The sequence below is a fragment of the Labrys sp. F242 genome (assembly GCF_057813875.1).
This window is the reverse complement of sequence record NZ_JBVASG010000003.1, coordinates 625,271-681,235: the sequence shown is the minus strand read 5'-3', so window position 1 is coordinate 681,235 and position 55,965 is coordinate 625,271. Positions and strand designations below refer to the sequence as shown.

General features: G+C 64.8%; 52 protein-coding genes (2 of these 52 only partly in view). 21 read left to right on the top strand and 31 right to left on the bottom strand.

Annotation, left to right across the window (positions count from 1 at the left end; translation table 11 throughout):
• The 3 genes from ACZYTC_RS22810 to modB all read right to left on the bottom strand — a co-directional run.
• A protein-coding gene (locus ACZYTC_RS22810) for an ABC transporter ATP-binding protein (protein ID WP_454816136.1) crosses the window boundary here: on the bottom strand, positions 1 to 1,572 show its 5' portion. The gene continues 63 nt to the left of window position 1, outside the view; only the first 1,572 of its 1,635 coding nucleotides appear in the window; the start codon lies at positions 1,570 to 1,572; its stop codon lies beyond the left edge, outside the window.
• 137 nt (positions 1,573 to 1,709) lie between these two features.
• Positions 1,710 to 1,943: a DUF4287 domain-containing protein gene (locus ACZYTC_RS22805; RefSeq protein WP_434958244.1), complete on the bottom strand. Its 234-nt coding sequence runs from the start codon at positions 1,941 to 1,943 to the stop codon at positions 1,710 to 1,712.
• Positions 1,944 to 2,017: 74 nt separating this feature from the next.
• On the bottom strand, positions 2,018 to 2,716 hold the full coding sequence (gene modB / locus ACZYTC_RS22800) for a molybdate ABC transporter permease subunit (protein WP_434958245.1): 699 nt from the start codon (positions 2,714 to 2,716) through the stop codon (positions 2,018 to 2,020).
• Positions 2,717 to 2,976: 260 nt separating this feature from the next.
• Between modB and ACZYTC_RS22795 the strand changes: the two genes are divergently transcribed.
• Positions 2,977 to 3,336, top strand: coding sequence for a winged helix-turn-helix domain-containing protein (locus ACZYTC_RS22795; RefSeq protein WP_441773246.1), 360 nt, complete (start codon positions 2,977 to 2,979; stop codon positions 3,334 to 3,336).
• Positions 3,337 to 3,368: 32 nt separating this feature from the next.
• Here ACZYTC_RS22795 and ACZYTC_RS22790 read toward each other — a convergent pair whose 3' ends face one another.
• The 3 genes from ACZYTC_RS22790 to ACZYTC_RS22780 all read right to left on the bottom strand — a co-directional run bounded on the left by ACZYTC_RS22790 (position 3,369) and on the right by ACZYTC_RS22780 (position 8,436).
• Positions 3,369 to 6,227, bottom strand: coding sequence for a M16 family metallopeptidase (locus ACZYTC_RS22790; RefSeq protein ID WP_488990590.1), 2,859 nt, complete (start codon positions 6,225 to 6,227; stop codon positions 3,369 to 3,371).
• A gap of 205 nt (positions 6,228 to 6,432) precedes the next feature.
• On the bottom strand, positions 6,433 to 6,801 hold the full coding sequence (locus ACZYTC_RS22785) for a hypothetical protein (protein WP_454816140.1): 369 nt from the start codon (positions 6,799 to 6,801) through the stop codon (positions 6,433 to 6,435).
• Positions 6,802 to 7,071: 270 nt separating this feature from the next.
• Complete coding sequence (locus ACZYTC_RS22780) at positions 7,072 to 8,436, bottom strand: polyhydroxyalkanoate depolymerase (protein ID WP_488990589.1); 1,365 nt, start codon at positions 8,434 to 8,436, stop codon at positions 7,072 to 7,074.
• 178 nt (positions 8,437 to 8,614) lie between these two features.
• Here ACZYTC_RS22780 and ACZYTC_RS22775 point away from each other — a divergent pair, with 178 nt between their 5' ends.
• The 3 genes from ACZYTC_RS22775 (at position 8,615) to ACZYTC_RS22765 (ending at position 11,247) form a co-directional block, all read left to right on the top strand.
• Positions 8,615 to 9,514, top strand: a complete 900-nt coding sequence (locus ACZYTC_RS22775) for a sugar phosphate isomerase/epimerase family protein (protein ID WP_488990588.1) — start codon at positions 8,615 to 8,617, stop codon at positions 9,512 to 9,514.
• Positions 9,515 to 9,832: 318 nt separating this feature from the next.
• Positions 9,833 to 10,714 (top strand): beta-keto acid cleavage family enzyme, encoded by an 882-nt coding sequence (locus tag ACZYTC_RS22770; protein WP_441773249.1) that lies wholly within the window; start codon positions 9,833 to 9,835, stop codon positions 10,712 to 10,714.
• Positions 10,711 to 11,247: a thioesterase family protein gene (locus ACZYTC_RS22765; protein WP_434958252.1), complete on the top strand. Its 537-nt coding sequence runs from the start codon at positions 10,711 to 10,713 to the stop codon at positions 11,245 to 11,247. Before ACZYTC_RS22770 ends, ACZYTC_RS22765 begins: the two co-directional genes overlap by 4 nt.
• Positions 11,248 to 11,594: 347 nt before the next feature.
• Here the strand turns inward: ACZYTC_RS22765 and ACZYTC_RS22760 are convergent, their stop codons facing one another.
• Complete coding sequence (locus tag ACZYTC_RS22760; RefSeq protein WP_434958253.1) at positions 11,595 to 12,149, bottom strand: c-type cytochrome; 555 nt, start codon at positions 12,147 to 12,149, stop codon at positions 11,595 to 11,597.
• 435 nt (positions 12,150 to 12,584) lie between these two features.
• Between ACZYTC_RS22760 and ACZYTC_RS22755 the strand changes: the two genes are divergently transcribed.
• On the top strand, positions 12,585 to 13,319 hold the full coding sequence (locus ACZYTC_RS22755) for a 3-deoxy-manno-octulosonate cytidylyltransferase (RefSeq protein ID WP_434958254.1): 735 nt from the start codon (positions 12,585 to 12,587) through the stop codon (positions 13,317 to 13,319).
• Between the two features lie 4 nt (positions 13,320 to 13,323).
• Positions 13,324 to 14,187 (top strand): prephenate dehydratase, encoded by an 864-nt coding sequence (locus ACZYTC_RS22750; RefSeq protein ID WP_434958255.1) that lies wholly within the window; start codon positions 13,324 to 13,326, stop codon positions 14,185 to 14,187.
• A gap of 85 nt (positions 14,188 to 14,272) precedes the next feature.
• On the opposite strand, the gene nudC is transcribed toward ACZYTC_RS22750, so the two are convergent.
• From nudC to pyc, 3 genes are all read right to left on the bottom strand, one after another.
• Positions 14,273 to 15,229, bottom strand: a complete 957-nt coding sequence (gene nudC / locus ACZYTC_RS22745) for an NAD(+) diphosphatase (RefSeq protein WP_434958256.1) — start codon at positions 15,227 to 15,229, stop codon at positions 14,273 to 14,275.
• Between the two features lie 23 nt (positions 15,230 to 15,252).
• Entirely contained in the window at positions 15,253 to 15,669 is a 417-nt protein-coding gene (locus tag ACZYTC_RS22740; protein ID WP_441773251.1) for an HIT family protein, read from the bottom strand.
• 106 nt (positions 15,670 to 15,775) lie between these two features.
• The gene (gene pyc, locus ACZYTC_RS22735) at positions 15,776 to 19,255 is read right to left on the bottom strand and encodes a pyruvate carboxylase (protein ID WP_488990587.1); all 3,480 of its coding nucleotides are present in this window, start codon (positions 19,253 to 19,255) and stop codon (positions 15,776 to 15,778) included.
• Positions 19,256 to 19,444: 189 nt separating this feature from the next.
• Here pyc and ACZYTC_RS22730 point away from each other — a divergent pair, with 189 nt between their 5' ends.
• Positions 19,445 to 19,849, top strand: a complete 405-nt coding sequence (locus ACZYTC_RS22730) for a hypothetical protein (RefSeq protein WP_434958259.1) — start codon at positions 19,445 to 19,447, stop codon at positions 19,847 to 19,849.
• Positions 19,850 to 19,966: 117 nt separating this feature from the next.
• Here ACZYTC_RS22730 and ACZYTC_RS22725 read toward each other — a convergent pair whose 3' ends face one another.
• The gene (locus ACZYTC_RS22725; RefSeq protein WP_434958260.1) at positions 19,967 to 20,260 is read right to left on the bottom strand and encodes a hypothetical protein; all 294 of its coding nucleotides are present in this window, start codon (positions 20,258 to 20,260) and stop codon (positions 19,967 to 19,969) included.
• A 349-nt stretch (positions 20,261 to 20,609) separates the two neighbouring features.
• The gene (locus tag ACZYTC_RS22720; protein ID WP_488990586.1) at positions 20,610 to 21,056 is read right to left on the bottom strand and encodes a putative periplasmic lipoprotein; all 447 of its coding nucleotides are present in this window, start codon (positions 21,054 to 21,056) and stop codon (positions 20,610 to 20,612) included.
• Between the two features lie 313 nt (positions 21,057 to 21,369).
• Here ACZYTC_RS22720 and ACZYTC_RS22715 point away from each other — a divergent pair, with 313 nt between their 5' ends.
• From ACZYTC_RS22715 to pheT, 3 genes are all read left to right on the top strand, one after another.
• Entirely contained in the window at positions 21,370 to 22,260 is an 891-nt protein-coding gene (locus ACZYTC_RS22715; RefSeq protein WP_434958261.1) for a LysR family transcriptional regulator, read from the top strand.
• Positions 22,257 to 22,640, top strand: a complete 384-nt coding sequence (locus tag ACZYTC_RS22710) for a hypothetical protein (protein WP_488990585.1) — start codon at positions 22,257 to 22,259, stop codon at positions 22,638 to 22,640. Before ACZYTC_RS22715 ends, ACZYTC_RS22710 begins: the two co-directional genes overlap by 4 nt.
• 132 nt (positions 22,641 to 22,772) lie before the next feature.
• Complete coding sequence (gene pheT / locus ACZYTC_RS22705; RefSeq protein WP_488990584.1) at positions 22,773 to 25,190, top strand: phenylalanine--tRNA ligase subunit beta; 2,418 nt, start codon at positions 22,773 to 22,775, stop codon at positions 25,188 to 25,190.
• Positions 25,191 to 25,407: 217 nt separating this feature from the next.
• Here the strand turns inward: pheT and ACZYTC_RS22700 are convergent, their stop codons facing one another.
• Positions 25,408 to 26,304: a hypothetical protein gene (locus tag ACZYTC_RS22700; RefSeq protein WP_488990583.1), complete on the bottom strand. Its 897-nt coding sequence runs from the start codon at positions 26,302 to 26,304 to the stop codon at positions 25,408 to 25,410.
• Between the two features lie 799 nt (positions 26,305 to 27,103).
• Between ACZYTC_RS22700 and ACZYTC_RS22695 the strand changes: the two genes are divergently transcribed.
• Positions 27,104 to 27,904 carry an undecaprenyl-diphosphate phosphatase gene (locus tag ACZYTC_RS22695; protein ID WP_434958266.1) on the top strand — a complete coding sequence of 267 codons (801 nt, stop codon included), beginning with the start codon at positions 27,104 to 27,106 and terminating at the stop codon, positions 27,902 to 27,904.
• A gap of 92 nt (positions 27,905 to 27,996) precedes the next feature.
• On the opposite strand, the gene ACZYTC_RS22690 is transcribed toward ACZYTC_RS22695, so the two are convergent.
• Together ACZYTC_RS22690 and ACZYTC_RS22685 are read right to left on the bottom strand one after the other, a co-directional pair.
• Positions 27,997 to 28,986, bottom strand: a complete 990-nt coding sequence (locus tag ACZYTC_RS22690; RefSeq protein ID WP_481273034.1) for a complex I NDUFA9 subunit family protein — start codon at positions 28,984 to 28,986, stop codon at positions 27,997 to 27,999.
• 217 nt (positions 28,987 to 29,203) lie between these two features.
• Positions 29,204 to 29,809 (bottom strand): nucleotidyltransferase domain-containing protein, encoded by a 606-nt coding sequence (locus ACZYTC_RS22685; RefSeq protein WP_488990656.1) that lies wholly within the window; start codon positions 29,807 to 29,809, stop codon positions 29,204 to 29,206.
• A gap of 160 nt (positions 29,810 to 29,969) precedes the next feature.
• Here ACZYTC_RS22685 and ACZYTC_RS22680 point away from each other — a divergent pair, with 160 nt between their 5' ends.
• The 6 genes from ACZYTC_RS22680 to ACZYTC_RS22655 all read left to right on the top strand — a co-directional run bounded on the left by ACZYTC_RS22680 (position 29,970) and on the right by ACZYTC_RS22655 (position 36,983).
• A complete protein-coding gene (locus ACZYTC_RS22680; RefSeq protein ID WP_488990582.1) occupies positions 29,970 to 31,271 on the top strand; it encodes an ActS/PrrB/RegB family redox-sensitive histidine kinase in 1,302 nt (433 codons plus the stop codon).
• Between the two features lie 712 nt (positions 31,272 to 31,983).
• Entirely contained in the window at positions 31,984 to 32,526 is a 543-nt protein-coding gene (locus tag ACZYTC_RS22675; RefSeq protein WP_068290777.1) for an ActR/PrrA/RegA family redox response regulator transcription factor, read from the top strand.
• A gap of 227 nt (positions 32,527 to 32,753) precedes the next feature.
• Entirely contained in the window at positions 32,754 to 33,866 is a 1,113-nt protein-coding gene (locus ACZYTC_RS22670; protein ID WP_434958269.1) for an S-(hydroxymethyl)glutathione dehydrogenase/class III alcohol dehydrogenase, read from the top strand.
• Positions 33,867 to 34,072: 206 nt separating this feature from the next.
• On the top strand, positions 34,073 to 34,657 hold the full coding sequence (locus ACZYTC_RS22665) for a Spy/CpxP family protein refolding chaperone (protein ID WP_488990581.1): 585 nt from the start codon (positions 34,073 to 34,075) through the stop codon (positions 34,655 to 34,657).
• Between the two features lie 173 nt (positions 34,658 to 34,830).
• Complete coding sequence (locus tag ACZYTC_RS22660; RefSeq protein ID WP_488990580.1) at positions 34,831 to 35,589, top strand: response regulator; 759 nt, start codon at positions 34,831 to 34,833, stop codon at positions 35,587 to 35,589.
• Positions 35,590 to 35,729: 140 nt separating this feature from the next.
• Positions 35,730 to 36,983, top strand: coding sequence for a sensor histidine kinase (locus ACZYTC_RS22655; protein ID WP_488990579.1), 1,254 nt, complete (start codon positions 35,730 to 35,732; stop codon positions 36,981 to 36,983).
• Between the two features lie 32 nt (positions 36,984 to 37,015).
• On the opposite strand, the gene ACZYTC_RS22650 is transcribed toward ACZYTC_RS22655, so the two are convergent.
• The 6 genes from ACZYTC_RS22650 to ACZYTC_RS22625 all read right to left on the bottom strand — a co-directional run bounded on the left by ACZYTC_RS22650 (position 37,016) and on the right by ACZYTC_RS22625 (position 42,154).
• A complete protein-coding gene (locus ACZYTC_RS22650) occupies positions 37,016 to 37,633 on the bottom strand; it encodes an alpha/beta hydrolase (protein ID WP_434958273.1) in 618 nt (205 codons plus the stop codon).
• On the bottom strand, positions 37,630 to 38,607 hold the full coding sequence (locus ACZYTC_RS22645) for a glutathione S-transferase family protein (RefSeq protein WP_454816176.1): 978 nt from the start codon (positions 38,605 to 38,607) through the stop codon (positions 37,630 to 37,632). The genes ACZYTC_RS22650 and ACZYTC_RS22645 overlap by 4 nt, the downstream gene beginning before the upstream one ends.
• Before the next feature lie 3 nt (positions 38,608 to 38,610).
• Positions 38,611 to 39,462 (bottom strand): VOC family protein, encoded by an 852-nt coding sequence (locus ACZYTC_RS22640; protein WP_488990578.1) that lies wholly within the window; start codon positions 39,460 to 39,462, stop codon positions 38,611 to 38,613.
• A 43-nt stretch (positions 39,463 to 39,505) separates the two neighbouring features.
• Positions 39,506 to 39,922, bottom strand: coding sequence for a DoxX family protein (locus ACZYTC_RS22635; RefSeq protein ID WP_454816180.1), 417 nt, complete (start codon positions 39,920 to 39,922; stop codon positions 39,506 to 39,508).
• Positions 39,923 to 40,026: 104 nt separating this feature from the next.
• On the bottom strand, positions 40,027 to 40,938 hold the full coding sequence (locus tag ACZYTC_RS22630; protein ID WP_481273037.1) for a LysR family transcriptional regulator: 912 nt from the start codon (positions 40,936 to 40,938) through the stop codon (positions 40,027 to 40,029).
• A 322-nt stretch (positions 40,939 to 41,260) separates the two neighbouring features.
• Positions 41,261 to 42,154 carry a transglutaminase family protein gene (locus ACZYTC_RS22625; RefSeq protein WP_441773259.1) on the bottom strand — a complete coding sequence of 298 codons (894 nt, stop codon included), beginning with the start codon at positions 42,152 to 42,154 and terminating at the stop codon, positions 41,261 to 41,263.
• A 327-nt stretch (positions 42,155 to 42,481) separates the two neighbouring features.
• Here ACZYTC_RS22625 and ACZYTC_RS22620 point away from each other — a divergent pair, with 327 nt between their 5' ends.
• Positions 42,482 to 43,696, top strand: coding sequence for an aminotransferase class I/II-fold pyridoxal phosphate-dependent enzyme (locus tag ACZYTC_RS22620; RefSeq protein ID WP_441773260.1), 1,215 nt, complete (start codon positions 42,482 to 42,484; stop codon positions 43,694 to 43,696).
• A 16-nt stretch (positions 43,697 to 43,712) separates the two neighbouring features.
• A complete protein-coding gene (locus tag ACZYTC_RS22615; RefSeq protein WP_441773261.1) occupies positions 43,713 to 44,714 on the top strand; it encodes a hypothetical protein in 1,002 nt (333 codons plus the stop codon).
• A 52-nt stretch (positions 44,715 to 44,766) separates the two neighbouring features.
• Here the strand turns inward: ACZYTC_RS22615 and ACZYTC_RS22610 are convergent, their stop codons facing one another.
• The gene (locus ACZYTC_RS22610; RefSeq protein WP_488990577.1) at positions 44,767 to 46,356 is read right to left on the bottom strand and encodes a DHA2 family efflux MFS transporter permease subunit; all 1,590 of its coding nucleotides are present in this window, start codon (positions 46,354 to 46,356) and stop codon (positions 44,767 to 44,769) included.
• A gap of 111 nt (positions 46,357 to 46,467) precedes the next feature.
• Here ACZYTC_RS22610 and ACZYTC_RS22605 point away from each other — a divergent pair, with 111 nt between their 5' ends.
• Together ACZYTC_RS22605 and ACZYTC_RS22600 are read left to right on the top strand one after the other, a co-directional pair.
• Positions 46,468 to 47,376 (top strand): LysR family transcriptional regulator, encoded by a 909-nt coding sequence (locus tag ACZYTC_RS22605; RefSeq protein WP_488990576.1) that lies wholly within the window; start codon positions 46,468 to 46,470, stop codon positions 47,374 to 47,376.
• Between the two features lie 109 nt (positions 47,377 to 47,485).
• Entirely contained in the window at positions 47,486 to 48,721 is a 1,236-nt protein-coding gene (locus tag ACZYTC_RS22600) for an MFS transporter (RefSeq protein WP_488990575.1), read from the top strand.
• Between the two features lie 9 nt (positions 48,722 to 48,730).
• Here the strand turns inward: ACZYTC_RS22600 and ACZYTC_RS22595 are convergent, their stop codons facing one another.
• The 9 genes from ACZYTC_RS22595 to ACZYTC_RS22555 all read right to left on the bottom strand — a co-directional run.
• A complete protein-coding gene (locus ACZYTC_RS22595; protein ID WP_434958282.1) occupies positions 48,731 to 50,062 on the bottom strand; it encodes a glycosyltransferase family 2 protein in 1,332 nt (443 codons plus the stop codon).
• Positions 50,063 to 50,199: 137 nt separating this feature from the next.
• Positions 50,200 to 51,432, bottom strand: coding sequence for a glycosyltransferase family 2 protein (locus tag ACZYTC_RS22590; protein WP_488990574.1), 1,233 nt, complete (start codon positions 51,430 to 51,432; stop codon positions 50,200 to 50,202).
• Positions 51,432 to 52,568 carry a glycosyltransferase gene (locus tag ACZYTC_RS22585; protein WP_441773265.1) on the bottom strand — a complete coding sequence of 379 codons (1,137 nt, stop codon included), beginning with the start codon at positions 52,566 to 52,568 and terminating at the stop codon, positions 51,432 to 51,434. The genes ACZYTC_RS22590 and ACZYTC_RS22585 overlap by 1 nt, the downstream gene beginning before the upstream one ends.
• Positions 52,565 to 53,362: an SDR family NAD(P)-dependent oxidoreductase gene (locus ACZYTC_RS22580; protein ID WP_488990573.1), complete on the bottom strand. Its 798-nt coding sequence runs from the start codon at positions 53,360 to 53,362 to the stop codon at positions 52,565 to 52,567. The genes ACZYTC_RS22585 and ACZYTC_RS22580 overlap by 4 nt, the downstream gene beginning before the upstream one ends.
• A complete protein-coding gene (locus ACZYTC_RS22575) occupies positions 53,359 to 53,757 on the bottom strand; it encodes a MaoC family dehydratase (protein ID WP_434958286.1) in 399 nt (132 codons plus the stop codon). The genes ACZYTC_RS22580 and ACZYTC_RS22575 overlap by 4 nt, the downstream gene beginning before the upstream one ends.
• On the bottom strand, positions 53,754 to 54,173 hold the full coding sequence (locus ACZYTC_RS22570) for a hypothetical protein (RefSeq protein ID WP_488990572.1): 420 nt from the start codon (positions 54,171 to 54,173) through the stop codon (positions 53,754 to 53,756). The genes ACZYTC_RS22575 and ACZYTC_RS22570 overlap by 4 nt, the downstream gene beginning before the upstream one ends.
• On the bottom strand, positions 54,170 to 55,381 hold the full coding sequence (locus ACZYTC_RS22565; protein WP_488990571.1) for a beta-ketoacyl-[acyl-carrier-protein] synthase family protein: 1,212 nt from the start codon (positions 55,379 to 55,381) through the stop codon (positions 54,170 to 54,172). Before ACZYTC_RS22565 ends, ACZYTC_RS22570 begins: the two co-directional genes overlap by 4 nt.
• A 1-nt stretch (position 55,382) precedes the next feature.
• Positions 55,383 to 55,667, bottom strand: a complete 285-nt coding sequence (locus tag ACZYTC_RS22560) for an acyl carrier protein (protein WP_434958289.1) — start codon at positions 55,665 to 55,667, stop codon at positions 55,383 to 55,385.
• A gap of 19 nt (positions 55,668 to 55,686) precedes the next feature.
• Positions 55,687 to 55,965 carry the end of a hypothetical protein gene (locus tag ACZYTC_RS22555; protein ID WP_441773268.1) on the bottom strand. 873 nt of this gene lie beyond the right edge of the window, so 279 of the gene's 1,152 nt are visible here — the last part of the coding sequence; its start codon lies off the right edge, out of view; the stop codon is at positions 55,687 to 55,689.

The window sequence follows — 55,965 nt, the reverse complement described above, 5'->3', positions numbered from 1 at the left end:
GGTATAGTCCTCCCGCGGGCGCTCGAAGATCTGGCTGGCCGGACCGTGCTCGATGATCTTGCCGCCCTGCATCACCATCACCTCGTTGGCCAGCGCCCGCACCACCTTCAGATCGTGGCTGATGAAGAGATAGGCCAGCTTGTGGCGCTGCTGCAGCTCGCGCAGGAGGTCGACGATCTGGGCCTGGACCGACATGTCGAGGGCCGAGGTCGGCTCGTCCAGCACCAGGAATTTCGGCTGCAACACCATGGCGCGGGCAATGGCGATGCGCTGGCGCTGCCCACCCGAGAATTCATGCGGATAGCGGTCCATCGCCTTGGGTTCGAGGCCGACATCGGCAAGCGCCCGGGCGACCGCCGCCCGTCGCCCGGCGGCGTCGAGCCCCCCGCCCAGCACCTGCAACCCCTCTTCGACGATCTCGCCCACCGACAGGCGTGGCGAGAGCGAACCATAGGGATCCTGGAAGACGATCTGCATCTGCTTGCGCAATGGCATCATCGCCCGCCGGTCGAGGCCCTGGATCGGCTTGCCCAGATAGGCGATCGGCCCCGTCGAGGAGATCAGCCGCAACAAAGCGAGGCCGAGCGTGGTCTTGCCCGAGCCGGATTCGCCGACGACGCCGAGGGTCTGGCCTTCCTTCACGGCGAGGCTGACACCGTCGACCGCCTTGACGTGGCCGACCGTACTGCGCATCAGCCCGGCCCGGATCGGGAACCAGACCTTGAGATCGTCGGCCGAGACGATGGTGCGGGCCTGCGCATCGAAAGGCGTCGCCCTGCCCTTGGGCTCGGCCGCCAGCAGCCGCCTGGTATAGTCGCTGGTGGGGTTGGCGAAGACTTGCCCCGTCGGGCCGGCATCGACGATCCGTCCCTTCAGCATCACGCAGACCCGGTCGGCCAGCTTGCGCACGATCGACAGGTCATGGGTGATGAACAGCATGGCCATGCCGGTCCTCAACTGCATCTCCTTCAGGAGAGCGAGGATCTGGGCCTGGACGGTGACGTCGAGCGCCGTGGTCGGCTCGTCGGCGATCAAGAGGTCCGGGTCGTTGGCGAGCGCCATGGCGATCATCACGCGCTGGCGCTGGCCGCCGGAAAGCTGATGGGGATAGGCGTCGAGGCGTTTTTCCGGCTCGCGGATGCCGACCTGGGTCAAGAGTTCCAGCGAACGGGCGCGCGCCGCCCGCTTCGACAGGCCGCGATGCACGCTGAGGATCTCGCCGACCTGCCGCTCGATGGTGTGGAGCGGGTTGAGCGAAGTCATCGGCTCCTGGAACACCATGGTGATGTCGGCGCCGCGCACGCGCTGCAGGGTCTTTTCCGGCGCGCCCAGGAGATTCTCACCGCGAAACAGCACTTCGCCCGAGGGGTGGGAAGCGGCGGGATAATTGAGAAGCTGCACGATCGACAGGGCCGTGACCGATTTGCCCGAGCCCGATTCCCCCACCAGCGCCAGGGTCTCGCCCTTGTCGAGACTGAAGGAAACCTTGTCGACCGCCAGTTCCGGCTGCCCCTCCGTCCGGAAAGCCACGGAGAGGTCGCGAACCTGAAGGAGCGGTGCAGAAGAAGCCATGGCCAAGGCCTAGCGCAGAATCAGGGCGGATTGAATCGGATTTTGTTCCCGGCTGCGCTCGCATACTGCCCTCGTGCAAATGCAGCGCGCGGGAGACGGCAAGAGCGGACGGGACGTTCGCTCTTGCCCCCGGGAAATCAGCCCCCCTTGCCATCCTTGGCGAGGGCGTAGGCCACCAGGGCATTGGCGTGGCCATGGCCAAGCTTGAATTCGTCCTTCAGCCAGCCGACGATTTCCATATGCTTGGAGCCGCGCTTGCCCTCGATCAGCGCCAGCCAATGCGCGATCGGCTGGCCATATTTCTTCTCGATGGAGGGAAAATAGGACGCGGGCCCTTTGACCGGCTGCCGGTCTGGCGTTTCAAGGCTCATAGTCGGTCTCCACGAATCGACGGGCGTTCAGAAGTGATATGCCCTGCTCCACATTGCAAGACAGGCCCCGATCATCAGCTCTGGCCGGCTTGTCCGAGCCTGGAGCGCGCACGCCGGGCCATCGCCTCGGAGATGATCAGCGCACCGAAGGCGAGCACCACCGAGACCAGGGTCAGGCGGATCACGGTATTGTCGCCATTGGGATCCTGCAGCGCCGTATAGATCGCCGCCGACAGGGTCTGCGTTTCGCCGGGTATGTTGGAGACGAAGGTGATGGTGGCGCCGAACTCGCCCAGGGCCTTGGCGAAGGCCAGTACCATACCGGCGATGATACCGGGAATGGCGAGAGGCAGCGTTACCGTGAGGAAGGAAAAGAAGGGATTGGCGCCGAGCGTGCCGGCCGCCGATTCGAGCCTGGGATCCACCGCCTCGACGGCGAGACGGATGGCGCGCACCATCAGGGGAAAGCCCATCACGGCGCAGGCGATGGCCGCGCCGGTCCAGCGGAAGGCGAAGACAATGCCGAGCTTCGACGCGAGGAAAGAGCCGATCAGGCCGTTGCGCCCAAGCAAAATCAGGAGGACATAGCCGGTGACCACCGGCGGCAGCACCAGCGGCAGATGGACAAGAGCGTCGAACAGCGCCTTGCCGGGAAAGGCCCGGCGAGCGAGGACCCAGGCGGCGGCGACCGCAAAGGGCACCGAAATCAGCGTGGCCAAGCCGGCAATCTCGAGGCTGAGCCACAGGGCCGTCCATTCTTCAGGCGAAAGCACGCCCCCATTCCTCCGCCTAAAGCATTTTTTGAGAAAATGCGTCGAAACAAAGAGTTAGGGTGAAAGCGCGACTTTGATGAATCGCACTTTCACTCTATGGCACGCGGCCCATCGACATCAGGCCAACCGATGTCAGACCTTGGGCCTGCGCCCGAATACGCTATATTCTCCTGAATAGGGCGGTTCGCCCGTAATCGCAATGACACCTGCTTGAGAGCCAAGCGCGCTTTGCTCCCGCCCTGTGCTTGAGGAGACCGATCATGTCCGGCCCACCCGCGATCCGCCTCAAGATCAGCTTCGGCGAGGACGCCCGGCTCGGCCCGGGCAAAATGGACCTGCTGGAGGCGGTGAAACGGGCCGGCTCGATCTCGGCGGCGGGCCGCGAACTCGGCATGTCCTATCGCCGAGCCTGGCTGCTTCTCGATGCGGTCAACACCATGTTCGGCCAGCCCGCCATCGAGACCTCAGCCGGCGGCAGCCATGGCGGCGGCGCCCGCCTCACCGCCTTCGGCGAAAACCTGCTCGCCGCCTACCGCTCGGTGGAGACCGAGACCGCCAGGCTGGCCGAACAGGCCTTCGCCGATCTGGTGCCGGCAATCAGGGCGCAGGCGCGGGCCTGACCGGCAAGAGGCTGGTTCTCCGCCTCCGCGTCTCAGCGCGCCGCGGCGGCTCCGGCCGGCAGCACCGTCAGCTTCCAGACATTGCCGGGCTTGAAATAGGTCTGGGCGAAAGCGCGGATATCGGCTGGGCCGACCTTGTCGTAACCGTCCCGGCCGGCGCGGATCAGCTCGAGGCGCCGCGGATCGGTCTGGCTGCCGCTTACCTTGCCGAGCCAATAGTCGTTTTCCTGCTGCCGGCGCCTGATCGTCTCGATCTTGGGCGCACGGGCACGAGCAAGTTCGTCGGGCGAAACGTCCTTCTCGATGAGATCAGCCGCGATCTTGTCCACCAGGGCATAGAAGGAGGCGACCTTGGCCGGCGTGGTCTCGACCATGGCATAGACATAGCCGAAGCCCGGCAGGGAAGAGGACAGATCGACTGAGCCCTGGGGAGAATAGGTCGCCCCTTCGGCAATGCGGAACTCGTCGATCAGGCGATTGACCAGGATCGAGCTGGCAAGGTCGGCCGTGAAGCTGCGCGGAATGTCCGACAGCATATCGCCCACCGGCATGGCGACCAGGACGGCGGCATTGTCCGGGCGCCCGGAATGGCTCTGCACGACCGGCTCGGCCTTGATGGCCGGAAAGGCCGCAGCAGCGTCGGCGGCCGGCGTCTGCGGCACCGGGCGGGGCGGCAGGGCACCGAAGGTCGCGGCGACCTGACGGATGGCCTCATCCACGCCGACATCACCGACAATGGTGATGTCGAGAGCGCCCTCAGCGAAGACCGGCGCGAACAGGGCCTGAAAATCGCCGGCCTTGGCCGCCAGCAATTGCGGGCGGTCCGGGAAGGTCCAGCGCGGATCGCCGGAGTGGATCAGCCCTTGGAAGTCCCGGCTGACCACCACGCCGGCCGTCGCCTCATATTGCGGCAGATTGGCGAGATAGAGCTGCCGGATACGCTCGAAGACCTCCGGCCGCCAGGCGGGATCGGAGGCATAGGCGGCGAAGATCTGCAATTGGGTGGCAAGATCGGCCGGACGCGTCGTGCCCTCGAACTTGAAGGCACGGTCCTCCAAGGAGAAGCCGACGCTGGCGATCTTCGACGCCAGCACCTTCTGCATATCGTCATAGTCGATCGCCTTCAGGCCCGAGAGCTCAACCGCCTGGGCGGTCCAGGTCGGGACCGGGCGGTCATGCGGCAGATCGAGCCGGCCCCGGCCGATATCGACGCGGACCTGGATCTCGTCGGCCCTGAACTTCGTGGGCTTGACGGTGAGGCGCACGCCATTGGCAAAGCGCACCATGGTCAGGCCGAGATCCTCCACGGCACGGCGCTCGGTGACGTCGCCCGGCGTGCCGAATTTGGTGTACGGCCAGACCACCTCGGCGGCATCGGCCGGCGCGGTCACGGGAACGGACTGCGAGCGTGCATAAGCCTTCTCGACCGCGGCCGGCTCCGGCGGCTCGGCGCCCTGCAGCACAAGGCGCGGACCGCTGCCGGAGAGCACCGCCTGAACAGCCTTGTCGACCTCGGCGGCCGTCAATCCCTTCACCATGCGCTCAAAAAGAACGAGATCGTCGGCCGGCGAGGTGAAGACCTTGCTCTCGTCGACGCTGCTGGCGAGCATCGCGGCGAGATCCGGGCTGGTGCGCGTCGCCGCACCATCGGTCAATGATTGCAGGGCGGAACGATATTCCGCCACCTCGCGGTCGACCTCGGCCTGGCTTGTGCCGAACTGCACGAGACGGCGCTGTTCCTGATCGAGCGCGGCCAGGCCCTTGTCCCAGGCCCCAGTTTCGACATCGGCGGACAACAGGCCGGCGCGGGCCGATTCGTAGAGATCCTGCAGGCCGACATCAGCTGCGATAAAGGGCGCATTGGCCTTGCGCGACAGGGCCTGGAGACGGCGCTTGAGCACCGACAGGCCAACATATTCGATCGCGCTCTGGCGCCGCTTGGCATAGCTGTCCGGCGCGGCGTCGAAGGGGCGGATCCAGGCCAGGTAGATCTTGGTGTTCGCGCCCGGAACCTTGACGACGTCGGCACCGACGCCGCGCTTGAGAGGCTGGCCGAGGTCGGGCTCGGCCACGGCCGGGCCGACGGGCTTCCAGTCCTCGAAGCGCCGGCGGATCTCCGCCTCCATGGCGGCGGGGTCGATGTCGCCGACCACGAGCAAAGTGGCACGGTCCGGACGGTAATTGGCCTGGTAATAGGCGCGCAGCCGCTCGATGGGGGCGGTGCGGATGATCTCGGTCTTGCCGATTGGCGCGCGCTCCGGCACGCGCTGCCCGGCGAGGAGGACGTTGAACAGGCCCATGATGCTGCGATAGCCTGGCGTGTCGCGCAGGCGCTCCTCGGAAAGGACGACGCCGCGTTCGCGATCGAGGGCGGAGGCGCTGAGCGTGAGTTCGCTCGCCGTCTCGCGCATCAGCATCAGGCCGGTGGAGACGGTATCGGCATCGACCTCCGGCAGGTCGAGCGCATAGGTTGTCTCGTCATAGCTGGTATGGGCGTTGGTGTCGGCTCCGAAGGCCAGCCCCTTGCGCTGCAGGATACGAACCATCTCCCCTTCCGGCACCCGGGTCGAGCCCTTGAAGGCCATGTGCTCCAGCATATGGGCGAGACCCCGCTGGTCGTCGGCCTCCTGCAGCGAGCCGGATCCGATACGCAACCGGATGGCGGCCTGCCCCGCGGGCGTGGTGTTGCGCATCACCGCAAAGCGCATGCCGTTGCCCAGCACACCGAAGCGGATGCCGGCTTCGGGCTTCAGGTCGCTATCGGCCTGAGGCCAAACAGCGATCTTGGCTGCAGTCTCGGCTCGGATGGGAAAGGGGGCGACGGACAGGCAAAGCAGGGCCGCCGCGATCAGGTGGCGGGCGGGCCGGAGGCGCAAGATGGAATGGGGCAAGCAGGATCTCTATGGGGGAGGAACAGATTTCGCCCGCGCACCATAGAGCAAAACGCGTTTAGACGGAAACGCTTGTTTGCTCTAACTCCTTGTTTCGACGCGTCTTTGCGATTCTTGGCGTAACCGCCAAATCGCAAAACGCTCTAGCGTCATTCCCCAAGGTTGCGGCAACCCGGCGGGTCGGCGCGATAGCCAGCTGCCAGCCTCACCATCGGCCACGGGAATATTTCATCAGGCAGACATGCTTGGCGTATTTGCTGGGCGCGATGACGACTGGCGGCGTGCTGCCGTAGGCCTTCCCCGTTTCGATGTCCGGATCGTCCTTATAGAAGCCGCTCTTATAGCTCGTGGTGCAATCACCGAATTTGTTGCAAACCTCGAGCTTGGTACAGATGATCGCCTCGCTCTGCTCGTAAATGTAATAGGTCGCCTCGGAATAGGGCGGGCGCGGATAATTTTCGGTGCGGATGGTTACCTGCCCCGCGTCCCTGCCGAAATCCTGTGCGGCGGCGGCCGGAATGCCGACAGCAAGGCAAGACGAGACCATCAAAACAAAGCCCGTCAGATTGCGCATGGACCACCCGCCTCCCTTTTTGATCCTTCCAGCCCTATGGCCTTGGCGGACAGCCGTCAACGGACTGGTACACCGGCACGAAGCCCCAGAGGTGGGAAAGCGAAGACGATGCTCGAACACGTTCCGGGCAAGCGCAGAAACAGGTGTTCATAGGCACCAGCCCTGTGGACGGAATTCCGGATACCTTACCCTCCCCTGGAGGGGTGGGTAAGGTCAGCGCCTGTGCACGAGGACGTTCGCACTCGCTGGCAATCTTGTGCGGTGATGCGATCAGACCGAGACCGGCCTCACCGGGCCCTTGCCGCGCTTGGAATCCAGCGGAATCGGATCGTTGGTACCGCCCGGGCTCGGCTTGTGCGGCGCCAGATTGGAGCGGATGAAGTCGGAAATGCGCGGTGCGATCTCGGAGCGGAAGCGCGAGCCGTTGAAGACGCCATAGTGCCCGACGTTCATCTGGGTGTAGTGGGCGCGCTTGTCGGCCGGCAGGTTCACGCACAGGCCATGCGCCGCATGGGTCTGGCCGTGGCCAGTGATGTCGTCGTTCTCACCCTCGATGGTGAAGAGCGCGGTGTTGCGGATGGCGCCCGGATCCACCGGCTTGCCGCGATGGGTCATCTCGCCCTTGGCCAGGGCATATTTGATGAACACGGTATCGACCGTCTGCAGATAGAACTCTGCCGTCAGGTCCATCACCGAGAGATATTCGTCATAGAATTCGCGATGCTTCTGGGCGCTGTCGCCGTCGCCGCGCACCAGGTCGAAATAGAGCGTCTTGTGGGCGTCGAAATGGCGGCTGAGATTCATGGTCATGAAGCCGGTCAGCTGCAGGAAGCCGGGATAGACGTCGCGCATGAAGCCGGCATTGGGGAAAGGCACCTTGGTGATGACGTTCGAACGGAACCAATCGACGCCCTTCTCCACGGCGACGTCGTTGACCTTGGTCGGCGAGAGGCGGGTGTCGATCGGGCCGCCCATCAGCGTCATGGTCAGCGGCGCATAGGGGTCGTTCTCCGCTTCCATGCGGGAAACGGCGGCCATCACCGGTACCGAAGGCTGGCAGACGCCGATCACATGGGTGTCGGGGCCGAGCACATGCAGCATCGAGATGACATAGTCGATATAATCGTCGAGATCGAAACGCCCCTCCGACACCGGCACCAGCCGGGCATCGATCCAATCGGTGATGTAGACCTCGTGATTGGGCAGGAAGGCCTCGACCGTGCCGCGCAGCAGCGTGGCGTAATGGCCCGACATCGGCGCCACGATCAAGAGCTTGGGATCCGGACGGCGATTGCCGCGGATGGCGCGGGAAAAACGCAGGAGATTGCAGAAGGGCCGCCGCCAGACGGCTTCCTCATGCACGGCCACGCGCTCGCCGCCCACCAGCACGTCCTTGATGTCGAAGGCCGGCTTGCCGTAGCGGCGCGTCACGCGCTCGAAGACCTCGCAGGCTGCCGCAACCGACTTGCCCCAGGTGGTCATAGAAAAAGGATTGCCCGGATTTTCAAAAAACGCCCGGGTCGCATCGGAAAAAGCTCTAGTCGGGCCCAGCGCCGCATGCGTCGCTTCGTAGATGGTGTAGACGGGCGCGGAAATCGCGCCCAACCCCATCATGCCCCTAAGTTCTTCAAACATAGCACCACCAAACTACAGGATTGCAGGTCCGTCGCCGAATGCTCGTCACGGATTTGTCATAGCAGCATTATTGCGACGCAACAAATATTCCGGAGTGTAAAAGCGATATCGTCAACAATCTGATACCGGCAGCGATCAGGAAGCCTATGCTGCTTCGACACCATCAAGGGAGACTGAAATGCCCACCCAGCCTGCTGTCGGCCTGACCTCGCGCGAGGGCCAGCCGGATCTGTCTGGCCTCGCCGCCACGCTGGACGAGGTTGCCGATCTCGGCCTCGCTTTTGTCGAGCTGCCGGCCTACCACTACGACCTCGTGCTGGCCGGGCGCCCGATCGGCTCGCGCGTCACCGAATTCGAAGCCATATGCCGCGACCGTCCCTTCGGCTTCACCGTGCACGGCCCGCTGCCGATCAACTTCATGGCACCGCCCGCGCTGCTGCCGCGCTTCCTGGAGACGACCAAGGCTTTCATCGAGATCGCGGCCCGCATCGGCGCGCCGCATCTGGTCATTCATGCCGGCATGATGCAGGCCGACGAGCGCCACGACGCCGAGAATGCGGCTGCCCGCCAGCGCGACTACCTCCATCGCGCCGGCGAGGCGGCGGCCGCGCACAAGGTCGTGCTGTGTGTCGAAAACCTGTTCGATTTCGGCCCCTATGCGGCGACGCCCAGCATTGCGCGCCTAGCCGAGGAACTCGCCCTGATCGACCACCCGCATGTCCGGGCCACCTTCGATTTCAGCCATGGCTACATCCATGCCAGCCAATATGGTTATGACTTTCTGGAGGAGGCCAAGGCGCTGGCCCCCTTCGCCAAGCACCTCCATTTGCACGATTCCTTCGGCCAGCCCGACCTGCCCTGGGTTTATGACAGCGCCGAGGCCAATGCCTTCGGCCTGGGCGACCTGCATCTGCCGCTGGGCTGGGGCAGCCTGCCCTGGGACGCTCTCGCCGAGCAGTGCAGCTTCCCCGCCGACGTCATCGCCATCCACGAACTCAATGAGCGTTTCTGGCGAGACCGGCGCGAGGCGCTCGACAATGCGCGGGGGTTTCTGGGACAAATTCGCACTGCGGGATAGGCTCCCCGGGACCGTTCTCGTCCCGCCTATCCTGGAAGCATTACGTTTGTCGGATAGGAAAGGCGGACGAGACGTCCGCGGTCCCAGCGTTGGCGTCTCTTGCGCAAACCTTGGCGGCGTCGCGCAGGAAGCGGTGCGGCTGGGATCGCGGACAACAGCCACATTGAGCGGCGCTCTATGTGGCGGCGACGTCCGCTCTTGGAACTCCCGTGCAAAGCAGGCACAGCGCCCCTGTCGCATTCTGCATCGTGCCTGTCGCGACAGGTCACGTCCGTAAACGGGGCTGGCCTAACATCCCCGCGACAGGGAGGAAGCACCGTGAATACCGACGTCATCATATCCTGCGCGATCACCGGGGCCGGCGACACCGTCGGCAAGCACCCGGCCATTCCGGTCACGCCCAAGCAGATCGCCGACTCGGCCATCGAGGCGGCCAAGGCGGGCGCCGCCATCGCCCATCTGCATGTCCGCGATGTCGACACCGGCAAGGCCGGCCGCAAGCTCGAACATTATCGCGAGGCCGTCCAGCGCATCCGCGATTCGGGCGTGGATGTGGTGATCAACCTCACCGCCGGCATGGGCGGCGACTTCTTCTTCGACCCCGCCAATCCGCGCACCGGGGGCACGGGCACCGACATCGCCAATGCGGCCGAGCGCGTCGCCCATGTCGAGGAACTGAGGCCTGAGATCTGCACGCTGGATTGCGGGTCGGTGAATTTCAGCGACGGCCTGTTCATGGCCACCGGCGAGACCTTGCGTGAGATGGCCGAGCGCATCCAGGCCGTCGGGGTAAAGCCCGAGATCGAGTGCTTCGAACTCGGCCATATCTGGCAGGCCAAGGATCTGATCAAGCGCGGCCTGATCGACGCGCCGCCGATGTTCCAGCTCTGCCTCGGCATCCCCTGGGGCGCGGAGGCCACCACCGAGACCATGGTCGCCATGCGCAACCATCTGCCGCCGGGCGCCAATTGGGCCGCCTTCGCCATCGGCCGCATGCAGATGCCCTTCGTGGCCCAGTCCATGCTGCTGGGCGGCAATGTCCGCGTCGGCCTGGAAGACAATATCTGGCTCGACCGCGGCGTACATGCGACCAACCAGTCGCTCACCACCCGCGCCAAGGAAGTGATCGAGCGTCTGGGCGGGCGGGCGCTCACGCCAGCGGAAGCGCGCGACAAGCTCGGCCTGAAGAAGCAGAAATGAGCCGGGTCACTACCCCCAACGAGGGCAAGCCCTTTGCGGGCTGGGATTGGGCCAAGCCGATCCCGGCCCCGCTGGCCCTGCACCGCACGCCGGTGGTCGAGGCGTGGACCGACTATAACGACCACATGACGGAGAGCGCCTTCCTCTTGGTGTTCGGGGATTCCTCGGATGTCTTCTTCCGCATGATCGGCGTCGACGAGGCCTATCGCGCCGCGGGTTCCTCGATCTACACCATGGAAACCCGCATCCACAATCGGCGCGAGGCCCATATCGGCGATCCGCTGGCACTGACGCTCCAACTCATCGACCACGACGCCAAGCGCCTGCACGTCTTCCATGCCATGACCAACGAGGCTGATGGCGCAGTGCTCGCCACGGCCGAGCAGATCCTGGTGCATGTCGACATGCAGGCCGGGCGTTCCTCCCCCTTCCCGCCAGAGATCGCCGAGCGCATCGCGGCGATCGCCGGGGCCCACGCAGACCTGCCGGTGCCTCCGACGGTAGGCGTGCCGCTCGGGATCAGGCGGCGATAGGGGCGCAGCTCTCGCGATACCATCCCACTATGGCATAACAGCCTTCTCCACGAAGTGGGGAAGTCCGCCACATCTTCGAAACGAAGATGTGGCTGTTCATTGCGAAGCAATGACGGATGGGGTGTGGCGGGCAGTGCGCCATGCATGACGCGATGGCGGGACGGGCCGCGCAAGCTTGCTTGGGACATAGCGCTGCCCGCCACACCCGACCCGACTTCGTCGGGCCACCCTCCCCACTTCGTGGAGAGGGCTTGTCGCGCCTTATTCGGAAAAGTTGCAGATCACGCGACAGCAAAAAGCCGGGCGATGAGCCCGGCTTTGGCAGATTCTGGCAAGAGCGCCGCTGCTTACTTCGGCAGATCGATCGGCTTTTCGCTCTTCGAATTGAGATAGGCCAGGATGTCGGCGCGGTCCTGCGGCTTGGGCAGACCGGCGAAGGACATCTTGGTGCCCTTGGCGAAAGCCTGCGGGCTCTTGATGAAGTGATAGAAATCGTCGGGCGTCCAGGTCTCGCCCTTGTCGTGCAGCGCCTTGATGGCATCGGAATAGGCGAAGTCCGTCTTGTGGCCCTTCGGCCCGCCGATCACACCGAACAGGTTCGGACCCACGCCGTTCTTGCCGGTCTGGTCGTCGGTATGGCAGGCAGCGCACTTCTTGAAGATGGCGGCGCCCTTCTCGACCGAGGCCTTGGCGACCAGCTCGGCCAGCGGCGGATCCTGGGAGGCAGCAGGCGCCTCGGCAGTGGTGGCCGGCGCGGCGTCGGTGAGCTCATAGCCCGCCTTCTCCGGTTTTTCCTGCTTGAAGATTTCCTCGGCGACAATGCCCAGACCCAAGGTCAGCATCAGCGTGCCCAGGACTGCGCCGGCAATCTTGTTCAGTTCAAACGATGACGACGAACTCATCCCCGGCTCCGACTCGAGATAGACTTAGCGAAATAGACGCGACCAAAGGCAAAAGATGCCCCCGCACCTGATTGCCCCAAACACAAACTCCGGCAGCCACTCTGTCAAGCGGCAAACCGCATGGGACCCTCTATCCGGTTTGACCCGTAGTTTGCAACTCGTATAAATCGCGCGCGCTTGCTACTTTTCGCCGCCCCGCTCCGGAAGCGGCCGTTCAGAGGCTGTTGTGAACCATGGATAGGATTTTGACGTGAGCGATTTTGTTCGAGGTGAAGGAGTTCGAGGACGCAAGCCTTGCGGCTTGCTACGTCTGCCACAGGCAAAGCCCGTGGCTGGAACGACGCACTCGTCGAGCAAAAGCGACACTGCAGGTGGCCAGCCTTGACCTCATCAAAACCCTATCCATGGTTCACAACGGCCTCTAGGTGAATTTCCTTGTCTCATCCCCTCATCCTGATTCCCGCTCGCATGGCCTCGACCCGCCTGCCGGGCAAGCCACTCGCCCCGATCGCAGGGGAAGCGATGATCGTGCATGTCTGGCGCCGGGCGTGCGAATCGCGCCTGGGCCGGGCGGTGGTGGCGACGGATACGGCCGAGGTCGCCGACGCCGTGCGTGCCGCAGGCGGCGAAGCAGTGATGACGCGGCCCGACCACCCCACCGGCTCGGATCGCATCTACGAGGCTTTGAGCGCTATCGACCCCGAGGGCCGGCACGACACCATCATCAATGTCCAGGGCGACCTGCCGACCATCGAGCCGGAATCGATCCGCGCCGTGTTCGGGCCGCTCGCCAACGAGGCTGTGGATATCGCCACCCTCGCCGCCGTGATCACGCGCGAGGAGGAGAAGACCAATTCCAGCGTGGTGAAGGTGGTGGGCACGCCGATCGAGCCCGGCGTGTTGCGGGCGCTCTATTTTACCCGCGCCACCGCCCCCTGGGGCGAGGGCGACCTCTATCACCATATCGGCCTCTACGCCTATCGCCGCGCCGCGCTGGAGCGCTTCGTCACGCTGCCACCGGCACCGTTGGAGCAGCGCGAGCGCCTCGAGCAATTGCGGGCGCTGGAAGCGGGAATGCGCATCGATGTTGCGATCGTTCCCGCCGTGCCGCTAGGTGTCGATACACAGGAAGATCTCGAACGCGCCCGCGCGATTCTCGAAAGACATTAAACTGATGACCGAGTCCAAACTGAAAGTTTCGTTCCAGGGCGAGCCTGGTGCCAATTCTCATATCGCCTGCATCAACGTCTATCCCGACGCCGAACCCTTGCCCTGCCCGACCTTCGAGGACGCCTTCAATGCGGTGTCTTCCGGCGAGGCGGAGCTTGCCATGATCCCGATCGAGAATTCGGTGGCGGGGCGCGTCGCCGACATCCATCATCTCTTGCCGACCTCGGACCTGCATATCATCGGCGAATATTTCCTGCCGATCCACCATCAGCTCATGGCGGTCCCGGGTGCGAGCCTCGACACCATCCGCACGGTCCACAGCCATCCCCAGGCCCTCGGCCAATGCCGCATCACCATGCGCGGCCTCGGCCTCACGCCGGTGACCGAGAGCGACACCGCCGGCGCCGCCCGGCTGGTGCGCGACTGGCAGGACCCGAGCAAATCAGCCCTCGCTTCCACGCTGGCAGCGGAAATCTATGGCCTCGAGGTCCTCAAGCCCGACGTCGAGGACGAGCCCTACAACACCACCCGCTTCGTGGTGCTGTCGCGCGAGCCGGATTGGGTGCCCATGGGCAAGGGGCCGACGGTGACGTCGCTGATCTTCACGGTACGCAACCTGCCGGCCGCGCTCTACAAGGCGATGGGCGGCTTTGCCACCAACGGCATCAACATGACCAAGCTGGAAAGCTACATGGTCGGCGGGCATTTCTCCGCCACCCAGTTCTATGCCGAGGTCGACGGCCATCCCGAGGAGAAGAACCTCAAGCGCGCTTTGGAAGAACTCGGCTTCTTCTCGACCAAGATGCGCATCTTCGGCGTGTTCCCGGCCGATCCGGCCCGCGACGACCACGCGCCACCGGCGGAGTGAACGGAGCGCGGACATCCTGTCCGCCTCTTGCTCTCCATCACGCGCAGCGCTTCCAAGAGGCGGACAGGATGTCCGCGCTCCAACCTCACGGCACCACCGCGCCGCCCTTCTCCGCGAATTCCTTCAGGAGGTGATGGGCGATCGCCATCGGCCTGGGCGCACTGAAGCCCAGAGGATGCTCGTCGATCAGCATCTGGACCACCTCTTCGCGCGTAAACCAGCGCGCATCCTCGAGTTCCTTGATGTCGACATTGATGTCGCGGCCAACCGCCCGGGCAAAGCAGCCCACCATCAGGGAGGAGGGGAAGGGCCAGGGTTGGGAGGCGAAATAGCGCACATGCGAGCAGGCGATGCCCGATTCCTCCAGGACCTCGCGCCGCACGGCATCCTCGATGGTCTCGCCGGGCTCCAGGAAGCCAGCCAGCGCCGAATACATCTTTTCCGGAAAGCGAGTCTGGCGACCCATCAGGCAGCGATCGCCATCGATAGCCAGCATGATCACCACCGGATCGACGCGGGGAAAATGCTGGGTGCTGCAATTGGCACAGTCGCGCCGCCAGCCACTGGACGTGATCCGGGTCTCCTGGCCGCAATTGGCACAGAAACGATGACGCTGGTGCCAGTCCAGCACTTCCTTGGCCGTGGACAGCTCGCCGAGAATGCCCGGCGCCACCAGGCCCCGCATGGCAAGGGAGCGCAGGTCCATCGCCTCGACATCCGTGCGCCAGGCGAGTTCGTCGGCCAGCCCCTTGTCGAAAGCCTGTGCGAACACGGCACTGCCATCGGACTGCAGGCCGAGGAAGACAATTTGCCGGCTATCTTTGAAAGATTCGATCTCCTCGCGATCGAACAGAGCCTCATGGGCGCCGTCGCGAATGCGCAGAAGCGGGATGTCGCCCGAGAAGGCAAAGAACCGGCATGAGGAATGGGCCAGCTTGTCCGCGATGAAGGCTTCGTCCTCGCGCTGACCCGAGGCGCGATCGAGTGGATTGACCGAATAGGCGATGGCGGCGGAACGATCGAACAGAGTATGCAGTGTCATGGCAAATTTTTCCGGCAAGATCTTCATGAAATCGACAGTAGCCTGCGAAGCTGGCTAATCAAATCGGCGGCGACAGCTTCCGCATAAGGCCGTGCAGGCACCTGCCCCCAGACGGGTTTCGGCCAGGCGGGGTCGCCCTTGAAACGGGCGATGACGTGGATATGAAGCTGCGGCACCATATTGCCAAGGGCGGCGACATTGAGCTTGTCGCAGCCCGTGAGAGCCTTCAGCGCCTGAGAGACCGCGGCGATCTCCTGCATCAGCACGGTTCTATCAGCCTCGTCGAGCTCGATGATCTCGCTGATATCGGGATGTTTGGGGATGAGGAGAAGCCAGGGGAAGCTGGCATCGTTCAACAGGCGCAGATGCGACACGGCAAGGTCGCCGATGGCGATCGAATCGCCTGCAAGCTGGGGATGGAGGGTGAAGGCGGGGGACATGGGCTTTCCGGGTGCGCGGACGTCTCGTCCGCTCTTCCTAACCCGCAAATGCGCCGGTTCCAAGGGTCGGCGGAAAGAGCGGGCTGGAAGCCCGCGCACCCGGAAGTTATCCCATCACCATCAAGAGGTCCTTGGCGTCGATCTGGGCGCCGGGCGAGACCAGCACTTCGGCGATCTTGCCGTCCTGGGGAGCATGCAGCGCGGTCTCCATCTTCATCGCCTCGATGGTCAAGAGCACGTCGCCCGCCTTGACCGCCTGCCCCGCCTTCACCGCCACGGTGGAGATGGCGCCCGGCATCGGTGCGGCGATATGGGCCTCGTTGCCGTCCTCCGCCTTGCGGCGCGCCTTGACGCTGCCGGCAGCCAGGCGGTTGGGCACCTTGATGATACGCGGCTGGCCATTGAGCTCGAAGAAGACTCGAACCTGCCCTTCCTCGTCGGTCTCGCCCATCGTCTGCAGGCGGATTACCAGGGCCTTGCCGCGCTCGATTTCGATGGTGAGTTCGTCGCCCGGCGCCATGCCGTAGAAATAGGTCGCGGTCGGCAGCACCGAAACGGGCCCGTATTTGCGGGCGGTGACGGCATAGTCGGTGAAGACCTTGGGATACATCAGATAGGAGGAGATCTCGTTGCCCTCCACGGCGCGGCCGATCTTCTTCTCCACCTCCGCCTTCAACGCCGGAATGTCGGCCGGCGGCAGCAGCGAGCCGGGGCGCACGGTGATCGGCGCTGCATCCTTGAGGATCTTCTTCTGCAGGGCGGAAGGCCAGCCGCCCTCGGGCTGGCCGAGATCGCCGTGCATCATCTCGACGACGGAGGCCGGGAAGGCGACCTCGCGGGCGGGATCGGCGACATCCTCCGGGGTGAGGCCCTGCGCCACCATCATCAGCGCCATGTCGCCGACCACCTTGGAAGACGGCGTCACCTTGACGATGTCGCCGAACAGATCGTTGGCGGCGCGATAGGCTTTGGCCACCTCGTGCCAGCGCGTCTCCAGGCCGAGGGAGCGCGCCTGCTCCTTGAGATTGGTGAACTGGCCGCCCGGCATCTCGTGCAGATAGACCTCCGACGCACCGGCCTTCAGGTCACTCTCGAAGGCGGTGTATTGCGTACGCACCGCCTCCCAATAGAAGGAGATCTGGCGGATCGCCTCCGGATCGAGGCCGGGATCGCGCTCGGAATGCCTGAGCGCCTCGACGATGGAGCCGAGGCAGGCCTGGGACGTCGTGCCAGACATCGCATCCATGGCGGCATCGACCGCATCGACACCAGCCTCGATCGCCGCCAGCACGGTGGCGCCGGCAATGCCCGAAGTGTCGTGGGTGTGCAGGTGGATCGGCAGGCCGATCTCCTGCTTGAGTTCGCTCACCAGCTTGCGGGCCTGGGCCGGCTTGAGCAGACCCGCCATGTCCTTGATCGCCAGGATATGGCAGCCGGCCTTTTCAAGCTCGCGCGCCATGCGGACGTAATAGGCCAGGTCGTATTTCGAGCGCGAGGCGTCGAAAAGGTCGGCCGTATAGCAGATCGCGCCCTCGGCCAGCTTGCCGGCCTCCAGCACGGCGTCAATAGACACCCGCATATTCTCGACCCAGTTCAGGCAGTCGAAGATGCGGAAGAGGTCCATGCCGGCATCGGCCGCCTGCTTGACGAAGAGCCGTACGACATTGTCGGGATAATTGGTGTAGCCGACGCCATTGGCCCCGCGCAGCAGCATCTGGGTGAGGATGTTGGGCGCGCGTTCGCGGATCAAAGCGAGACGCTCCCAGGGATCCTCGGTGAGGAAGCGCATAGCGACGTCGAAGGTGGCACCGCCCCAGCATTCGAGCGAAAGCAGCTGCGGCAGGCCGGCGGCATAGGCCGAGGCGACGCCGGCGATGTCGTAGGTGCGCATGCGCGTGGCCAGCAGCGACTGGTGGGCGTCGCGCATGGTGGTGTCGGTGACGAGGACGCGCTTTTCCTCCTTTATCCAGCTCGCGAACTTCTCCGGGCCCAGCGTGTCGAGCAGCTGCCTGGTGCCGGAGGCAGGCCTCACCTTGAATTCGGGCGCATGCGGCGTGCGCGCCTCGGCGGGCGGCCGCGCTCGGCCGCGCGCCTCGGGATGGCCGTTGACGGTGACGTCAGCGATATAGGTCAGGAGCTTGGTGGCGCGGTCGCGGCGCTTGGCGAACTGGAACAGCTCGGGCGTCTCGTCGATGAAGCGCGTGGTGTACTGGTTGGAGCGGAACTTCTCATGCGCCAGCACCGCCTCCAGGAAGGGCAGGTTGGTGGCGACGCCCCGGATACGGTATTCGCGCAAGGCGCGGGTCATGCGGGCGATGGCTTCCTGCGGGGTGGAGGCCCAGGCCGTGACCTTTTCCAGGAGCGGATCGTACCAGCGTGTCACCACCGCGCCGGAATAGGCGGTGCCGCCGTCGATGCGGATGCCGAAGCCCATGGCACCGCGATAGGCGGTGATGCGGCCATAGTCCGGGATGAAATTGTTCTCGGGATTCTCCGTGGTCAGCCGGCACTGCAGCGCATGGCCGCGCATGAAGATGTCGTCCTGGGCGGGAATGCCGGTCTCCAGCTCGCCATCGGCGCCGATGACGCCGATGCGCCCGCCCTCGGCGATGCGGATCTGGGCCTTGACGATGTCGAGATCGGTGACGACCTCGGTGACGGTGTGCTCGACCTGGACGCGCGGATTGACCTCGATGAAATAGAACTTGCCGGTATCGGCATCCATCAGGAACTCGACGGTGCCGGCGCCGGCATAATCGGTGCCGCGCCCGATCTTGAGCGCCGATTCGCACAGGCCCTGGCGCGTCTCCTCGTCGAGATAGGGCGCGGGCGCGCGCTCGATCACCTTCTGGTTGCGGCGCTGGATCGAGCAGTCACGCTCGAACAGATGCACCAGCGTGCCGTTGCCGTCACCGAGGATCTGCACCTCGACATGGCGGGCGCGGCGCACCAGCTTTTCCAGATAGACCTCGTCCTTGCCGAAGGCAGCCTTGGCCTCGCGCTTGGCGGTGAAGACGGCATCGAGCAGCTTGTCCTCGCTCTCGATCGGGCGCATGCCACGCCCGCCGCCACCCCAGGAGGCCTTGAGCATCACAGGATAGCCCACAGCCTGCGCCGCCGCCTTGATCGCTTCGGGATCGTCGGGAAGCGGGTCGGTCGCCGGCATCACCGGCACGCCGACCGAAATGGCGAGGTTGCGCGCATCGACCTTGTTGCCGAGCGTGCGCAGGGTCTTGGGGCTGGGACCGATGAAGACGATGCCGGCGGCGGCGCAGGCTTCGGCGAATTCCGGGCTCTCCGACAGCAGGCCGTAGCCGGGATGGATCGCATCGGCCCTGGCTTCCTTGGCGACGCGGATCACCTCGTCGATGGAGAGATAGGCCTCCACCGGTCCCAGATTCCTTTCAGACCCCTTGCCCTTGCCGATCTGGTAGGCTTCATCAGCCTTGAAGCGGTGCAGCGAAAGTTTGTCCTCCTCCGCATAGACGGCAATGGTGGAGATGCCGAGTTCCGTGGCGGCCCGAAACACGCGGATGGCGATCTCGGAACGATTGGCGACGAGCAGGCGGCGGAAGGACGGTCGCATGAGCACTCGCGGTCTGGAGGGGAGTTGGGAATTTATGTTGCAATGCGAAGAGTGATGCACATTCTTTCCCACATCGGCAAATCCTACTCGCTCCACCAGCGATGAAATGTCGACGTTCGCCGTTTTGTTCGCTTATTTGTTCACAAGGACGAACGAGCCTGCCCTTCGTTCGTGATGGAGCAAACGTCGATGGCCTACTTGACCCCATGGCGCGGCATCAGGATCGACGCGACACCCCAGGGGGAAGCTCCCATCGCCATCAGGCAGGCCTGGATCGGCCTGACCCTGCCGCTGTTGGAAACGGCGCCGTCGGAGCCGGAGACGATGATCGTCGAAATCGGGTTTCGCAATCCGGCCGGCGTCCTCAGCCTGCTGAAGCAGCGTTTGGGCTTCAAGCCGCCGACGGCAATTTGGCAGGCCTATTCAGTGCAGGCCGCAAGCGCCTTGCGCCTGCTCGATAACCATTCCCCGCAAGCCGCTCGATGGTGGCAAAGAAATACGCCCTGGCTGTTCGAGCCGGCCCAGGTCCTGGCGTTCAACGCGGATTGTTGCGAACTGGTCTTTGTGGACAGGCTCCCCGCCAACGAGCCGTGACGGCCTGCAGGCCATCATCCCTTACCGCAAAAAGGCGGAAGCCCCACCGGGGGCGGGGCTTCCTACGGGCTACCGGGCTGGTGTTGGGGTGCAGGGTCCGATAACCCGAATTCGGGCTCAGTAGCAGACCCTCACGCGCTTCCAGAAGCCGCCGTAATAGCCGTCGACCCAGCGCTTCTCGATGTGGCAGCGGCGATAGTAGACGGGGCGGTAATCGTCGTAATAGCCGCCGCCATAATAGCTGTTGTTGTAGGCGGAGCCGGCGAGCAGCCCACCCAGCAGGCCGATACCGGCACCAGCGGCGAAGGCGCCACCACGGCCATAGCGGGCTTCGGCGGTGCCGGTGGTGGCAATGGCGGTGCCTGCCAGTGTTGCGGCAACCAGGGCGCCGGTCAGGATTTTCTTCAACATCGTCTCGTTCCCATTCTTGTCTTGCGCGGGCTGCGCTTGCTTTGATGGGATGACAATGCCACCGCCGCCCCGGCCTCTCCGTGCGATTCGTCACGGGATGCAACCGATGCGTGTTATCGATGCGGAGCCTTCCGTCGGCTTCCTCTTCTATTCAAATGCGAAGTTTGCGGCATTCGCCCACGGCCGAGATTTGCGGAGTGGCGCAGTCCGCACTCTCGGCCGGCTTCTGCCAGTTCGAAAGCGAAGTCGGTGTCCTGCCGGTGGCACGAGGCTGCCTCTTCGAGGCTTCACGACCAAAGGGTAAGAATCCGCCGTTTTCGATCGGGATTTTCAGCCTGAAGAAGAGCGATCAGGACGCGGATGACTTGGGCGCGCGCGCCTTGGCGTTCCGGCGAACCGATCTATTCACGACTGCAGGAGTATTGGGTTCCAGCGATACATTGATTGGATTGGGATAATGCTCCAGCGTAGCGCCTGTCGCCGCGTCGACTCCCATGCCGATGATCCCGCCCGCGACGATATTACCGGCGAACCCCGCGGCTCCAGCTCCAGCAACGCGCGTCTTCACCGGAACATCGACGGGTTTATGGCCTTCCTTGCTAATCGTCGCTATGAATTCCGATTTGCGCGAAACCTCAAATGTACATGGCGTCGTGCAGGCATTTCCAATAGATGTCTTCACCTGGGCCGCAGATGGATTCGATATTACCTGAATTTGATTTGTTGTTCCACGCGTTACTGTAGAACAGCTGGCCATCAGCAAGCCGACCAAACACAAAAGCATGAAATTCTTCACGTCCCCCCCACTTCTCTAATGAACCGGCTCGGATCCAACATTCAACAACATAAGCCGAATCAAGACACACCGAATTCTATCAAAATCCCTAATTGAAGTGACAGATCTGATTCCAGCTAAATTTAATTTGTATGAAATTCTTTACACAGACAGTTTGGGCACCTCTGGCATCAAACCTTGTCGCGCTGAATTTCTATAGAGCCGTGTACCATTATCCGCTCATCCACCTCCAACGGTCGATGTACCCAGCCCGAATTCAGAATTCAGAACCGATGCTGTAGACTTACCGCCGCTTCGACCTACAATCCGGGCCATGATCGACAAGCTCGAATTCCTGATCGCTCTCTCCCGCGAGCACCATTTCGGCCGGGCCGCCGAGATCTGCGGGGTGACCCAGCCCACCCTCTCGGCCGGCATCAAGCAGCTCGAAGGCGAACTCGGCGTCCTGCTGGTGGCGCGCGGCTCGCGCTTCCAGGGCTTCACCCCGGAGGGTGACAGGGTGCTGGAATGGGCCCGGCGCATCGTCAGCGACAGCCGCGCCATGCGCCAGGAGGTCGAGGCGCTCAAGCGCGGCCTCAACGGTCACCTCACCATCTCAGTGATCCCGACGGCGCTCTCCATGGTTGCCTCGATCACCACGCCCTTTCGCGCCCGCCACCCCAACGTGACCTTCACCATCCTCTCGCGCCCCTCGACCACGGTGCTGCAGGAGTTGGAGGACCTGGCCATCGATGCCGGCATCACCTATCTCGACAACGAGCCGCTGGGGAAGGTCTCGACGGTGGAGCTCTATCGCGAAAGCTATTGCCTGCTCACCGACGTCAATGGCGAATTCGCCGGCCGCAACACGGTGAGCTGGGAGGAGCTCGGCCATGTGCCGCTCTGCCTGCTGACGCCCGACATGCAGAACCGGCGCATCGTCGACCACCTCCTGCGCAATGCCGAGACGCCGGTGGCGCCGACCCTGGTTTCCAACTCGATGCAGGTGCTGCTCTCGCATGTGCGCACGGGGCGCTGGTCGAGCGTAATGCCGGCCATCCTGGTCGAGATGCTGGGCGCCGGCGACCATGTGCGCTCGATCCCCATCGTCGAGCCGCAGGCGCATCACAAGGTCGGCCTGATCACACCCAAGCGCGAAACCCAGACACCCCTGGTCGCCGCCCTGATCGCCGAAGCCAAGCGCTACGCCATGCAAATGGGATGAAGATCATCCGTATGCCGGCTCTGACGGCGCTCCTTCTCTTCGCCGCGACTCAAAGCACCCTCGCCTGCAGCGTGGTGCCGGACAAAACTTCCGCCGAACGCGGTCCGGCCTTGCCCGTCTACGGGGCGGAGGTGCGGCCGCGCCCCGGCCAGACTTGCGCCCTGCTCGACCGGAGCAATGATTCGGCGACCTGGCAGCCTCTCGGCCCTGCCAAGACGGTCGTGCAGGGGGCGAGACTCGGCAAGGCCTGGATCAGCCGGACGAAGGGCGGGCCCAAGCTGGTCTACCGGACTCCACCCCATTCCAATGGCCACGACGAGGTGCGCCTCAACAACATCCTTCCAGCGACCGTCGTCTTCAAGATCTCGATCCTGCCCTGAACGGCCAGGGCGACGCGCCCCCTTTTCTCCTCGATATGAGCGCTATCGGCCCTTCCGTGCCGGGATTTCTTTGCATCTTCGTGCCCGACGCGCTATCGGCATGGCCAAATCGATTGGACTAGGCTGCCCGCAATGAAGTTCACGCTTTCCTGGCTCAAGGATCACCTCGAAACCTCAGCCACGCTCGACGAGATCGTCGCGACCCTCACCCGCATCGGCCTCGAGGTCGAGGGGGTGGAGGACCCTGCCAAGAAGCTCTCCGGCTTCTCGATCGCCTATGTCGTCTCGGCCGAGCAGCATCCCAATGCCGACAAGCTCCGGGTCTGTATGGTCGATACCGGCAAGGGCGATCCGGTGCAGGTGGTCTGCGGCGCCCCCAATGCCCGCACCGGCATGAAATCGGTATTCTCGCCGCCCGGCACCTATATCCCGGCCAAGAACATCACGCTCGCCATCGCGCCGGTACGCGGGGTCGAGAGCCGCGGCATGTTGTGCTCGGAATTCGAGCTCGAAATCTCCGACGAGCATGACGGCATCATCGACCTGCCTGCCGACGCGCCTGTCGGCATGCCCTTTGCCGAATATGCCGGCCTCAACGACCCGGTGATCGACGTGAACCTCACGCCGAACCGGCCCGACTGCACCGGCGTCGCCGGCATTGCCCGCGATCTGGCCGCCGCCGGCCTCGGCAGGTTGAAAACGCCCGCGGTGCCCTCCATCGCCGGCGAAGGCCCCTGCCCCGTTACGGTGACGCTCGATTTCGGCGACACGCCCTCGCTCTGCCCCGGCTTTGCGCTTCGCCTGGTGCGCGGCGTCAAGAACGGCCGCTCGCCCGTGTGGATGCAGCGCCGGCTCAACGCCATTGGCCTGCGCCCGATCAGTGCGCTGGTCGACATCACCAACTATGTCACCTTCGACCGCGGCCGGCCGCTGCACGTCTTCGATGCTGCCAAGATCGAAGGCAACCTCACCGTCCGGCGCGCCCGCGACGGCGAAAACATCGTCGCGCTCGACGGCAAGACCTATGCGCTCAATGACAGCATCTGCGTGATCGCCGACGACAAGGGCCTGGAGTCGATCGCCGGCATCATGGGCGGCGAGCATTCGGGCTGCGACGAGAACACCACCGATGTCCTGATCGAATCGGCTCTGTGGGAGCCACTCAACATCGCCCGCACCGGACGCGCGCTCGGCATCAACACTGATGCGCGCTATCGCTTCGAGCGCGGTGTCGATCCCGCCTTCATGGTACCGGGCGTCGACCTCGCCACTCAGCTTGTGATTGAATTGTGCGGCGGCAAGCCGACCGAGACCCTCGTGGTGGGCGGCGTCACCCCCGCACCCGAGGTGTTGGATCTGCCGGCCCACGAGGTTGCACGCCTGACGGGGCTCGCGACCAGCCTCGCCGAAAGCGCCGACATCCTCGAGCGCCTCGGCTTCGGCGTCATCCGCAAGCCGGACGCGCTGGCGGTGACAGCGCCGAGCTGGCGCCCCGACATCGAAGGCAAGGCGGACCTCGTCGAGGAGGTGATGCGCATCGTCGGCGTCGATTCCATTCCGGTGACTCCGCTGCCGCGCGAGGCCCACGTGCCGCAGCCCGTGCTCACCGTGCTGCAGAAGCGCACCCGCCTGGCCAAACGGAGCCTCGCCGCGCGCGGCCTGATGGAGGCCGTGACCTGGTCCTTCATCGCCAAGGTCCAGGCCGAACGCTTCGGCGGCGGCCAGCCGACGCTGTCGCTCGCCAACCCGATCGCCGCTGATCTTTCCGACATGCGCCCCAGCCTGCTGCCCGGCCTGATCGCGGCGGGCCAGCGCAATGCCGATCGCGGCACCAGCGACGTCGCCCTGTTCGAGGTCGGCCAGATCTTCCGCGGAGATCGGCCGGAAGACCAGAAGATCGCCGCCAGCGGCATCCGCCGCAACCAGGCTCGTCCCGACGGCTTCGGCCGCCACTGGTCGGGGCCGGCAAGCGCGGTGAGCGTGTTCGACGCCAAGGAGGATGCCCTCACTTTGCTGGCCGCCCTCGGCGCGCCGGTCGCGAGCTTCCAGATCGTGTCGGGAGCGCCGTCCTGGTACCATCCCGGCCGTTCGGGCACGATCCAGCTCGGCCCGCAGAACATCATTGGCTGGTTCGGCGAACTGCATCCCTCGGCCTTGGAAGCGCTCGACGCCGATGGGCCGGTGGTCGGCTTCGAGATCATCCTCGACGCCCTCCCGGTGCCCAAGCCCAAGGCGACCAAGACGCGCGGCGTCCTGGCCCTCTCGCCCTTCCAGCCGGTCACCCGCGACTTCGCCTTCCTGGTCGCACGCAAGGTCAGGGCCGCCGACATCGTCAAGGCGACGCAGGGCGTCGACAAGAAGCTGATTTCAGGCGTGTCGATCTTCGACATCTATGAGGGCAAGGGCATCGCCGAGGATCAGAAATCGGTCGCCGTCGAGGTGGTGCTGCAGCCGCAGGACCGCACGCTGACCGACGTCGAAATCGATGCCGTTGCCGCCAAGATCATCGCCGAAGTCGGCAAGAAGACCGGGGCAACGCTGCGCGGATAAGGCAGGCGCCACGAAAGCAGCCTCCAAGGTGTTGTGAAAGAGAAAAAGGCGGACCCAATTGGGCCCGCCTTTTGTTCGAAATGCATGCCAGCGCGTTCCGGATCGAAGCGTGTTCAGCCACCAAGGCTTGCACCCTGCAAGCAGGGCCCGACGCTTGCAAATTATTGTTGTCGCATCGTTTTTACCGAAAACCGCGTCCACTTTTCGGTATGATCGGTCAGGCTTTGCCACCGGCATACAGAACCGCCTGCAGAAACAGCGCCATCTGCAGGGCGATGAACTTGTCGACGAGTTCGAACAGGCTCCCATGGATCTCGATCGCCCGCCCGCCGGGGGCATGCAAGGTGACATAGCCCTCCTCGGCCGCATCCTCGAGCAGGCGGCGGACATGGACACGCGAGACGCCGAAGCAGTCGGCAACGGCGCCATAATGGAAATGGACGGTACGGTCCTTCAGGATCTCTCCCGGCATTTCCGTCGCAATCAGCTTGAGCAGGATTTCGAACCCGGCATCGCGCGCCATGAACAGCCGCATCTCGGGCACGAGATCGACCAAGGTGCCATGCATCAGGAAATAATTGCTGCAATAGCGAGCCAGCGCGCCGAGGAAGGCATCGTCGATCTCCACCCGCCTGACGGCGTGGTCGACACGCTGCAATTGCGCGAGTGCCTGCAGATAGGGCGTGATGATCTGCTTAGCGATCGTGATACCGGCGCGAGTCGCCTCCAGCCGCTTGATGCGCTTGTCGCGCAGATCCTTGGTCTGACGCAGATAGCCCGCCTGGCGCAACAGGTTCAGCATGGCCCCGATGCGGTTGTGCCCCGCCAAGGCGTGCACGGTGCAGAAAGTCTGGACATCCGCCACCGTGACGCCCGCGGGCGGATCATTGGGCGAGGCGGCAAAGTGGCGGCTCAGCACATAGGCGCCCACGATCAGGCGGATTTCATCCGTCGCCATATGGATGAGCGGCAGATTGGTCCTGAGAATGGAAACGTAGCGACGCGCGAACGCGCTCCGCGCAGCCTTGAAGCCGGTATGCGCTCTCAGGGCCTGGGCGTCTGCAAGGACGGCCGACTGGTAGTTCGGCAGCGGAACGCTGACAGGGTTCTGCAAACCGAAATGGCTGACATTATGAATCTTGGCGCACTCCGATAGAGATCCTGCGCTTCTCCAAGACAACTCGCTCAATCACCACCCCTTTTTGCATGGGATTTTGGCGTCACAACTGAGGACAAGCAAGAAGACGCCCCGGATCGGCTGGGCGTTCACTCACGCCGCGACAACACCGTTACAGCTGCATAGTTCCTATCATGTCGGTAGAAATTTAAAAGATATTTTCTTCTAAGTGTTTGACTACGAATACCTAATGCCTTGTCATTGCGACCTATACCTAACTGGGTGGGATGTCTAATACTTAAGTACTACGCACAGCGCAAATAGGAAACGCTTTCACAAGACGGAAAATATTTCTTCCAATACACCCCTCAAGACACCAAGATAAACTGATGTCTAAATAAATTTAATTGAACAAAATCATATTCTAAAACAGCACTTCCTTCAAAGACGCGCATGACTTAGGTGTCTTCCTAGAAATTTCCCCATGCCTTCCCGAGAGGCAACTTGATTTCAACGCAATGAAAATCATACTGCGAAAGGCTTGCCGAGGCCGGGACAACGACGTCACCATGAATTAAACGTTCTCGAAGGCTACGACTTCGCCGTGGCCGCTCGCCTCATCGCTGCATGGAAGACCGTCCGGCTGCATCATGGTTACTGTTTGGTTATAACTCGCGCCTAGAATCACCACGATTCCGGCCTGTATCTCGCGTCAGCGAGGTGCAGGGCCGCTCCCATTCATCCCGCACGGGTGCCATGCGGCCGCATCGGCGCCCGATTCTCGCGAAGGCATCCCATGACCCTGGCCAATATTCTGGAAGCGATCATCCTAGGTGTGGTCGAAGGCCTGACCGAGTTCATCCCGGTTTCCTCGACCGGCCATCTCCTGCTTGCAGCCCGCTACCTGAAATTCGAGGGTGACGATTCCTTCGTGATCCTCATTCAGCTCGGCGCCATCCTCGCCTTGCTCGCCGTCTATGCCGAGAGGCTGTGGCGCATCGCCACCGCTTTGCCGAAGGACCGGGAGGCCCAGCATTTCGTCCTCGGCGTGCTGGTTGCCTTCCTGCCTGCCGTGGTCCTCGGCGTGCTGCTCGAGCACAAGATGAAGCAATATCTCTTCAACGTGCCAGTGGTCTGCTACGCCCTGATCGCGGGCGGTTTCGTCCTGCTCGCCATCGAACAGTTCAAGATCGAGAAACGCTTCTCCAATTGCTATGTACTGCCGCTGCCGGTCTATCTGAAGATTGGACTGTTCCAGTGCCTGTCGATGATCCCCGGCGTTTCGCGCTCGGGCTCCACCATCGTCGGCGGCATGCTGCTCGGCCTCGACAAGCGCTCGGCGGCGGAATTTTCCTTCTTCCTTGCGATGCCGACCATGGTCGGCGCCTTCGTTTATGAGTTCGCCAAGTCCTACAAGACGATGACGACCGACAATCTCGGCCTGACCGCCATCGGCTTCGTCACCGCCTTCATCTCGGGTTGGTTCGTGGTGAAGACCCTGCTGGATTTCGTCTCCAAGCGCGGCCTTGCTCTGTTCGGCTGGTGGCGCATCGTCGTCGGCGTGATCGGCCTCTTGGCCTATTACACGATGGGTTGATTGCACGAGGGGCTGAGCGCGAGCCCGCAGCAAAAAGGGCCGGTCTCCATAAGGACCGGCCCTTTTCTTGTTCAGATCGCCGTCGCCGGCCGTCAGGCCACCTTGTTCTCGAACTGGCCGGACTTGCGGAAGCGCCACAGATAGCTCGGCACGATCGCTTCCACCGTCGCCGGCTGGATACCCAGCCCCTCCAGCGTCAGGCCGTCCTTCCTGGCCTCCTCGGACACGATATTGTCGTGGCGCAGCAACGTGACCTGATCGCGCGTCAAAGGCGGGGTGAACAGGCCGAGCGACAAAGTCCGCGCCAGCTCGAACAAGGTCGCCTGCACATTGGCGATGGCGAAGGGCATCGGCACAAGCAGGCGTTTGCGATTGGCCGTCTTGAGCACATATTCGAAGATCTGGCGCAGGGTCAGCACTTCCTGGCCACCGAGTTCATAGGTCGCGCCGGGCTTGAGGGCGCCTTCGGCACCACGTGCCAGCACCTCTGCAACATCGCCGACGAAAACCGGCTGGAACTTGGTCTCGCCGCCACCGATCAACGGCAGCACGGGCGACATCCGCGCCAACCCGGCGAACTTGTTGAAGAAATCGTCATCCGGGCCGAACATCACTGAGGGACGCAGGATGATGGTGTCCTCGAAGGCAGCGCGGGCAGCTTCCTCGCCCTTCAGCTTGGTCTTGGCATAGACTGAGTCGGAGCCCGCATGCAGGCCGAGGGCCGAGACATGCACAAAGCGCTGCACGCCGGCGGCCTTGGCGGCGCGGGCGATGGCACCGGGGCCGAAAGCCTGCACGGCATCGAAACTGTTGGCGCCGCGCTCATGCATGACGCCGACGAGGTTGACCACCGCCTCCGCGCCCTCGACGGCGGCGGCGATCGATGCGGGATAGCGCAGATTCGCCTGGACGCCGTGGATCTGGCCGACGGCACCGGCCGTCATCAGATATTGGGCGAGATCCGGACGGCGCACGGCCACCCGCACCCGGAAACCGCGCTTGGCGAGCGAGCGCACGAGATTGCGGCCCACAAATCCCGATCCACCGAAAACCGTGACCAAGCGATCGCTGACTGGCGCCATTTGCTAGAAACCTTCAAGAATGGACGTATCGGGTTTTCCTTAGCGCGGCAGGCCGGGACTGTATAGAGCTGCCGACGCTTTCCATGGGGTACTATGCGATCCTGCCCTGGATGCCCATTGCCAAAGCCTTTGCGAGTGGTCGGAATCACCGGGAATCGCAAAGACACACCGAAACAACAAACAAGCGTTCAACCATCACCGCGCCGGGCTCAGGGGATCACAGCGATCGCAGCCAGTCATGGCCGGGATGGGTAGCCTCCAAGCAGGCCCTGAGCCATTGGCGCTCCGCAGCCTCCAGCTTCGGCAGGGCGTTGCGGAAATCGACCTCGTCCTTGTCGCGCTGATATTTGGCCTTGAACAGCAGGACGGCGGCCGGCTTGAGATAGGGCAGGCCATCGTCCGTCATGCCGATCATCTCGGCCCGCGGCCTAGTGATGCCAGGATCTCTCTTATAGACCCAGATATGCGGGGTTCCCGGCTCGAGCATCATGTCCACGCGCCAGCATTGCGCCGCCTCGTCCCGGCACCAGATCTGGAAAATGCCGTCCGGCGGCTCCTGGTCATCCGGCAGATGTTCGACGATCCCATCGCCTGCCGTATAGAAGCGCATGCCCGCCAGGGTATTCCGGAACAAGGCAAGATCGCCACGCAGGACGGTGAATTCGAGATCCTCGTGATCGCGGGTCTGATGCCCATGCCAGAGGTCGAGCGCCCAGCCTCCCACCACGCACCAGGGCTTGGGCACGCCCCCTATCCGCCGGGCCAGTTCGGCGGGATGCCAGGCGCGCCAGGTCTCGAGTGCCACGCTGTCCTCGGTCCTCATCAAGCCCCCGCATCCTGCCTGCTTCCCGTCCGGCGCCAGCCCTACGACGCCTTTCCGGCCGATACAATCCAGGCAGAGACAATCCGCTTTGGGCTACCCCGCTTTGGGCGCTAAGGTCTGAATACCGCCGGCGCGATCGCGAGCGTGGCGGAACAGGAGAATGATGACCGCCTCTGTATTGCCGCATGACGGCCTCGGCCTCGATACGCTGCGCCTGGAAACCCTGATTCGCTTGCGCTGGATGGCGATCGCCGGCCAGTTGGTCGCCGTTCTGGGCGTGCGCTACGGCCTCGGCTTTCCCGTGCCGCTGCAGGCCTGCCTGCCGCTGATCGGCGTCTCCATTCTGGTCAATCTCGCCTTGCGGCTGCGCTACCCGGCGACCGAACGCGTCGATCCGGCCCGTGCCGCGACCCTGCTCGGTTTCGATATCGTGCAGCTTGCGGCACTGCTCTTCCTCACCGGCGGCCTGCAAAATCCCTTTTCCTTCCTCTTCCTCGCCCCGGTGATGATCTCGGCGACCTCGCTGCCGCCTCTGATGACCCTCGCGCTGGGACTGCTGGCCATCGGCTGCGCCTCCTTGCTCACGGCCTGGCATCTGCCGCTGCCCTGGTTCGAGGGCCAGGCGTTCGACATGCCGATGCTCTATGTCATCGGCATGTGGTTCTCGGTGCTGCTGGGCCTGGCCTTCATCGGCGTCTATGCCTGGCGGGTGGCCGAAGAGGCCCGCCTGCTCTCCAACGCGCTCGCCGCCACCGAGCTGGTGCTGGCGCGCGAACAGCATTTGTCCCAGCTCGACGGCATGGCCGCCGCTGCCGCGCATGAATTGGGTACGCCGCTCGCCACCATCGCGCTGGTGGCCAAGGAGCTGGAGGTCGCCGCGCCGCCGGAAGGCGATTTCGCCGACGATATTCGCCTGCTGCGCAGCCAGGTCGAGCGCTGCCGCGAGATTCTGGGCAAGCTCGCCTCGCTGGGCGACGATGGCGGCACCCCCTTCGCCCGCCTGCCCCTGCCGCTGCTGATCGAGGAAGTTTCCGCACCGCATCGCGATTTCGGCATCGCGATCTCCGCCGAGTTCCAGGGCCAGGAGGAGGACGCCCCCTCGGCCCCGCGCAATCCTGGCATGCTCTACGGCCTCGGCAATATCGTCGAGAACGCGGTGGACTTCGCCAAATCCAGGGTGAGCGTCACGGCGAGCTGGGACGCCAAGACGGTGACTCTCATCGTCGGCGACGATGGTCCCGGCTTTCCTTCCGAAATCATGGGGCGCCTCGGCGATCCCTATGTCACCCAGCGCCGTCCGCGCCTGGCAGGCCAACCGGGCGGCGGCCTCGGCCTCGGCTTTTTTATCGCCAAGACCCTGCTGGAGCGTTCCGGCGCAGCGATCGCCCTGGCGAACCGCCCCTGGCCGGAAAGCGGCGCCATCGTCAAGCTGGAATGGCCGCGAGATACCTTCGAACGCTGAGGCTCGGCTTCCACACCGGGACCCGAAATGCGCAGCGACCGGCGCCCCGGCTAAATCTTGCAAGACCACGTTTAGACCTGGACAAGCTTTGTCCGATGATCCTATGCCACTGCATTCTCCAAATTATTTGTATGACCTTTCGTTCAAGAAAATGCATCGAAACAAAGACTTAATGAAAATTTGCGCTACTATGGTCCTGCACTTTGCTCATCGAGCCGTGAGGAAACCCTGGCGAAGGTCGAGATCAGCCGGATGGCAACAGCGAGGATTGGCGGGACTTGCGTCTTGGTCCGCGAAACGACACGGCGGACTGCCAGTCTTCATCTCGCCACGGTGCGGCGAGGACGTGGGGCCGGCAGACAGGCCGCTCTCATCGGCGTCCCGCAAGCTCCGGCGATCGAGTTCTTTTCGCTCGCCCCAGGCGCTCGCGCCGCTCCCCCGGCCATGATCCATAATAATCTCTGGGGATTGCAATCGCCGCATAACCGAATAAACGATAGCGGGCTGTCGCCAGTGAAATTTCTTCACTTTGCCGCTATAGTCCCCACTGTGGCGAACTGTCGCGCCAAAGGAGGCGATCGGGTCTTCGATCCAAAGAGCCTGACCTCAGGCCCTGGAGGGAGCAGGAGGCTCGCGCTGAATTGGCGAGACGCATTCCCTTCACGCGAAACGGAGCCCCTTCGCTCGAACAAGGATTAGGTGAGTCTGCATTATGGTTGCCCCCGAATTTCCCGATCGTTCGCTTCTTCTCGTCGATGACGACAAGGCGTTCCTGCAACGTTTGGGCCGAGCCATGGAAGCCAGGGGCTACACCGTCACCACGGCCGACACGGTCGCCGAGGGACTGGCGCAGGTGGAGGGTTCGCCGCCCGCCTTCGCCGTGATCGACATGAAGCTCACCGACGGCTCCGGCCTCGACGTGATTTCGCGCCTGAAGGTCAAGCGGCCCGATGCGCGCGGCATCATCCTCACCGGCTACGGCAACATCGCCACCGCCGTTACCGCGGTGAAACTGGGTGCCTTCGACTATATCGCAAAACCAGCCGATGCCGACGACATCCATGCGGCGTTGATGGCCGATCCCAGCCACAAGCCGGAATTGCCGGAGAACCCGATGTCCGCCGACAGGGTGCGCTGGGAACACATTCAGCGCGTCTACGAACTGTGCGGCCGCAACGTTTCGGAGACGGCGCGGCGCCTCGCCATGCACCGGCGCACCTTGCAGCGCATCCTGGCCAAGCGGGCCCCGCGCTGATCTGGCACGCCTTCCCTTCCCCCTCATAAGAAACTTCTAAGCGCCGGCCGGGTCCGCATGCTCCCGGCGGCGCTTGCGCTTCCACCCGCATCCGGCTAGCCCTTGGCGAATCCTGGAGCAAAGCGCGTTCAAGCATGAACGCTCATTTACTTCAGTTCTTTGGTTCGACGCGTCTTTGCGATTCTTGCCGATCCCGGCAGATCGAAAAACGCTTTGGGGAGTGAATCATGAAGACGAGAGCGGCTGTGGCATGGAAGGCGGGAGCGCCTCTGACGGTCGAGACCATCGAGATCGGCGGCCCCAAGGCGGGCGAGGTGCTGGTCGAGATCATGGCCACGGGCGTGTGCCATACCGATGCCTACACCTTGTCGGGGGCCGATCCGGAAGGCCTGTTCCCGGCCATTCTCGGCCATGAAGGCGCGGGCATCGTGCGCGAAGTCGGCGCCGGCGTCACCAGCCTGAAGCCGGGCGACCACGTCATCCCGCTCTACACGCCCGAATGCCGCCAGTGCAAAACCTGCCTGTCGCAGCGTTCCAACCTGTGCACCGCCATCCGCACCACCCAGGGCAAGGGCGTGATGCCCGACGGCTCCAGCCGTTTCGCCTGCGACGGCGGCGAGGTCTTCCACTATATGGGCTGCTCGACCTTCTCGAACTTCACGGTGCTGCCGGAAATCGCCCTCGCCAAGGTGCGCGAGGACGCCCCCTTCGACAAGATCTGCTACATCGGCTGCGGCGTCACCACCGGCATCGGCGCGGTGATCAATACGGGCAAGGTCTGGCCGGGCGCCAATGTCGTGGTGTTCGGCCTCGGCGGCATCGGCCTCAACGTGATCCAGGGCGCCCGCATGGTCGGCGCCGACAAGATCATCGGCGTCGATCTCAACCCGGCCAAGGTCGAGATGGCCAAGAAGTTCGGTATGACCCATTACGTCAATCCAGCCGAAGTCGGCAGTGACAAGGTGGTGCAGGCCATCGTCGACCTCACCGGCGGCGGCGCCGACTTCTCCTTCGAATGCATCGGCCTGCCGGTGACCATGCGCCAGGCGCTGGAATGCTGCCATCGCGGCTGGGGCGAATCGATCATCATCGGCGTGGCCGCCTCGGGTCAGGAGATCTCCACCCGTCCGTTCCAGCTCGTCACCGGACGCGTGTGGAAGGGCACCGCTTTCGGCGGCGCGCGCGGCCGCACCGACGTGCCGAAGATCGTCGACTGGTACATGGAGGGCAAGATCGAGATCGACAGCCTGATCACCCACACCATGCCGCTCGACGAGATCAACACGGCCTTCGACCTGATGCATGAAGGCAAGTCGATCCGCTCGGTGGTCACCTTCTGAAGACCGGCTTTCAGGCCCCCGCTTCGACAAGACGCAATGACCGATCCGCGCTCCGTCTCCACGGGCGCGGATTTTTCTTATCCGCTTCATCTAACTTTACAAACGCCCGGACGGCGCGAAACCTCCGGTCGCTAGGCTTCATCATCTCGCAGTGCCCGGGCATTGCCCTTGCGGTGCCCCTGGCGCTGCTCTTGATGGAGACTGACATGAGTGAAAGCCCGAACGCTCCCGTTCCCGCACGCCGCTGGCCGCGCGTGCTGATTCTCGGCGGCGCCATGGCAGCCGGCATCGCCCTCGGCGCCGGCGGATTGGCTGCCGCCGCGGTGATGGGTGGTGGTGGCTGGCATCACGGCCCCCGCCTGGAGCGCATCCAGAATTTCGTGCGGATGTCGCTCGATTCCGTGGCCGCGACCTCCGAGCAGGAGGCCAAGGTGCACGACATCGTCGCCGCGGCCTATACCGACCTAGCGCCCAAACCCGAAGACAGGGCGGCCTTCCGCAAGCAGGCGATCGACCTGTTGCGGGCGCCCACCATCGACAAGGCGGCGATCGAGAAATTGCGCAGCGATTTCGTGGCCCGGACCGACGCCAAGTCCAAGCGCTTCGTTGAAGCCGTCCTCGCCACCGCCGACGTGCTGACGCCCGAGCAGCGGGCCAAACTCGCCGAACGGGCCGATTTGTGGAGCCCGCGCGGCCCGATGATGGGTGGCCATCGCGAACACCATGACGGACAGGGCCGGCCCGAACGGCCGGCTGATGACGGCAAAGGCGGCGACAACGGCGACAATTGAGGTGCTTCCTGGAGCAAAGCGCGCTTGGTGCCAAACGCCGCTTTACCTAACTCCTTGTTTCGACGCGCTTTTGCGATTCGTGGTCATTCCATCCAATCGCAAAACGCTTTAGGATCGACGCAGAATAACGGCCGCTCCCGGACGTGTCGCAGTCATGAATTGGGTACCAATCCATGACTGCGACACGTCCGGGAGCGGCCGAACGGATTTTCTCTATCCCGGAGCGGGCAGTGGCCGTGGAACGTATCCTGATTATCGACGACGACACCCGGCTCGCCGCCATGCTGGGCGATTATCTGGCGGCCGCGGGTTTCGACGTCGATCACAGGCCCTCGGGCGCGGAAGGGCTTGGCGCCATCGAGCGCGACGGCTACGATGCCGTGGTGCTCGACATCATGCTGCCTGATTTCGACGGCTTCGAGGTCTGCCGCCGCCTGCGCATGCGCTCCAACATCCCGGTGGTGATGCTGACCGCCCGGGGCGACGATACCGATCGCATCGTCGGGCTCGAGATCGGCGCCGACGACTATCTGCCCAAGCCCTTCAATCCGCGCGAATTGCTCGCCCGCCTGCGCGCCGTACTGCGCCGGCGCTCGGCACCGGCCGAACTCGACAACCAGACCCTGCGCTTCGGGCGCCTCACCATCGATCGCGGCTCGCGCAGCGCCCGCATCGACGGCGAGGAACGCGCCCTCACCAGCCATCAATTCGATCTGCTCCTGGCGCTGGCCGACAATGCCGGCAGGGTGCTCAACCGCGAAAGGCTGATGGATCTGGTGAAGGGCGAGGAACTCGACGTGTTCGACCGTTCGATTGATGTGCATATCTCCCGCATCCGCGCCGCGATCGAGGACGATGCCAAGCATCCGCGCCGCATCCTCACCGTGCGCGGCGCCGGCTATGTCTTCGCCAAGCGCCAGGATGCCGATTAAGTGACGCCGATTGAGTAGAAACCAGCCTATAAGGGTCATAACGGTCGCGGACTGCCGGCCACGTTCCATCGCCCGGTGGAGCGGCGAACACCGGCACGGCAGAGCAAAGCGCGTTCGGGACCATCATATCGTGTGCGCCCATGCCTAAATTCTTTCGCAAGCGTCTGTTCTGGCAGGTCTACCTCACGCTGCTCGCCTGCCTCGTCGTGCTGGCTCTGCTGGTCGGTACGCTCTGGCGCATGGCCGGCGATACGGCGGGCGAGCGCTGGGGCGCTTTGCGCGTCCGGCTCACCGACGAGCTGGTGCGCTTCCAGGAACGCACGCCCGAGGACCTGCCCACCGAGATCCGCAAGCTCAGCGAGGAAATGGGCGCCTCGATCTCCGTCTACAGCAAGGAGCGCGTGCTGATCGCCTCGCGCGGCTTTCCGATCGCCCTGCCGGCCGGAGACGACGATGTTCCGCAGCGCTGGCTCGACCATGTCGTCCGCCTCGATTTGCCGGGTGGGCGCACCGTGCTCGCCCAATTGCCCAGGCCGCCGAAGCCGGGGCTGCGTGTCCTGTTTCTGGTCCTGCTGGTCGCCGGCGGCGTCGGCATCGCAGCCTGGCCGGCCACGGCTCGGCTGACCCGACGGCTCGAAACGCTGCGTGCCGGCGTCGAGAGCTGGGGCAGCGGTGCCTTGAACCGGCGCGTGGCGGAACAGGGAGCCGACGAGGTCGCCATGGTGGCCCGCAGCTTCAATGGCGCCGCCAGCCGCATCGAGGCGCTGGTCAATTCCCAAAAGGCCCTGCTTGCCAATACCAGCCATGAACTGCGCTCGCCCCTGGCAAGGCTGCGCATGGCGGTGGAGATCGGCGCCGACAAACCCAGCGTGGCGGTGCGCGAGGAAATCAACAAGGACCTGCAGGAGATCGACCAGTTGGTGGAGGAGATCCTGCTCGCCAGCCGGCTCGACTACGCCGCCGCCACGCCGCTCGAAGGGGCGCCGGTCGACCTGCTGGGCCTGGCGGCCGAGGAAGCCGCCCGCACCGGCGCCGCCGCCGATGGCGAGCCGGTGGAAATCCGCGGCGATGCCACGCTGCTGCGGCGGCTGATGCGCAACCTCCTGGAGAATGCCGGCAAGCATGGCAAGCCTCCGGTGGAGATCACCATCGCCAGCGAGAGAGGACGGGCCCGTATCGAGGTGTGTGACCGCGGCCCCGGCATTGCCGAGAAAGAGCGGGATCATCTGTTCGAGCCGTTCTATCGACCTGCCGGCCGCAGCGAGATCTCGGGCGGCTGGGGGCTCGGCCTGGCGCTGGTGCGCCAGATTGCCGGGCGCCACCGCGGATCGGTGCGCTGCGAAAGCCGCGAGGGCGGCGGCAGCCGTTTCGTGGTGGAACTGCCGCTGGCGTGAACGAGTACGGTCTGTACCGTCACACGGCCCCCTCACGCATACGCATGGGTGCCGAAGCGTCGGGCCAGGAAATCGGCCGCCTTCATGACGCCTTCCGGCGAGATGGTATGATCGAGGCCAGGCTCGATGAAGAGTTCGGTCTCGACACCCTCGCGGTCGAGGCGCTCGGCAGCCGCCTCGCTTTCGCACGCGGGAATGATCCTGTCGTCCTCGCCATGAACGAGCAAAGCCGCGCTTCCCGTCGCCGGCGCCAGGGGATCCGGCGTCGCCAGCCTGGCGGAAAAGGCGACGACCGCCAGCGGCCAACGGCCGGAGGCAAGCGCGTCGAGCGCCATGATCCCACCCTGCGAAAAGCCCGCCAGCGCCACGCGCCCGGGCGTTTGAGAAAAGCCATGCCTGTCGATCACATCCCGCAGGGTTGCGTCGAAGGCCGTGCGGGCGGCGACAATGCGGCCGCCGCGGTTCTGCGCGGTCACGCCAGCGACGCTGAACCATTGCCGCCCCATCCCCCCGGCATCGAAGGCAAAGGGTGCGTCCGGCGCCGCCAGCACGGCGCCCGGCAGCATCTCGCGCCAGATATCACCCAGATGCATCAGATCGCCGCCATTGCTGCCGACGCCGTGCAGGAGGATGATCAGGTTGTTCGTCATGCGGCCTTGGCCTCGGCGGCATCCAGGCCCGGCAGTTCGGGGCCGACAGGCACGATGCCGCCCGGATTGAGCGCGCGGATCGAATAATAGCCGCGCTTGATGTGGTCGATGCTGACGGTCTGGCGGATCCCCGGCACGGCGAGCATGGCTGCGAGATAGGCCGAAAGCGCGGGATAATCGGCCAGCCGCCTGAGATTGCATTTGAACAGGCCGTGATAGGCGGCATCGAAGCGCACCAGCGTCACGAACAGGCGAATGTCGGCTTCGGTCAGGCCGGCGCCGAGCAGGAAGGGACCGCCAGCCGCCAGGCGCTGTTCCAGCCGGTCGAGCATGGCGAAAATCTCGCGGAAGGCAGCTTCATAGGCTTCCTGCGTGGTGGCGAAACCGGCCCGATAGACGCCATTGTTGAGGCTGGGATAGATGGCCTCGTTCAGGGCGTCGATCTCAGGACGCAGATCCTTGGGGTAGAGATCGATCTCGCCGCGGGCAAGGGAGCCGAAACCATCATTGAGCATGCGCAATATGTCGGCGGACTCGTTGTTGACGATGGTGCCGCGCTGCCTGTCCCACAGCACCGGCACCGTGGCGCGGCCGGTATAGGTGGGATCGGCGCGGGTGTAGACCTCGTGCATATAGGTCGCGCCATTGACCGTATCGGGCGTGGCGCCGGGATAATTGCCGAAACGCCAGCCCTGCTCGGTTGTGGTCGGTTCGACCACGCTGACGGAGATGACGTCATCGAGGCCCTTGAGCCTGCGTCCGATCAGGGTGCGCGAGGCCCAGGGGCAGATCAGTGCGACATAGAGATGATAGCGCCCCGCCTCGGCCTTGAAGCCGGCCTCGCCCGTCGGTCCCGCGCGGCCGTCGGGCGTGACCCAATTACGGAATTTCGAGACCTGACGCACGAAGCCGCCCTGCTTGTCGGTCGCCTGCACCGGATGCCAGTCGGCGCTCCATTTTCCGTTGACCAGCATGGCTCAACCTTTTCGGGTGACGATGGAGAACGATGTTCCCCACGGATCGTGCAAGGCGAAGCCGCCTGCCTTCTCCTTGGTGGCAACGCCGGCCGCCTGGACTCGGTTCCGCACGGCGGCAAGGATCTTCGCATCGGCCGCGATCATCCCCACTTCGGCCAGACCCGTCGAGGGAAAATCGCGCTGCCCCGCCCCGCGGCTGTTCCAGATATTGGCTGCGAGATGATGATGATAGCCGCCTGTCGCAAAGAAGCTGGCGCCGGGGTAGCGAGCCGTGAGATCGAAACCGAGCACACCGCCGAAGAAGGCATCCGCCGGCTCGGTGGCCCCGACCTGGAGATGCACATGGCCGACGATGCCGCCGGCGGGGTAGCCCTGCCAGCGTGTCGTACCGGCTTCGGCGATCACATCCTGCACATCGAGGCGCTCCGTCGACATCGTCACCGTGCCGCCGTCGATGGTCCAGGCGCTACGCGGACGGTCGGCATAGACCTCGATGCCGTTGCCCTCCGGATCGGCCAGATAGATCGCCTCGCTGACCAGGTGGTCCGAAGCGCCCTGGAGCGGCAGCCGCGCTTCGACGGCATGCTTGAGCCAGCGGCCGAGATCCGCCCGACCGGGCAGCAGGAAGGCCGTATGGAACAGGCCGGCCTCCCGAGGCGAACGCCGTCGGGCCTGCGGGTCATGCCGCAGCTCCAGCAACACCGTGTCGCCGGTTCCGAGCCGGCGCAGGCCAGCTTCCGACGACACCGGCTGCAGGCCGATCGCCTGTTCGTAGAAACCGCTGACCGCATCGAGGTCATGCACGGTCAGGCTGACCGTGCCGATGCTGAGGGGAGCGTCACTGGCTGACATGATATCCTCCGGACGAAGGCTGATTGGCTCGAAAGGCTCGGTTCTAGTGGGCGGTGCCACGCGAGGGCGTTGGCCGCAATGCCAGGGCACCGTCGCCGATCAAGGCGAGCGCGAGAAGGCCGGCGATCCACAAGGCCAGGAATTCCCAGCCGCCATTGGGATTGGTGAAGAAGAAGCCGGCCGGGCCGTGCACGGTGGCGATAGCGCCCGCCAGCACCGGAATCAGGGCCAGGGCCGCCAGTCGCGGCCAGACGCCGAGGATGAGGGCAAGGGCCCCGATGACCTCCCAGGCGATGGTCACATAGGCCAGTGCCGGCGGCAGGCCGAGCGAGCCGAAGAACTGGGCCGTTCCAGCCGGCGTGAACACGAAGATCTTGAGCCCGGCATGGGCCAGGAACAGGACGCCGAGCGCAAGGCGGAGCAGCAGGGCGGCATAGGGAGCGGTGCGGGTGTCGGACATGGTTGTCTCCAGGCAAAGGGTTTGCTGTCCTTAATCTGCACCATTTCCATTGCAGAGATTATCCTTGCCAAGGATAGAATATTCCTTCCATTCCAGAAATTATATCACGACCAACCCTGCTCCCAGGGCGGTCTGCCGCGATAGCGCTCGGCCAGGAAATCGACGAGGACGCGGATCTTGGCCGCCAGATGCCGGCCGGGCGGATAGAGGGCATACGCCCCGAGCGACCTGTCTTCGAAGGCGCGGAGCAGCGGCTTGAGCCGGCCGGCCCGCAACGCCTCGCCGGCCAGGAAGCTCGGCCCGCAGGCGACGCCAAGCCCGGCCTCGGCCGCTTTGAAGCTGGCCTCCCCGTTCGAGAACTGAAGCCGCCCCTTGACCGCCACCTGCAAGGTGGCCTTGTCAGTCATGAACTGCCAGGTCAGCGGATCGTGAAAATTTGTATCGATGATGCATTCATGGCGCGCCAGCTCGTCGGGATGGAGGGGTTCGCCATGCTCGGCGAGATAGGCCGGCGAGGCGGCCGCCACGACGCGGGTCTCGCAAAGCTTGCGGGCGATCAGGCTGGAATCGCTGGGATTGCCGATGCGAATAGCCATGTCGAAGCCCTCGTCGACCAGGCTGACCACGCGATCGGTGAAGCCGACATCGAGCTGGATGTCGGGATAGAGTTTGGCGAAGGCGACGAAGGCCGGCGCCAGATGCATGGTGCCGAAACTGAGGGGCACCGACAGCTTGATGCGCCCCGCCGCGAGGCTGGAGGCGCTACGGACGGAGGCGTCGAGGGCATCGAACTCTTCCAGGACGATCTTGATGCGTTCGTAATAGGCGCGGCCGATCTCGGTCGGCGACAAAGCCCGCGTGGTGCGCTTGAGCAGTTGCACGCCGAGATCGGCCTCCAGCCGCGACACCAGCTTGGAGGCCTGGCCCGAACTGGTGCCGAGCCGGACCGCCGCCCGAGAGAAGCTGCCGGCCTCCAGCACTGCCACGAACATGCGGTCGCATTCGAGCCGTTCCATGTACTATTTCCGATCTGGAGAGAATAGTGCCCATTTTAGCTCAAAAACCTCCGCCACGGAAATAAATCGGGGCTGAACTAGGAAAATACCGCTATCGAATGAAGCGCGACAGTCCTTCCCCGGTTTCGGGGAAGCTGGGCCGGCAAAGCCGGGCCGGATGGGGGCGGATGGAGGCGGATGGCGCTAACGGGTCATGATAGAGCACTCGCAACGCCACTCTCCCCCTTCCGTCGCTGCCATGCAGCGACACCTTCCCCGAAACCGGGGAAGGATTGTCGTGCCCAATTCAGTGTGCTCGTTATCTTTGTGCACGATACCGCCCCTACGGCGACACACCCGCCTCTTCCACCTCCTCGACATCGACGCCGACCCAAAGCCCGATGAAGGCCGAGGGGGAGCCGATGAAGGAGCCCGCTATCGGCACTGCCTGATGCGGCTCGCGCACGGCGGCGATGCGAATCAGGCGATCGGATGCCACCAGGCCATTGGTGGGGTCGAACTCGATCCAGCCGATATCCGGCAGATAGACTTCGGCCCAGGCATGGGTTGCCCCCGCCCCCTGCAGGATGGGCGCACCCATTTCGGCCGGAGGATCGAACAGGTAGCCGGAAACGAAACGCGCTCCGAAGCCGAGCAGGCGGGCGGCGGCGATGAACAAAGCCGCGAAGTCGCGACAGGCTCCACTCCGGCTGGCGAAAGTGAAGGCGGGATCCTGGGTCGACTGTTCGAAACGGGTGACATAGCCGAACTCGCCATGGATCTCCTGGCACAGGCCGGTCAGCAGGTCGCGCGCGCCACCCGGATGGCGCTTCGGGGCACCGGCGATCCAGAGCCTGAGCTCATCGGGATAATCGTCGGCGGAGGCGAGCATGGCGGCGCCGAGATCGATGGCCTCGTCAGCCGAATAGGTCACGGGAAAGGGGGCTTCCCTGCCGGTCAGATGGGCCGTCGGTGCAGCCGAGGCGAAGCGCTCGATCTCGAGGTGGCTCTCGATCGACAATTCGCTGGCCTGTCCCGTGAAGACCCCCGTGCAGACCTCATTGCCGAAAACATCGTAACTCCAGGCGAAATCGGCTGGCAGCGAGGTGGTGAGGGTGGCCGAGATCAGCCTCATCTCATGGCTGTCGCGTGGGCGCAGCATCATGCGATGCGGGCCGAAGCTAACCTGTTCGGCATAGCGATAGGTCGTGCGATGGCTGACGATCAGGCGTTTCAAGGCATAACTCCCTTCGAGCGACGGATTCGCTCCAGTCGAGAAGATGGACGAGGCGAAAAAATAGGGTATGACCGAAACAAGCCGGCGACAGTGGAAACTCTCGCCGGACGATTGGCGTTTGTGATTCAGCAGTCTTGCATGGATTGCAAAAGCGCATCGAAACAATGCGTTGGAGCAGGCAAACGTTCCGCCGCTGTGCGGCTTGCTCAAGGTGTTCAGTGATTTGACGGAATCACTTCAAATCGCAAAGACACGTCGAAACAAGGAGTTAGAGCAAACGAGCGTTTCCGTCTAAACGCATTTTGCTCTGGAGAACAAGGAGTGACGATGGCAGGGCCGCCAGGCATCAAGGCACGGTCGCAGGGATTCGCCGATATTTTCGATCGCTCCACCGGAGGCGCCCTCACCCCGCTCAGCGTGGTGATCGAGAAGGTGTTGAGCCCGGTCCGGGCGGTGATCGAAGGTCGCGAGACCCTGATGTTCGGCACCAATTCCTATCTCGGCCTCAATTTCGATCCCTCCTGCATCGAGGCGGCCAGTACGGCGCTGGCGAGCTTCGGCACCGGCTCGACCGCCTCGCGCGTCGCCAGCGGCAACCAGGCCCTGCATATCGAGCTCGAAAAAGCGATTGCCGAACTCTACGGCCGGCGTGACGCCGTGGTGTTTTCCACCGGCTTCATGGCCAATCTCGGCGCCATCGGTGGGCTGGTGCGTGAAGGCGATGCCGTGGTGCTCGACGCCCATTGCCATGCCTCGATCTTCGACGCCTGCAAGCTGTCTGGCGCGAAAATCCTCACCTTCAAGCACAATGACGCCGCCGATCTCGCACGCGTCATCGCGGCAAGCGACATCGCGCCGAGCCGCACGCTCGTCATCGTCGAGGGCCTCTACAGCGTGCTCGGCGATGTCGCCGGCCTCGAAGCGATCAGCGCCGTGACCTCGGAAACCGGCACCGTGCTCCTGGTCGACGAGGCCCATTCGCTCGGCCTCTACGGCGCCAGGGGCCGCGGCGTTGCCGAAGCGCAGGGCGTGGAGGACAAGGTCGACGTGATCGTCGGCACCTTCTCCAAGAGCGTCGGCGTGGTCGGCGGCTATTGCGTCACCAATGATCCGGCCTTCCGGGCCCTGCGCTTTGCCGCGCGCAGCTATCTCTACACCGCCTCCCTGCCGCCGCCGGTGGTCGCCGCCGCCAGGCAGGCGCTTTCGATCATCGCCGGCGACAGCGAGCGCCGCGCCACCGTCACCAAACGTGCGGAGGCCCTGCATCGCGGCCTGACCGGCCTCGGCCTGCCGCCTCTGGCCCCGTCTGGCCCGGTCGGCGCCGTGCGCATGCCGGGCATCAAGGCCGGGTTGGAGACCTGGACCGCGCTGTTGCGCACTGGGCTCTATGTCAACATGCTGATCCCGCCGGCCACACCCAATGGCGAGGTGGTGCTGCGCTATTCCGTCTCGGCCGCCCACAGCGCCGCCGATATCGAGGCCGCGCTCGACATCATCGCCACCGCCGGCCGCCAGACCGGCGTGCTCCGGCCGGCGGCTTGAGGCAGCGGAACGACCCATGCCGTCCTTTCACTATCTCGAACTTCCGATCTCGGGCGCCCAATCGCTGGCCTGGCAGGGCGATGAACTGGTGGACTGGATAGGGGGAGCAGACATATACGGTCTGGACGGTTCGAGGACCTCGGGGCATGTGAGGTATGGCTATCGTTTCGATAGCGTGGTCCAGTCCCCTCGCAGCGACTACGCCGTTCTCTATGAACGGCGCGGCACCAAGGGCATAGTCCTTTGCAAAGGGGCATTCATCCGGGAAATTGATCGCAGCTTCAATCTTGCCGATGACTTTGACTATCCCATTGCCCTCTTCGATCTACCTGACGGGCAACCGGCAATCGCACATTGTCCGCAGCATCATGCTCGACTGGAAATCGAACTCTTGGAAACCGGCGAGCGCCTCACGACCAGCGCGACACGCGAACTTGCTGATATTTTCCACTCCGGCTTGGTAATCAGCCCCAATGGAACGACACTGATGAGCGCGGGTTGGGTGTGGCATCCGGCTTACGCCGTCAGCATCTATGGAGTTGCCGACGTACTGGGCGATCCCGCCTTGCTCGACTCCCTCGACGCAACACTACCCACCGAAGCGGAACTCGCATCTGCAACCTTCCTCGATGACGACCACATCGCGTTGGCGGCCAATCCGAACGCAGAAAATTTCGGTGATGAAGGTGACCCTGACCTCATCCCGCATCCTGGCACACTGTCGGTTTACCGCATCAGCACGAAGACATGGGAAAGCAGCATTCCCTATAGCGAAACGGCCGGCATGCTCCATGCCGTTGATGCTGAGCATGTCCTAGCCCTACACCAGTATCCGAAGCTGGTTCATCTATCCACCGGCAAGGTCGTGGAACGCTGGCCTGAGATTCCAACCGGTACTTGGGCAGGCTGCATCGATGTTTCCGGTCACAATGTCCCGCCACTTGCGTGGGACGCGATAAACAAGCGCTTGGCCGTCGGTACCGCTGCCCAAATCCACGTACTCAGCCTGGTGGCATGAACGAGGATGCGGCAGGGACATGGCGCCTCCGCGACATCGAAGGGCTGATCTTTTACGACCTCACACATTCCTGCAGGACGGCTGCCTCACCCTCTGTCGCACCTGGTTGCGCGGTAGCGTTTTTCCGCCAGCGCAGCGCGGCCCAAGCGAGGGCAATGACGGTGGCCGACGTGACGGCGAGCAGCAGGATCATGCTGGCTCGATAGCCGGCGACGAACAGGCTGGCGGCGAGATCCTGCGCTCGAACTGGGTCGATGCCGCTGCCTGCCAGCAAGGCGGCCGCCCTGTCCGGCTCGCTCACCACCCTGTCGGCGAGGCCTGCCGCCGCAGCCGGCAAGTTGCCGGCGGCAATCTCGAACGCGTTTTCCGCCGCCAGGCGATAGACCAGGGTGGCGAGCACCAGGCCCAGCGCCCCGCCGACATTATGTAGCGTCCAGCTGACGCCGATGGCGGTGCCGCCGAGCCGCGGCGCGACGGATGACAGCGCAGCGACCGTCGAGGGGCCGAGGATGCACCCCCAGCCGAGCCCCATCGCGGCGAAGGCTGCGATGACGAGGCCGAGCCCGCTGCCAACCGAGAACAGGGCCTGCAGCCCGGCGGAGAGTGCCAGCAGCGCCAGACCGGCGATGAGCAAGGGAATGGGGCCGCTGCTGTCGGCCAGCCTGCCGACGCTCGGGGAGACCAGGGCGACGAGTGCCGTCGCCGGCAGCAGCAGGAGGCCGGTGATGAAACTGTCATGCCCGCCGGCGACGGCAAGGTAGAGCGGCATCAGGAACAAGGCGGCGGCATAGAAAAAGCCGAGGCAGATGGTGGTGAGGCACACCAGCAGGAAACGGCCATTGCCGAGGAGGCCGAGCGGCAGGAGTGGTGCCGCGCCGCGGTGCTGGACCAGGCCGAAGACGGCCAGGATCGCAGCCGCGGCGGCCAACAGCGCGAGGATGACGGGCGAGGTCCAGCCCCAGTCGAGCCCCTGCGAGAGCGCCAGCAGCAGGCAGGACAGGCCTGAGATCAGCAATCCCGCGCCCCACCAGTCGATGCCCTCATTTGTCTCGGCTCCACGCGACTCCGGCACGCGCGGCAGGCAGAGCACGAAGCTCAGCACCAGGAAGGGCACGTTGATGAAGAAGACCCAGCGCCAGTCCAGGAGCCCGACCAGGATGCCGCCGGCGATCGGGCCGAGAGCCAGCCCCGCCCCGCCGCCGGTCGAGACGATGCCGACAGCCCGGCCGCGTTCATGCTCAGGGAACATGTCGGCGACGATCGCCGTCGAGGCGGTGTAGAGCACCGAGGTGCTGGCGCCCTGGATGAAGCGAAACAGCACGAGTTCCCCGATCGAGCCGGCAAAGCCCGCCCCGAGCGAGGCGAGGGCAAAGACCAGCATGCCGCCATAGAGCACGCGCCGCCGGCCATAATGGTCGGCCAGCCTGCCGCCGAGTACCAGGAAGGCCGAAAGCGCCATCACGAACAGGGTGATGACCCATTGCGTCTGTCCGAGCGAGGCGGCGAGGCCCCGCTGGATCTCGGGGATGGCGGTGTTGACGATGGTGAGATCGGTGCAGCCCACGAAGCTGGCGATGCTGATGCCGACAAGGGCGATCCAGCGCGAGCGGCTGCCTTGTTCCAATGCTCCGTTGCGCGCCATAGCAAGCCTCTCCGAACGATCATGAACCGGCTCAGGCTACGGCAGAACCACGATCTCGAATTGCTCCTTCTTTTCGATTGATTAGCGAAATTATTTCGCCAAATTGACAGGATGGTTTCGAGCGAGCGATTTCATGCCATCCGGGCCTTCCTGCAGGCGGCCGAAGCCGAAAGCTTCAGCATGGCGGCCACGCAGCTCGGCCTCTCCAAATCCACGGTGGGCAAGGCCATCGCCAGGCTGGAGGAACGCCTGCAGGTGCGCCTGTTCCAGCGCACCACGCGCAAATTGGCGCTCACCGATGCCGGCCGCTCCTTCCGCGACAGCTGCCAGCGCGCGCTGGACGAGCTGGCACGCGCCGAAGCAAGCCTCGCCAGCCATGCCAACGCGCCCGTCGGCAGGCTGCGCATCGCCCTCCCGGCCCTCTTCGGCCGGGACCGCGTCATGCCGATCCTGCTGGACCTCCTGCAGCGCCACGAAATGCTGGAAATCGAGGCCTTGTTCTCCAGCCGCCATGTCGACTTCATCGAGGATGGCGTCGATCTTGCCGTGCGCATCGGCGAATTGCCGGATACGATCAGCCTGACCGCCCGCCGCCTGGGAACGCAGCGCGTGGTGACCTTGGCCGCCCCGTCCTATCTCGACAGGCATGGCCGCCCCCGCCACCCCGGGGACCTTGCCGGCCACCAATGCATCGGCATCCTGTCCGACGACCACGTCCTGCCCTGGCGCTTCCTGGACGGAAGCAAGCGGCTGATGCTGCCGGTGCGCGGCCGGCTGCGGGTCGGACAGATGCAGGCTGCCCTCGCCGCCGCCTGCGCCGGCACTGGCCTGGCGCAGTTGCCGCATTGGCTGGCCGCCGAGGCGATCGTGGCCGGCCGGCTCGAAATCGTCCTCGCCGCCTTCGAAGCCCCGGGCCTGCCGGTGCACATCGTCTGGCCATCCGATGCCGTGCTCTCGGCCCGCCTGCGCGTCACCATCGACGCCCTGGCGGCGGGCCTCGCCGGCCCGATCTCGTCTTGAACAGGGGCCGGAACCTGCAATCCTCCGGATGCGGCCCCAGCGCCGGGCTGATATGGAAACGATGATTTCCCAATCGAATCACGCCCACCTGTAAGCCGAAAGACGCCCGATGAATCCGCACGACGGATCGACCGACCCGAATGCGCCGGCTACGCCGTCAGCGTCGAACGACCGCAAGCTCCCGGCCGGCATCTGGGCACTCGGCTTCGTCTCCATGCTGATGGATGTCTCCTCGGAGATGATCCATGCATTGTTGCCGGTCTATATGGTCGCTGTCCTCGGCACCTCCACCCTGGCCGTCGGCATCATCGAGGGCATTGCCGAGGCGACGGCCTCGATCACCAAGGTGTTTTCGGGCGCGCTCAGCGACTGGCTCGGCAAGCGCAAGCTCCTGGCTGCGATCGGCTATGGCCTCGCCGCCTGCACCAAGCCGATCTTTCCGCTCGCAGCCTCGCTCGACTGGCTCATCGCGGCCCGTTTCATCGACAGGCTCGGCAAGGGCATTCGCGGGGCGCCGCGCGATGCGCTCGTCGCCGACCTCGCGCCGCCGCATCTGCGGGGCGCGGCCTTCGGACTCAGGCAATCCCTCGACACGATCGGGGCCTTTTCCGGACCGCTCATCGCCATCGGGCTGATGTGGCTGACAGCGGACCATTTCCAGGCGGTGTTCTGGGTCGCGGTGATCCCGGCCTTCGTCGCCGTCGCCCTGATCCTGGTCTTCGTCAAGGAGCCGCCACGGCCCCAAGGGCTTCGGCGCGTGCGCATGCCGCTCCACCGCGACGAGCTCGCCCGTCTGGGCACGGCCTATTGGTGGGTGGTGGCAGTCGCGACGATCTTTACCCTGGCGCGTTTCTCCGAAGCCTTCCTGATCCTGAAGGCCCAGTCGATCGGCCTGCCCCTGGCCCTGGTGCCCATCGTGCTGGTGATCATGAGTCTGGCCTATTCGCTCTCGGCCTATCCCGTCGGCATCCTGGCCGATCGCATGGACCGCATCACCTTGCTGGTCCTCGGCCTCATCCTGCTCATCGCCGCCGATCTCGTGCTCGCCATCGCCCCTGGAATCACCGGTGTCGGCATCGGCGTGACGCTGTGGGGGCTGCATATGGGCTTCACGCAGGGGCTGCTCGCCGCCCTGATTGCCGCGGTGGCCCCCGCCGAACTGCGCGGCACCGCCTTCGGCGTCTACAACCTCGTCACCGGCCTCGCCCTGCTGATAGCCAGCGTGATAGCCGGCCTGATCTGGGAGATGGTGGGCCCCGGCGGCACTTTCCTCACCGGCGCCGGCTTCGCAACGCTCGCCATGGTCGGCCTGCTCCTGGTCCGGAGCCGGCTCGAAGTGCCCTGAGGCACGTCATCAAACGACCTTCGGCGCCGCGGTGGATTTCGGCGTGCGCACGAACTCGCTGCGTTTCCTGAAGATCACCTCGCGCTGGGCCGGGCCGATGACGGCGCCGATGCGGAAGAGGTCGCGGGAAACCTGGGCAAATTCGCGCAGGAAGTCGAAAAGGCTGGTCTGTCCCGGACGCAGCGACAGGTTGCCGGCTCGCAGGAACACGAAGAGGGCGGCATAGCCGATCAGGAGCTGGCTGATAAGGAGGCCAGCCAATTCCCAGCGCAGCGGCACTCCGAGCACGATCGCGGCGATGCCGGCCGGCAAGGCCACGGCCCAGGCGAGGCCCGACCACCAGACCCCCAGATGCATCGCCGCCTTCAGACGATCGCCCAACGATAGCGAGCCGTCGCCGAGGATCGGGCAGAGCAGGCGCAGCATCACTTCGCCGAAGCCCTTGGTCCAGCGCTGCTGCTGGCTCATCCAGGCCTTCATCGTCTCGGGAAGCTCGCCGGGCACCGGTACGCTCATCAGGAAGGAACCGCGCCGGCCGATGCGCCAGGCCCGGTAGGACAAATCGAGATCCTCGGCCAGCGTGCCGCCGCGCCAGCCGCCGGCCGCCTCGATGGCCTCGCGGCGCCAGACGCCGCAGGTACCGTTGAACGGCAGGGGATGGCCGGCCCAGCAGCGCGTACCCTGCTCGACGGCGAGATGCGCGTCCAGCAGCACTGCCTGGGTGCGGGTCAGCGGGTTGGCGTCCCGGTTCATATAGTCGAAGCGGGCCTGGATGAAGGCAAGCTTTGGATCCGCCAACAGGCAGGTCATGGTCTTGCGCAGGAAATCGGGATCAGGCACGTAATCGACGTCGAGAATGGCGAAAAAGCCATGCGGCGTCAGCGTCATGGCATTGGCGAGCGCGCCGGCCTTGTATTCGGTGCGGTCCTTGCGATGAACAAGCACCACGTCGAACCCCAGTGCCCGGCGCCTCGCCACCTCTTCATTGGCGAAGACGGTAGAGCCATCGGTGGAATCGTCGAGGATCTGGATATGCAGGCGCTCGCGCGGCCAGTCGAGCGCGATGGCGGCGTCGAGCGCCCGGGCGACCATGGCGCCTTCATTATAAGTGGGGATCTGCACCACCACATCCGGCAGGTCGGCGTCGGCGGGCAGTCCATGCGCCAGCAGTCGGCGTTCAGCCTCGATGCCGGTCCGGCGCAGGCGCCAATGCTTGAAGACGAGATAGAAGGTCGCCAGGGTCGAGCCGAAGGTGACCGCCCAGCCGAGCAACGATATCACGGCCAAGATCACCGCCAGCCAGCCGGCGATCGCCCAGAAACTCTCCCACAAACCCGTCAAACTCCGTCTCTCGTCATTGCTCGCCTCCAAACCGTGGAGGGTGATTTGGGGGGCTGGTCTTCAGACCCGCCTGGAAACGCCTCGCTTGCCGGCAGGCAAGGCGGGTCCGAAGACCCGCCGCCCGTCCCTGTCGCCTGTCACCGGTCACCGCGCTTGGGCGTGCGCACGAAATCATGCCGCCTCGCGAAGGGAGCGGCGATCACGCTTGCCGAATTGGCCATCGCCAGAAAGACGAGCAGGACCGGAATTGCGATCAGGGTTGCCCCGTAGCGGATGATACCACCTCGGCGCAAGCGTAGAAATGGCGGCAAGGTAATGAGAACAGCGCTGGTCACGGCATAAATCGCGACCCCCATCGCCAGAAGGGCATGTCCGCCGCCAAAACCGCGCAGCAGGCCGTCAAGTACAAAGGCGGCCGCCGCCAGCACGAAACAGGGCAGGCCAAACTGCAGGCCGAGCAGCAGGCTGGTGCCAAGCTTGGCGGCAAGGTTCCAGTCCGAGCGCCAGACCAGCGGCAGTCCCTTGCGCGCGACCTGGATGAAGCCACTCGACCAACGCGCCTGCTGCACGCGCCAGCTGGCGAGGTCGGCAGGCGCCTCGCAGGTCAGCGGAGCCTCCAACATGAGCTGGCCGTGCCAGCCGGCGACATAGGTCCGCACGGTCAGGTCCAGGTCCTCGGCGAGCGTGTCGGCGGACCAGCCGCCGGCCGCATCGATGGCGGCGCGGCGCCAGATCGCGCCGGTGCCGTTGAACTGGAACATGTCACCGCCGGCCTGCCTTCCCGCCTGCTCGGCAAGGAAATGCGCATCGACTGAAAATTGCTGGCCCGAGGTCATCCAGTTCTGGTCGCGATTGCCAAATTCGAAGCGGAACTGCACGAAGGCGGCACGCGCATCGGCCGCCAGCACCGCTGCCGCCTGCCGCAGCCATTGGCGCGGCGCCCTGAAATCGGCATCGAGGATGGCAATCAAGGGTGCATCGCAGCGCCGCATGCCTTCGGCGAGAGCGCCGGCCTTGAAGCCGTCCCGGCTTACCCGCCTGACCTGCTGCACCACCGGGCCTCCCGGCGGCAGGCTGGCAATGGCGGCGGCGGCAAGGGCCGCCGTCTCATCGGTGGAATCATCGAGGAGCTGGATGGTCAGCCGGTCGGCCGGCCAGTCCAGCGCCAGGGCCGAGGCCAAGGCTCCCTCGACGGAGCCGGCCTCGTTGTAGAGCGGGATCTGCAGGAGGATATGCGGAGGCTCGCCGTCCGATCGCATCGGGGGCGGCCGGTAGCCGCGCGCGCGCCCGGCAAGGCGCAGATGCTGGCCGAGCAGGACGACAAGGAAAAGGCCGGCGGCCAGGCCGATGGCATCGATCACCAGGAGCATCAGCGCCGCCCCGCCAGCGCGATCGTGGCCGAGCCCCAGGCGAGGCGGCGTGCCAGCAGCGCGTTCAGCCAGAGCGCCGGCATGATCGCCTCCCTGAGGAGCACGGCGAACGGCATGGCCGGGGAGAGCGGCCAGCCCTTGCGCCAGGCGAGCGCACATTCGGCTGTGGGCCAGAGGAAGATAGACAGCACCAGCAAGGGTATGGCGGGCAGGCCGAGGAAAGCGGCGACGGCGAGCGCCGCGAGGCAGGCGGCAGGCAGGCCTGTCAAGGGCTCGGCTGCGAAGGCCAAGGGTTCTTCCAAGCGCCGGCAGATCGCCCAACGCAGATGCCTCTGCCAGATCTCGCCAGGCTGACGAGCGCCGAGGTCCTGATCGACAGTGGCGCTGGCGAAGACCGGACGCAGGCCCCGGCCCTTCAGAAGCTTTGCCAGAGCATGGTCGTCGGCCACCGCGTCGAGGATCGCCGAGAGGCCGCCGGCGGCCTGAAGATCGCCGCGCCGCAGCAGCATGGCCGCGCCGATGCCGGCCCCGCCCCCGAGCGCAGAGAGCGCCAGCAGGAGCCTCCCGCCATAGGTATTGACGAGGCTGGCCTCCAGCAGGGCCGCGAAATTGGCGGGCCTTCGCGCCACCGGCACGGCGCAGACCAGCCCGACGCCCGAAGCCAGACTTGCCGTCATCGCGGCAAGAGCGCCCGGCGGCAGAATGGTGGCGGCGTCCTTGATCAACAGGAGATCATGAACAGCCGCTTCGACCGATTCGACGAGATTGGCGATCTTCGGATTGGCATCGGGGATGGGCGTGGTGAAGAGGAGCGAGGCGCGTGCTCGTTTCATCCCCTCCCCCTCCATGGGAGGGTGGGACGCGGCATCTTCTGCCTGCCTGCAGCTCACCGAGAACAGGACTTCGAGGCCGGGGTAATCCAGGTCGAGAAGCTTGCGGTTCGCCTCGCTCCTCGTTTCCTCGATGCGCCGGAGAGGCACCAGCACGGAGATGGGGCCGCGTTCGCCGGCAACGGCCCGGCGTGCCACGAGTGCCGGCTGGAGCAAGGCGAGCAGTGTAGAGCCGAGGAGCAGGGAGACGAGGGCGACCCACCACAGGCCGGCCAGGGAGCCGACCAAGCCAGCAAGCACCGTCATGATCCCGCGCGCTCCCGCTCCCGCGTCAACGGCACATCGACGCCGGGGCGATCGAGCAACCAGTCGCCGAAACGGGCGGGCAACAAAGTGAGCAGACGCAATCCCGCATAGAGGATGAAGGGGAAAGCGATCACCGGCTTGCGGCGATCGAGGCCGCTGCGGATGATCCGGGCTGCCCGCGCGGCGGTGACCTTGAGCGGCTGCGGCGCGACCAGCTCGGCGTTGAGCGGCGTGGTGACGAAACCCGGCGCGATCAGGCTGACCGTGATGCCTTCCCGTCGAAGTGCCGGCCGGATGCCCTCGGCATAGGCATGAACCGCGGCCTTGGCCATGGAATAGGCCGGCGAGGAGGGAAAGCCGCGCAGCCCGGCAAGCGAGCCGACCAAAGCGACATGGCCGCGGCGACGGCGGCGCATGGCCTCGAGGGCCGGCTCGATGGTGTTGACCGCCCCCATCAGATCGACGGCGAGCACGGCCCGCATCGCCTCGCCCGGGTCGAGCGGCCTTTGCGCGCTGGTGCCCGAGACGATGCCGGCGCAGGCGATGGCGAGATCGATCGGCGTTTCGCCGTCCCGGGCCGCGATCCAGGCGGCGAGTGCTTCACGGTCGCGGACGTCGAGGCTGATGGCGACGACCGTGGCTCCGCGCGCCCGGCAGAGTTCAGTGATATCAGCCAGCCTCGCCTCGTCGCGGCCGACGAGAAGAAGGCAGCGATCAGGTGCGGCATATTCAAGTGCCAGAGCCCTGCCGATACCGCTGCTGGCGCCGGTGATCAGCACGGTCTGGCGGTTCATGGCCGACCCTCCATCGCGCACGATAGAGTCGCTTCCGCTAGGCAGGCGACCACGCCATCGCCTGTCTTGACGAAGAGACGCAGCACAGCCGGCTCTCCGTCTTCGCGACGCTTGACCGTCCGCCCGGAAATCTCGACTTCAGCACCGACCGGCACAGGTGCCATGAAGCGGGTCGACAGGCCGGTGATAACGGCCTCAGGCAGGAAACGCCGCACCGCTTCGTGCAGATAGGCGACCAGCAGCATGCCATGCACGGGTGCGGCCTCAAGCCCGATGGTGCGGGCGATGGCCGCGCTGACATGCAGGGGATTGGTGTCGCCTGAGGCACGGGCGAACGCCTCGACCTCGCTTGGGCCGATCGGGCCTATGACGATAGGCGGGATCGAATTGCTCATTGCGCCTGCTCAGGTTGGAACAACCGATAGGTCGCGGCAAAATCGGCAATGACCTCGCCATCCGCTCCTTCGATATGCGCTTCGATCTGCACATCATCGGGCGCGGAGGCATCCGCCCGCCGCGTAATCACGAAACGGATCTCCTGGCCGATCCGCAAGGCGCGATAATAGCTGAAGCGCTGGGCTATCAGCACGGGAATGAGATGCTCTTCGCCGGCAAGATCGTCGAAGGCGGCCTTGGCGGCCGGATGCCACAGCCAGATCGCCGGGAAGGTCGCGGGAACCTCGTCACCGTCGCCCGCCAATCCTTGGCTCATCATGCCATCGATGGCGGTCGCCTTGCGGTAGCGCCGCACGGCCTCCGCCTCGACCCGGGCCGCAATGGGGCCGATGCGTAGAGGCGGCAGCGCGCTCATGCCTGCCCGACGATCAGCACCGCATTGATGCCGCCGAATGCGAAGGAATTCGTCATGGCATGGCGCATCGTCACCGCCCTCTTCTGACCCGGCACGCAATCAAGATCGCATCGGGGATCGGGCGTTGTCCAGTTGAGGGTCGGCGGCGCCACGCCTTCGCGCAGGGCCATCACTGTAATGGCGAGCTCGATAGCGCCGGCCGCACCGAGGGCATGGCCATGCACCGGCTTGGTGGAGGAGACGGGCAGGTGGGGTAGTCTTTCGCCGAAGATCGCAGCGAGCGCAGCCGCCTCGGTGGCGTCATTGGCGAGCGTGCCGGTGCCGTGGGCGTTGACATAGTCGATCGCCTCCGGCTCCAGCCCGGCATCCTGCAGGGCCTGGCGCATGGCGGAAGCCGCGCCGCCGGCGTCCGGGCGCACGATGTCGCCGGCATCGCTGGAGGTGCCGTAGCCGCAGAGCTCGGCCAGCGATGTTGCACCCCTGGCCCGGGCACTCTCATCGCTCTCCAGCACGAAGATGGCGGCGCCCTCCCCGAGCACCATGCCGTTGCGGTCCTTGGAGAAGGGACGGCAGGCATTGGGCGAGAGCACGCGCAGGGCTTCCCAGCCCTTCATGCCAGAGGCGGTGATGCAGGCCTCGGCACCGCCGACAATAGCGCGGTCGACGATGCCGGCCCGGATGAAATGGGCGCCGAGGCCGATGGCCTGCGTACCGGAGGCGCAAGCGCTGGCGACGGCAAAGGATGGGCCGCGCGCGCCATGGCGCGCGCTCAATTGCGAAGCGGCGCCATTGGGCATCAGGCGCGGCACGCTCCAGGGATCGAGGCGCTGGCCAGTGACATAGGCATTGTGAATGCCGATCTCGATGGTTTCCCCGCCGCCAACGCCGGTGCCGACGATGGTGGCGGTACGCTCGCCCTGCCGGTCGGCGCGGGCAAAGCCGGCCTGCGCCAAGGCTTCGTCACCGGCGACGATGGCGAGCTGGGTGAAGCGGTCGCAGAAGGCCAGCACGTCGGGCTCGATATGGACAGCCGGGTCGAAACCGCGCAACTGGCCGGCGATGCGGATATTGTGGCGCAGCTCCCGCGCCACTTCGAGCGGCCCGATGGCGCTCTGTCCCTCGCGCGCGGCCTGCCACAGCGCCGGAACCCCGAGTCCCGCCGCCGTCGCTGCTCCCATGCCGGTGATGTAGACGCGCTTTCTGCTCAAATCAGGACTTTTCACTGGCGATACGGGCCAGCACGCCGTCGATGAAGGATTTGAGATCCTTGGCTTCGGCGATCGAGCCATCCATCGGAATATAGACGTCGAATTTTTCTTCCACCGCCGTGAGGATCATCACGATATCGATGGATTTGAGGCCGAGCGTCTCGAAGGTTGCGTCGGGCGTGACCTTCTCGCGATCGACCATGCCCTCGGATATGATCAGGTTGACGACCTCGTCATAGACACGCTGCGGATTGGACAGGATGTTATCTTGGGTATCGGTCGACATCTTCTTCCTGGACACGTCCTTAGGCGTAATGGGACTGAATCGATGTCTCAAATACACCGAAACGGCGTGTTGACCGAGCCCCGAGCCATTCAACTACGCTCGTCATGGCATAGTTGTCGTCAAGAATCCAACCGCATTCCAAATCTTGCACACCGGTGATGGCAGCACGGCGCATCAATTCATCCACCAGGATCAGCGCGACGCTGGCACCGGAGACCGACCCGACCAGCCGCGGCGCCACGCCGAACAGCACGGCGCGGCCGCCGGTGAAGCGCCGGGTCAGGCCGCGCCAGGCCAG

Bases quoted from the DNA above. Each gene is read 5' to 3' on its own strand.
- ACZYTC_RS22805 (WP_434958244.1), bottom strand. From the start codon at position 1,943: ATGAGCCTTGAAACGCCAGACCGGCAGCCGGTCAAAGGGCCCGCGTCC.
- ACZYTC_RS22795 (WP_441773246.1), top strand. From the start codon at position 2,977: ATGTCCGGCCCACCCGCGATCCGCCTCAAGATCAGCTTCGGCGAGGAC.
- ACZYTC_RS22785 (WP_454816140.1), bottom strand. From the start codon at position 6,801: ATGCGCAATCTGACGGGCTTTGTTTTGATGGTCTCGTCTTGCCTTGCT.
- ACZYTC_RS22780 (WP_488990589.1), bottom strand. From the start codon at position 8,436: ATGTTTGAAGAACTTAGGGGCATGATGGGGTTGGGCGCGATTTCCGCG.
- ACZYTC_RS22775 (WP_488990588.1), top strand. From the start codon at position 8,615: ATGCCCACCCAGCCTGCTGTCGGCCTGACCTCGCGCGAGGGCCAGCCG.
- ACZYTC_RS22765 (WP_434958252.1), top strand. From the start codon at position 10,711: ATGAGCCGGGTCACTACCCCCAACGAGGGCAAGCCCTTTGCGGGCTGG.
- ACZYTC_RS22760 (WP_434958253.1), bottom strand. From the start codon at position 12,149: ATGAGTTCGTCGTCATCGTTTGAACTGAACAAGATTGCCGGCGCAGTC.
- ACZYTC_RS22750 (WP_434958255.1), top strand. From the start codon at position 13,324: ATGACCGAGTCCAAACTGAAAGTTTCGTTCCAGGGCGAGCCTGGTGCC.
- nudC (WP_434958256.1), bottom strand. From the start codon at position 15,229: ATGACACTGCATACTCTGTTCGATCGTTCCGCCGCCATCGCCTATTCG.
- ACZYTC_RS22740 (WP_441773251.1), bottom strand. From the start codon at position 15,669: ATGTCCCCCGCCTTCACCCTCCATCCCCAGCTTGCAGGCGATTCGATC.
- pyc (WP_488990587.1), bottom strand. From the start codon at position 19,255: ATGCGACCGTCCTTCCGCCGCCTGCTCGTCGCCAATCGTTCCGAGATC.
- ACZYTC_RS22730 (WP_434958259.1), top strand. From the start codon at position 19,445: ATGGCCTACTTGACCCCATGGCGCGGCATCAGGATCGACGCGACACCC.
- ACZYTC_RS22725 (WP_434958260.1), bottom strand. From the start codon at position 20,260: ATGTTGAAGAAAATCCTGACCGGCGCCCTGGTTGCCGCAACACTGGCA.
- ACZYTC_RS22715 (WP_434958261.1), top strand. From the start codon at position 21,370: ATGATCGACAAGCTCGAATTCCTGATCGCTCTCTCCCGCGAGCACCAT.
- ACZYTC_RS22710 (WP_488990585.1), top strand. From the start codon at position 22,257: ATGAAGATCATCCGTATGCCGGCTCTGACGGCGCTCCTTCTCTTCGCC.
- pheT (WP_488990584.1), top strand. From the start codon at position 22,773: ATGAAGTTCACGCTTTCCTGGCTCAAGGATCACCTCGAAACCTCAGCC.
- ACZYTC_RS22695 (WP_434958266.1), top strand. From the start codon at position 27,104: ATGACCCTGGCCAATATTCTGGAAGCGATCATCCTAGGTGTGGTCGAA.
- ACZYTC_RS22690 (WP_481273034.1), bottom strand. From the start codon at position 28,986: ATGGCGCCAGTCAGCGATCGCTTGGTCACGGTTTTCGGTGGATCGGGA.
- ACZYTC_RS22685 (WP_488990656.1), bottom strand. From the start codon at position 29,809: ATGAGGACCGAGGACAGCGTGGCACTCGAGACCTGGCGCGCCTGGCAT.
- ACZYTC_RS22680 (WP_488990582.1), top strand. From the start codon at position 29,970: ATGATGACCGCCTCTGTATTGCCGCATGACGGCCTCGGCCTCGATACG.
- ACZYTC_RS22675 (WP_068290777.1), top strand. From the start codon at position 31,984: ATGGTTGCCCCCGAATTTCCCGATCGTTCGCTTCTTCTCGTCGATGAC.
- ACZYTC_RS22670 (WP_434958269.1), top strand. From the start codon at position 32,754: ATGAAGACGAGAGCGGCTGTGGCATGGAAGGCGGGAGCGCCTCTGACG.
- ACZYTC_RS22665 (WP_488990581.1), top strand. From the start codon at position 34,073: ATGAGTGAAAGCCCGAACGCTCCCGTTCCCGCACGCCGCTGGCCGCGC.
- ACZYTC_RS22660 (WP_488990580.1), top strand. From the start codon at position 34,831: ATGACTGCGACACGTCCGGGAGCGGCCGAACGGATTTTCTCTATCCCG.
- ACZYTC_RS22655 (WP_488990579.1), top strand. From the start codon at position 35,730: ATGCCTAAATTCTTTCGCAAGCGTCTGTTCTGGCAGGTCTACCTCACG.
- ACZYTC_RS22650 (WP_434958273.1), bottom strand. From the start codon at position 37,633: ATGACGAACAACCTGATCATCCTCCTGCACGGCGTCGGCAGCAATGGC.
- ACZYTC_RS22645 (WP_454816176.1), bottom strand. From the start codon at position 38,607: ATGCTGGTCAACGGAAAATGGAGCGCCGACTGGCATCCGGTGCAGGCG.
- ACZYTC_RS22640 (WP_488990578.1), bottom strand. From the start codon at position 39,462: ATGTCAGCCAGTGACGCTCCCCTCAGCATCGGCACGGTCAGCCTGACC.
- ACZYTC_RS22635 (WP_454816180.1), bottom strand. From the start codon at position 39,922: ATGTCCGACACCCGCACCGCTCCCTATGCCGCCCTGCTGCTCCGCCTT.
- ACZYTC_RS22630 (WP_481273037.1), bottom strand. From the start codon at position 40,938: ATGGAACGGCTCGAATGCGACCGCATGTTCGTGGCAGTGCTGGAGGCC.
- ACZYTC_RS22620 (WP_441773260.1), top strand. From the start codon at position 42,482: ATGGCAGGGCCGCCAGGCATCAAGGCACGGTCGCAGGGATTCGCCGAT.
- ACZYTC_RS22615 (WP_441773261.1), top strand. From the start codon at position 43,713: ATGCCGTCCTTTCACTATCTCGAACTTCCGATCTCGGGCGCCCAATCG.
- ACZYTC_RS22610 (WP_488990577.1), bottom strand. From the start codon at position 46,356: ATGGCGCGCAACGGAGCATTGGAACAAGGCAGCCGCTCGCGCTGGATC.
- ACZYTC_RS22605 (WP_488990576.1), top strand. From the start codon at position 46,468: ATGGTTTCGAGCGAGCGATTTCATGCCATCCGGGCCTTCCTGCAGGCG.
- ACZYTC_RS22600 (WP_488990575.1), top strand. From the start codon at position 47,486: ATGAATCCGCACGACGGATCGACCGACCCGAATGCGCCGGCTACGCCG.
- ACZYTC_RS22590 (WP_488990574.1), bottom strand. From the start codon at position 51,432: ATGCTCCTGGTGATCGATGCCATCGGCCTGGCCGCCGGCCTTTTCCTT.
- ACZYTC_RS22585 (WP_441773265.1), bottom strand. From the start codon at position 52,568: ATGACGGTGCTTGCTGGCTTGGTCGGCTCCCTGGCCGGCCTGTGGTGG.
- ACZYTC_RS22580 (WP_488990573.1), bottom strand. From the start codon at position 53,362: ATGAACCGCCAGACCGTGCTGATCACCGGCGCCAGCAGCGGTATCGGC.
- ACZYTC_RS22575 (WP_434958286.1), bottom strand. From the start codon at position 53,757: ATGAGCAATTCGATCCCGCCTATCGTCATAGGCCCGATCGGCCCAAGC.
- ACZYTC_RS22570 (WP_488990572.1), bottom strand. From the start codon at position 54,173: ATGAGCGCGCTGCCGCCTCTACGCATCGGCCCCATTGCGGCCCGGGTC.
- ACZYTC_RS22560 (WP_434958289.1), bottom strand. From the start codon at position 55,667: ATGTCGACCGATACCCAAGATAACATCCTGTCCAATCCGCAGCGTGTC.